The organism is Variovorax sp. PvP013 (assembly GCF_050435945.1).
Classification (GTDB): domain Bacteria; phylum Pseudomonadota; class Gammaproteobacteria; order Burkholderiales; family Burkholderiaceae_C; genus Variovorax.
In genome coordinates this window covers 1-56959 of sequence record NZ_JBNDLF010000003.1, presented here as the reverse complement: position 1 = coordinate 56959, position 56959 = coordinate 1, and the positions used below count along the sequence as shown (strand labels likewise).

General features: G+C 68.8%; 50 protein-coding genes, 1 other RNA gene and 2 pseudogenes (1 of these 53 cut by a window edge). 30 read left to right on the top strand and 23 right to left on the bottom strand.

Translation table 11 applies throughout. The features are described from left to right. The 11 genes from ABID77_RS10660 to ABID77_RS10610 form a co-directional block, all read left to right on the top strand. Positions 1–775, top strand: partial view of a thiolase family protein gene (locus ABID77_RS10660; RefSeq protein WP_429594950.1) — the 3' portion only. The gene continues 407 nt to the left of window position 1, outside the view; only the last 775 of its 1182 coding nucleotides appear in the window; its start codon lies off the left edge, out of view; the stop codon is at positions 773–775. Continuing rightward, positions 772–1215, top strand: coding sequence for a Zn-ribbon domain-containing OB-fold protein (locus tag ABID77_RS10655; protein WP_429594947.1), 444 nt, complete (start codon positions 772–774; stop codon positions 1213–1215). Before ABID77_RS10660 ends, ABID77_RS10655 begins: the two co-directional genes overlap by 4 nt. Before the next feature lie 58 nt (positions 1216–1273). Beyond that, positions 1274–2284, top strand: a complete 1011-nt coding sequence (locus ABID77_RS10650; RefSeq protein ID WP_429594944.1) for a tripartite tricarboxylate transporter substrate binding protein — start codon at positions 1274–1276, stop codon at positions 2282–2284. A 1-nt stretch (position 2285) separates the two neighbouring features. Further along, positions 2286–3218, top strand: coding sequence for a MaoC/PaaZ C-terminal domain-containing protein (locus ABID77_RS10645; protein WP_429594941.1), 933 nt, complete (start codon positions 2286–2288; stop codon positions 3216–3218). After that, positions 3215–4264, top strand: a complete 1050-nt coding sequence (locus tag ABID77_RS10640) for a tripartite tricarboxylate transporter substrate binding protein (protein WP_429594938.1) — start codon at positions 3215–3217, stop codon at positions 4262–4264. The genes ABID77_RS10645 and ABID77_RS10640 overlap by 4 nt, the downstream gene beginning before the upstream one ends. Further along, the gene (locus ABID77_RS10635) at positions 4261–5070 is read left to right on the top strand and encodes an oxepin-CoA hydrolase, alternative type (protein WP_429594935.1); all 810 of its coding nucleotides are present in this window, start codon (positions 4261–4263) and stop codon (positions 5068–5070) included. Before ABID77_RS10640 ends, ABID77_RS10635 begins: the two co-directional genes overlap by 4 nt. 65 nt (positions 5071–5135) lie before the next feature. Beyond that, complete coding sequence (locus ABID77_RS10630) at positions 5136–7220, top strand: acetate--CoA ligase family protein (RefSeq protein WP_429594932.1); 2085 nt, start codon at positions 5136–5138, stop codon at positions 7218–7220. 84 nt (positions 7221–7304) lie between these two features. Beyond that, positions 7305–8825, top strand: coding sequence for a circularly permuted type 2 ATP-grasp protein (locus ABID77_RS10625; RefSeq protein ID WP_429594929.1), 1521 nt, complete (start codon positions 7305–7307; stop codon positions 8823–8825). 21 nt (positions 8826–8846) lie between these two features. Then, positions 8847–9803, top strand: coding sequence for an alpha-E domain-containing protein (locus ABID77_RS10620; protein WP_429594926.1), 957 nt, complete (start codon positions 8847–8849; stop codon positions 9801–9803). Between the two features lie 56 nt (positions 9804–9859). Beyond that, positions 9860–10765, top strand: a complete 906-nt coding sequence (locus ABID77_RS10615) for a TOBE domain-containing protein (RefSeq protein ID WP_429594924.1) — start codon at positions 9860–9862, stop codon at positions 10763–10765. A gap of 64 nt (positions 10766–10829) precedes the next feature. Then, complete coding sequence (locus ABID77_RS10610; protein ID WP_429594921.1) at positions 10830–11849, top strand: XdhC family protein; 1020 nt, start codon at positions 10830–10832, stop codon at positions 11847–11849. Positions 11850–11858: 9 nt separating this feature from the next. Here ABID77_RS10610 and mnhG read toward each other — a convergent pair whose 3' ends face one another. The 21 genes from mnhG to gyrA form a co-directional block, all read right to left on the bottom strand. Continuing rightward, the gene (mnhG, locus tag ABID77_RS10605; RefSeq protein ID WP_429594918.1) at positions 11859–12281 is read right to left on the bottom strand and encodes a monovalent cation/H(+) antiporter subunit G; all 423 of its coding nucleotides are present in this window, start codon (positions 12279–12281) and stop codon (positions 11859–11861) included. After that, positions 12281–12559, bottom strand: a complete 279-nt coding sequence (locus tag ABID77_RS10600; RefSeq protein ID WP_429594915.1) for a K+/H+ antiporter subunit F — start codon at positions 12557–12559, stop codon at positions 12281–12283. The genes mnhG and ABID77_RS10600 overlap by 1 nt, the downstream gene beginning before the upstream one ends. Continuing rightward, positions 12556–13047, bottom strand: a complete 492-nt coding sequence (locus ABID77_RS10595) for a Na+/H+ antiporter subunit E (protein ID WP_429596109.1) — start codon at positions 13045–13047, stop codon at positions 12556–12558. Before ABID77_RS10595 ends, ABID77_RS10600 begins: the two co-directional genes overlap by 4 nt. After that, a complete protein-coding gene (locus ABID77_RS10590; RefSeq protein WP_429594912.1) occupies positions 13047–14759 on the bottom strand; it encodes a monovalent cation/H+ antiporter subunit D in 1713 nt (570 codons plus the stop codon). Before ABID77_RS10590 ends, ABID77_RS10595 begins: the two co-directional genes overlap by 1 nt. Next, a complete protein-coding gene (locus tag ABID77_RS10585) occupies positions 14756–15100 on the bottom strand; it encodes a Na+/H+ antiporter subunit C (protein ID WP_429594909.1) in 345 nt (114 codons plus the stop codon). Before ABID77_RS10585 ends, ABID77_RS10590 begins: the two co-directional genes overlap by 4 nt. Further along, a complete protein-coding gene (locus tag ABID77_RS10580) occupies positions 15100–18135 on the bottom strand; it encodes a monovalent cation/H+ antiporter subunit A (protein ID WP_429594906.1) in 3036 nt (1011 codons plus the stop codon). Before ABID77_RS10580 ends, ABID77_RS10585 begins: the two co-directional genes overlap by 1 nt. 74 nt (positions 18136–18209) lie before the next feature. Continuing rightward, positions 18210–18587: a fluoride efflux transporter CrcB gene (gene crcB / locus ABID77_RS10575; RefSeq protein ID WP_429594903.1), complete on the bottom strand. Its 378-nt coding sequence runs from the start codon at positions 18585–18587 to the stop codon at positions 18210–18212. Positions 18588–18609: 22 nt separating this feature from the next. Then, positions 18610–19923, bottom strand: coding sequence for a TRAP transporter large permease (locus ABID77_RS10570; RefSeq protein ID WP_429594900.1), 1314 nt, complete (start codon positions 19921–19923; stop codon positions 18610–18612). A 9-nt stretch (positions 19924–19932) separates the two neighbouring features. Next, on the bottom strand, positions 19933–20466 hold the full coding sequence (locus ABID77_RS10565; RefSeq protein ID WP_429594897.1) for a TRAP transporter small permease: 534 nt from the start codon (positions 20464–20466) through the stop codon (positions 19933–19935). Between the two features lie 89 nt (positions 20467–20555). After that, positions 20556–21509 carry a TRAP transporter substrate-binding protein gene (locus ABID77_RS10560; protein WP_429596106.1) on the bottom strand — a complete coding sequence of 318 codons (954 nt, stop codon included), beginning with the start codon at positions 21507–21509 and terminating at the stop codon, positions 20556–20558. A 252-nt stretch (positions 21510–21761) separates the two neighbouring features. Further along, positions 21762–22100 carry a ComEA family DNA-binding protein gene (locus ABID77_RS10555; protein WP_429594895.1) on the bottom strand — a complete coding sequence of 113 codons (339 nt, stop codon included), beginning with the start codon at positions 22098–22100 and terminating at the stop codon, positions 21762–21764. A 262-nt stretch (positions 22101–22362) separates the two neighbouring features. Then, positions 22363–23589: a lipopolysaccharide assembly protein LapB gene (locus ABID77_RS10550; RefSeq protein WP_429594892.1), complete on the bottom strand. Its 1227-nt coding sequence runs from the start codon at positions 23587–23589 to the stop codon at positions 22363–22365. Next, the gene (locus tag ABID77_RS10545; RefSeq protein ID WP_429594889.1) at positions 23579–23911 is read right to left on the bottom strand and encodes a LapA family protein; all 333 of its coding nucleotides are present in this window, start codon (positions 23909–23911) and stop codon (positions 23579–23581) included. The genes ABID77_RS10550 and ABID77_RS10545 overlap by 11 nt, the downstream gene beginning before the upstream one ends. A 27-nt stretch (positions 23912–23938) precedes the next feature. Beyond that, positions 23939–24268 (bottom strand): integration host factor subunit beta, encoded by a 330-nt coding sequence (locus tag ABID77_RS10540; RefSeq protein WP_429596103.1) that lies wholly within the window; start codon positions 24266–24268, stop codon positions 23939–23941. Positions 24269–24418: 150 nt separating this feature from the next. Next, on the bottom strand, positions 24419–26104 hold the full coding sequence (gene rpsA, locus ABID77_RS10535; RefSeq protein ID WP_429594886.1) for a 30S ribosomal protein S1: 1686 nt from the start codon (positions 26102–26104) through the stop codon (positions 24419–24421). Positions 26105–26314: 210 nt separating this feature from the next. Beyond that, entirely contained in the window at positions 26315–28336 is a 2022-nt protein-coding gene (locus ABID77_RS10530) for a bifunctional 3-phosphoshikimate 1-carboxyvinyltransferase/cytidylate kinase (RefSeq protein WP_429594883.1), read from the bottom strand. 8 nt (positions 28337–28344) lie between these two features. After that, positions 28345–29265 (bottom strand): prephenate dehydrogenase, encoded by a 921-nt coding sequence (locus ABID77_RS10525; RefSeq protein WP_429594880.1) that lies wholly within the window; start codon positions 29263–29265, stop codon positions 28345–28347. After that, positions 29262–30395: a prephenate dehydratase gene (gene pheA, locus ABID77_RS10520; protein WP_429594877.1), complete on the bottom strand. Its 1134-nt coding sequence runs from the start codon at positions 30393–30395 to the stop codon at positions 29262–29264. Before pheA ends, ABID77_RS10525 begins: the two co-directional genes overlap by 4 nt. A gap of 46 nt (positions 30396–30441) precedes the next feature. Then, entirely contained in the window at positions 30442–31560 is a 1119-nt protein-coding gene (gene serC, locus ABID77_RS10515; protein ID WP_429596100.1) for a 3-phosphoserine/phosphohydroxythreonine transaminase, read from the bottom strand. Between the two features lie 14 nt (positions 31561–31574). After that, complete coding sequence (locus ABID77_RS10510) at positions 31575–32171, bottom strand: DUF2059 domain-containing protein (protein ID WP_429594874.1); 597 nt, start codon at positions 32169–32171, stop codon at positions 31575–31577. After that, positions 32168–34831 carry a DNA gyrase subunit A gene (gene gyrA, locus ABID77_RS10505; protein ID WP_429594871.1) on the bottom strand — a complete coding sequence of 888 codons (2664 nt, stop codon included), beginning with the start codon at positions 34829–34831 and terminating at the stop codon, positions 32168–32170. Before gyrA ends, ABID77_RS10510 begins: the two co-directional genes overlap by 4 nt. A 226-nt stretch (positions 34832–35057) precedes the next feature. On the opposite strand from gyrA, the gene ompA reads away from it, so the two are divergent. From ompA to ssrA, 4 genes are all read left to right on the top strand, one after another. Further along, positions 35058–35717, top strand: a complete 660-nt coding sequence (ompA, locus tag ABID77_RS10500; protein ID WP_429594868.1) for an outer membrane protein OmpA — start codon at positions 35058–35060, stop codon at positions 35715–35717. A gap of 144 nt (positions 35718–35861) precedes the next feature. Further along, on the top strand, positions 35862–36572 hold the full coding sequence (gene ubiG / locus ABID77_RS10495) for a bifunctional 2-polyprenyl-6-hydroxyphenol methylase/3-demethylubiquinol 3-O-methyltransferase UbiG (protein ID WP_429594865.1): 711 nt from the start codon (positions 35862–35864) through the stop codon (positions 36570–36572). Next, the gene (gene gph / locus ABID77_RS10490; RefSeq protein ID WP_429594862.1) at positions 36569–37237 is read left to right on the top strand and encodes a phosphoglycolate phosphatase; all 669 of its coding nucleotides are present in this window, start codon (positions 36569–36571) and stop codon (positions 37235–37237) included. Before ubiG ends, gph begins: the two co-directional genes overlap by 4 nt. 12 nt (positions 37238–37249) lie before the next feature. Continuing rightward, positions 37250–37634, top strand: a transfer-messenger RNA (tmRNA) gene (gene ssrA / locus ABID77_RS10485). Between the two features lie 460 nt (positions 37635–38094). On the opposite strand, the pseudogene ABID77_RS10480 reads toward ssrA, so the two are convergent. Continuing rightward, a pseudogene (locus tag ABID77_RS10480) lies at positions 38095–39024 on the bottom strand (IS5 family transposase). Between the two features lie 484 nt (positions 39025–39508). Between ABID77_RS10480 and ABID77_RS10475 the strand changes: the two are divergent. The 15 genes and pseudogenes from ABID77_RS10475 to ntrC all read left to right on the top strand — a co-directional run bounded on the left by ABID77_RS10475 (position 39509) and on the right by ntrC (position 55891). Further along, positions 39509–41275 (top strand): AAA family ATPase, encoded by a 1767-nt coding sequence (locus ABID77_RS10475; protein ID WP_429594859.1) that lies wholly within the window; start codon positions 39509–39511, stop codon positions 41273–41275. Further along, positions 41272–41451 (top strand): annotated as a pseudogene (locus ABID77_RS10470) (type VI secretion system baseplate subunit TssF); the annotation flags it as partial. The gene ABID77_RS10475 and the pseudogene ABID77_RS10470, both read left to right, overlap by 4 nt. A gap of 26 nt (positions 41452–41477) precedes the next feature. Continuing rightward, positions 41478–42500 carry a type VI secretion system baseplate subunit TssG gene (gene tssG / locus ABID77_RS10465; RefSeq protein WP_429594857.1) on the top strand — a complete coding sequence of 341 codons (1023 nt, stop codon included), beginning with the start codon at positions 41478–41480 and terminating at the stop codon, positions 42498–42500. Continuing rightward, positions 42497–43624 (top strand): ImpA family type VI secretion system protein, encoded by a 1128-nt coding sequence (locus ABID77_RS10460; RefSeq protein WP_429594854.1) that lies wholly within the window; start codon positions 42497–42499, stop codon positions 43622–43624. Before tssG ends, ABID77_RS10460 begins: the two co-directional genes overlap by 4 nt. Before the next feature lie 127 nt (positions 43625–43751). Beyond that, on the top strand, positions 43752–45494 hold the full coding sequence (gene ggt, locus ABID77_RS10455; protein ID WP_429594851.1) for a gamma-glutamyltransferase: 1743 nt from the start codon (positions 43752–43754) through the stop codon (positions 45492–45494). Positions 45495–45527: 33 nt separating this feature from the next. Next, entirely contained in the window at positions 45528–46265 is a 738-nt protein-coding gene (locus tag ABID77_RS10450) for a pseudouridine synthase (protein ID WP_429594849.1), read from the top strand. Between the two features lie 74 nt (positions 46266–46339). Continuing rightward, on the top strand, positions 46340–47401 hold the full coding sequence (locus ABID77_RS10445) for a YncE family protein (RefSeq protein ID WP_429594846.1): 1062 nt from the start codon (positions 46340–46342) through the stop codon (positions 47399–47401). Further along, complete coding sequence (locus tag ABID77_RS10440) at positions 47398–48207, top strand: polysaccharide deacetylase family protein (RefSeq protein ID WP_429594843.1); 810 nt, start codon at positions 47398–47400, stop codon at positions 48205–48207. The genes ABID77_RS10445 and ABID77_RS10440 overlap by 4 nt, the downstream gene beginning before the upstream one ends. 16 nt (positions 48208–48223) lie before the next feature. Then, on the top strand, positions 48224–49168 hold the full coding sequence (locus tag ABID77_RS10435; RefSeq protein ID WP_429594840.1) for a sterol desaturase family protein: 945 nt from the start codon (positions 48224–48226) through the stop codon (positions 49166–49168). Positions 49169–49204: 36 nt separating this feature from the next. Beyond that, the gene (locus ABID77_RS10430; RefSeq protein ID WP_429594837.1) at positions 49205–50134 is read left to right on the top strand and encodes an EI24 domain-containing protein; all 930 of its coding nucleotides are present in this window, start codon (positions 49205–49207) and stop codon (positions 50132–50134) included. Further along, positions 50131–50931 (top strand): competence/damage-inducible protein A, encoded by an 801-nt coding sequence (locus tag ABID77_RS10425; protein WP_429594834.1) that lies wholly within the window; start codon positions 50131–50133, stop codon positions 50929–50931. Before ABID77_RS10430 ends, ABID77_RS10425 begins: the two co-directional genes overlap by 4 nt. A 149-nt stretch (positions 50932–51080) precedes the next feature. Further along, entirely contained in the window at positions 51081–52496 is a 1416-nt protein-coding gene (glnA, locus tag ABID77_RS10420) for a type I glutamate--ammonia ligase (RefSeq protein ID WP_429594831.1), read from the top strand. 159 nt (positions 52497–52655) lie between these two features. Further along, on the top strand, positions 52656–53174 hold the full coding sequence (locus tag ABID77_RS10415) for a hypothetical protein (RefSeq protein WP_429594829.1): 519 nt from the start codon (positions 52656–52658) through the stop codon (positions 53172–53174). A 1-nt stretch (position 53175) separates the two neighbouring features. Continuing rightward, positions 53176–54252 carry a nitrogen regulation protein NR(II) gene (gene glnL, locus ABID77_RS10410; RefSeq protein WP_429594826.1) on the top strand — a complete coding sequence of 359 codons (1077 nt, stop codon included), beginning with the start codon at positions 53176–53178 and terminating at the stop codon, positions 54250–54252. A gap of 22 nt (positions 54253–54274) precedes the next feature. After that, the gene (gene ntrC / locus ABID77_RS10405; RefSeq protein WP_429594823.1) at positions 54275–55891 is read left to right on the top strand and encodes a nitrogen regulation protein NR(I); all 1617 of its coding nucleotides are present in this window, start codon (positions 54275–54277) and stop codon (positions 55889–55891) included. 25 nt (positions 55892–55916) lie between these two features. Here ntrC and xth read toward each other — a convergent pair whose 3' ends face one another. Then, entirely contained in the window at positions 55917–56705 is a 789-nt protein-coding gene (gene xth / locus ABID77_RS10400; protein WP_429594821.1) for an exodeoxyribonuclease III, read from the bottom strand. Positions 56706–56959: the final 254 nt, after the last annotated feature.

Genomic DNA, 56959 nt, shown 5'->3' with positions numbered 1-56959 from the left:
CGATCCGGACTACGAGGTGCCCAACGGGGCCTCGGTGCCGGCCTACTACGGCCTGATGGCCTCGCGCTACCTGCACGAGACCGGCCTGGCCGAGGCCGACCTGGCCGAGTTCGCGGTGCTGATGCGCGCCCACGCGCGGCGCCACCCCGGCGCCCACCTGACCACGCCGATCACGGTGGCCGACGTGCTGGCCTCCAAGCCGATCGCCGCGCCGCTCAAGCTCATGGACTGCTGCCCGATCTCCGACGGCGCGATGGCGCTGGTGGTGTCGGCCGCGCCCGTCGGCGACGGCGGCGACGGCACGCGCGTGGCCCTCGCCGGCGCCGGCCAGGCGCACCGCCACCAGCACCTGAGCGCCATGGCCGACGTCATGGACTGCGGCGCGGCCGTGGCGGCGCGGCGCGCCTTCGCCGAGGCCGGGCTGGGCGTCGCCGACATCGACCACCTGGGCATCTACGACTCCTTCACCATCACGCTGACCATGCTGCTCGAGGAGATCGGCTTCGCCCTGCGCGGCGGCGCGGCGGCCCGGGCGCGCGCCGGCGACTTCTCGCCCGACGGCGCGCTGCCGCTCAACACGCACGGCGGCCTGCTGTCCTTCGGCCACTGCGGCGTGGCCGGCGGCATGGCGCACGCGGTCGAGGCGTTCCGGCAACTGAGCGGCCGCGCCGGCACGCGCCAGGTGGCCCGGCCGCGCCACGCCTTCGTGCACGCCGACGGCGGCGTGATGTCCTCCCACGTGAGCCTGATCCTGTCGCGGGAGGACGCGCCATGACCGCATCGTCGAACCCGGCCGCCGGCACGTCCGGCGCCCCGTCCATCCCCGCCGCCACGCCCTCCGGCGCGCTCGCCGCGCCCTTCGTCGAGGGGCTGGCGCGGCACGAACTGCGCTTCCAGCGCTGCGGCGCGTGCGGCATGGCGCAGACCCTGGCGCGCCACGCCTGCACGCGTTGCGGCGGCGAGGCGCTGGCCTGGGAGACCGCGCGCGGCACCGCCACGCTGCACGCCGTCACCGTCGTCGCGCGCGCGCCGTCCGACGCCTTCCGCGCATTGGCGCCGTACACGCTGGTCCTCGCGCAGCTCGACGAAGGGCCGCGCCTGATGGCGCATGCCGATCCGGGCCTGCGCATCGGCGAGCGCGTGACGGCCGGCTTCTTCGTGCACGAGGGCCGCACGCTGGTGCGCTTCGCGCGCGCCGATCCCGCCGCCGGCTGAGCACGCGCCACGGCACCGGAGCCACCGGTCATCGACAGGAACCACAGGAGACAACGACATGCATTCGATCCGCTTCCTTCCTACGCGACGCCGCCTGCTCGCGGTCGCCGCTGCCGGCGTGGCACTCGGTCTGGCCGCGTCGGGCAGCGCGCAGGCGCAGTCGCCACCGACGGCCTATCCGACCAAGCCGGTGCGGCTGGTGGTGCCCTATCCGCCGGGCGGTCCGACCGACATCGTGGCGCGGCTGGTGGCGCAGAAGCTCTCGGAGCAGACGGGTCAGCAGTTCGTCGTCGACAACCGGCCGGGCGCGGGCGGCAACCCCGGCGCCGAACTGGTGGCGCGCAGCCCGGCCGACGGCCACACGCTGGTGGTCGCCACCACGGCGCACGCCATCAACCCGTCGCTGTTCAGGAACCTGGGCTACTCGCTGTCGAAGGATTTCGCGCCGGTGTCGCAGCTCACCAGCGGGCCGCTGGTGATCGTCGTCAATCCGCAGCTGCCCGTGAACAACGTCGCCGAGCTCGTCGCGCTGGCCAAGGCCAGGCCGGGCGAGCTGAACTTCGCGTCCTCGGGCAACGGGCAGTCGACGCAGCTGTCGGCCGAGCTCTTCGCCGCCATGGCCGGCGTGCGGATGAACCACATCCCCTACAAGGGCAGCGCCCCGGCGCTCACCGACACCATGGGCGGCCAGACGCAGCTGATGTTCGATACCATGCTCTCGGCCCTGCCGCACGTGAAGGCCGGCAAGCTGCGCGCGCTGGCGGTGACCAGCGCCGCGCGCTCGCCGGTCGCGCCCGACGTGCCGACCGTCGCGGAGTCCGGGCTGCCGGGTTACGAGGCCATCGCCTGGAACGGCCTGCTCGCGCCCGCGGGCACGCCACCCGAGGTGATGGCGCGCCTGAGCGCCGAGCTGCGCAAGGCGCTCGCCGCCCCGGACGTGAAGGACCGGTTCGAGGCCCAGGGCTTCGCCGCCGCCTGGAGCGCGCCGGCGGACTTCGGCCGCTTCATGGCCGCCGAGGTCGACAAGTGGGCGGCCGTGGTCAAGACCTCCGGCGCGAAGGTGGATTGAGATGATCGACGTCCATCGCCTGAAGGCCTGGCGTTTCGACGAGGTGGTGCAGCGCTACGACGCCGACGACGCCATGCGCTACGCGCTCGCCCTCGGCCTGGGCGGCGACCCGACCGACGCGCGGCAATTGCGCTTCGTCAACGACGCGCCGGTGGCGCCGCTGGCATTGCCGACGATGGCGGTGGTGCTGGGCTTCCCGGGATCGTGGATGCGGGATGCGGCCACCGGCATCGACTTCGCGCGCATCGTGCACGGCGAGGAGCGCGTCGTGTGGCACCGGCCATTGCCCGCGGCCGGCACGGTGCGCGCGCGCCACCGCGTCACGCGCGTGGTCGACAAGGGGCCGGGCCGCGGCGCCACCATCACCTACGACAAGACCCTGCACGACGCCGAGGACGGCGACGCGCTGCTGGCCACCGTGACGCACACCACCTTCGCGCGCGGCGACGGCGGCTTCGCGACGCCGCAGGCCCCCGGCGATCCCGCGCCGCCCGCGCCCGCGCCGCTGCCCGAGGGCGCGCCGCACGACGTCGTCGACATCCCGACCCTGCCGCAGCAGGCGCTGCTCTACCGCCTGTGCGGCGACCGCAACCCGCTGCACGCCGACCCGGCCACCGCCCGCGCGGCGGGCTTCGAGCGGCCGATCCTGCACGGCCTGTGCACCTGGGGCATGGCCGGGCACGCCCTGCTGGCGCGCTGCGCCGACAGCGATCCGGCGCGGCTGCGCAGCCTGTCGGCGCGCTTCTCGGCACCCGTGTTCCCGGGCGAGACGTTGCGGCTGGAACTGTTTTGCGACGGCACCGAGCTGCGCTTCCGCGTCCGCGTGCCGGCGCGCGACCGGGTGGTCCTCGACCACGGCCACGCCGTGCTCGCGGGGCCATCGGACGAACGAACGACCCCAGGACGATCCGACAACGACGAGGAGACCACATGACGACCCGAACCGACCGGCGCCGAGTTCCGGCTTCCCTTCCCATCCCCACCCTCGGGCGCCGGGCCCTGCTCGCGGGCGCGGGCGCGGCCGCCGCGCTCGGCGCGCTGGCCGCGCCGGGCGGCGCCTTCGCGCAGGCCGCCTTTCCGAGCCGGCCGGTGCGCTTCGTCGTGCCGTTCCCCGCCGGCGGCCCGGTCGACACCACCGGCCGCGCGGTGGCGCAGAAGCTGTCGGACGTCTGGGGCGTGGCGGCGGTGGTCGACAACCGCGCGGGCGCCGGCGGCATCGTCGGCGCGGAGATCGCGGCCCGGCTGCCGGCCGACGGCCATCACGTGTTCGTCTGCAGCATCCACCACGCGGTGCTGCCCAGCCTCAAGCCCCGGCTGGCCTACGACATCGAAAGGGATTTCGCGCCGCTGAGCTTCGGCGCGATGTTCCCGGTGGTGCTGGTGGCGCACCCGGGCGTGCCGGTGAAGTCGGTGGCCGACGTCGTCGCGCTCGACCGGCGCGCGCCGGGCACGCTGAGCTACGGCTCCGCCGGCAGCGGCGGCGGCACGCACCTGGCCGGCGAGCTGTTCAACATGCAGGCCGGCACGAAGCTGCTGCACGTGCCCTACAAGGGCAGCGCCCCGGCCATGAGCGACCTGCTCGGCGGCCAGGTGCAGTTCATGTTCAGCGACGCGCCGACCGCGCTGCCGCAGATCCGGGCCGGCAAGGTGCGGGCGATCGCGGTGGCCAGCGCGCGGCGCTCGGCCCTGCTGCCCGACGTGCCGACGGTCGCCGAGTCGGGCCTGACCGGCCTGGCGGGCTACGAGGCGTACTCGTGGGCCGCCTTCCTGGCGCCGGCGGGCACGCCGCCGGCGCTGGTGCAACGGTTGAGCGACGACATCGGCAAGGCCCTGAACGACCCGCAGGTGCGCCAGCGCCTGCAGGACGCCGGCGCCGAGGCCATGCCCACCACGCCGGAGGCCTTCGCGAGGATGCTGCACGCCGAGATCGCCAAGTGGACGAAGGTGGTGCGCACCGCCGACATCAAGGTCGACGGATGACGACGCCCGAGCCCGTTCCCGCCACCTCCCCGGCGTCCGCCGCGCGCCTGCTCGCGCGCCGCGACGGCGCGGTGCTGGTGCTGACGATCAGCAACCCGGCGGCGCGCAACGCGATGCACCCGTCGCTCTATCGCGCGGCGGTCGAGGTCCTGCGCGCGGCGGCCGGCGACCGCGCGGTGCGCGCCATCGTGCTCGCGGGCGAGGGCGATCACTTCTGCGGCGGCGGCGACGTCAAGCGCCTCGCCTGGCAGCGCGATCGTCCGCGCGAGGAGCAGGCCGCGCACCTCGACGCGCTGCACGACTGGGTAATGGCGATGCACGACGCGCCGCAGCCGGTGATCGCCGCCGTCGAGGGCGCGGCGGCCGGCGGCGGCTTCTCGGTCTGCCTGGGCTGCGACCTGATCGTCGCGGCCGAGGACGCGCGGTTCGTCATGTCCTATGTCCGGCTGGCGCTCACGCCCGACGGCGGCGGCTCCGACTCGCTCGCGCGCGCGCTACCGCCGCAGACGGCGCTGGAGCTGCTGCTCGACGGCGGCGTCTGCGATGCCGCGCGGCTGCACGCGCTGGGCGTCGTCAACCGCGTGGTGCCGCGCGGCGAGGCCCTCGCCACCGCCCTGGCCTGGGCGCGGCGGCTGGCCGACGGCCCGTTCGACGCGCAGGCCGACATCAAGCGGCTGGTGCATGCCGCGCGCGGCCGCTCGCGCCGCGCCCAGCTCGACACCGAGCGCGACGCCTTCGTCCGGCACCTCCACGGCGAGGCCTGCGGCGCGGGCCTCGCGGCGTTCCTCGAAGGGCGTCGCGGCTGATCCGGCCGGCCCGTCCTTTCTTCCGTTCCTTCCCGTCTCCTTCCCATCCCGCGAGGCCCCGCTCCATGTCCGACCTGCTCGAATCCGCCCTCGACCCCCGCTCGGTCGCCGTCATCGGCGCCTCCGAGAACATCCACAAGATCGGCGGCCGGCCGATCCACTACATGCAGAAGCACGGCTTCCGCGGCCGCATCTATCCGATCAATCCGGCGCGCGAGGAGGTCCAGGGCCTGCGCAGTTACGCCTCGCTCGACGCCCTGCCCGAGGTGCCCGACCTGGCGATGGTCATCGTCGGCGGCGAGAAGGCGGTCGAGGCCGTCGCGCAGTGCGCGGCGCGCGGCGTGAAGTCGGCGGTGGTGGTCGCCTCGGGCTTCGGCGAGACGGGCGAGGCGGGACGCGCGGTGCAGCGCGCCATGGTCGAGACCGCGCGCGCGGCCGGCATGCGGGTCTACGGTCCCAACACGCAGGGGCTGGCGAACTTCGGCACCGGCGCCATCGCCGGCTTCTCGACCATGTTCGTCGAGGTGCCGCCGGCCGACGGCCCGGTGGGCATCGTCAGCCAGAGCGGCGGCATGTGCGCCATGGCCTACGGCCTGCTGCGCGGGCGCGGCGTGGGCGTACGCCACGTGCACGCGACGGGCAACGAGGCCGACGTCACGGTCGCCGATCTGGCCTGGGCGGTGGCGCACGATCCCGACGTGAAGCTGCTGCTGCTCTACCTGGAGACCATCGCCGACCCGGCGCTGCTCGCGCGCACCGCCGCCTACGCCCGCGAGCGCGACCTGCCGATCATCGCGGTCAAGGCGGGGCGCTCGGCCAGCGGCCAGAAGGCGGCGGCCTCGCACACCGGCTCGCTGGCCAACGAGGACCGCACGGTCGACGCCTTCTTCCGCCGGCACGGCATCTGGCGGGTGCGCGACCCGCACGCGCAGGCGCTGGCGGCCGAGGCGTACCTCAAGGGCTGGCGGCCCGAGGGCCGGCGGCTGGTGATCGTGAGCAACTCCGGCGCCAGCTGCGTGATGGGCGCCGACGCCTCCGAGGACTTCGCCCTGCCGCTGGCCGAACTGGCCCCCGCCACCCGCGCCGACGTGGCCGCCCGCCTGCCGGGCTTCGCGACGGCGGTCAATCCGATCGACATCACGGCGGCGCTGCTGTCCAACAGCGGCCTGTTCGGCGACGTGCTGCCGGCGCTGGCGCGCGACCCGGCGGCCGACCTGTTCTTCGTCAACATCCCGGTGGCCGGTGCCGGCTACGACGTCGATGCCTTCGCGCGCGACACGGCGGCCTTCGCGCGCGACACCGGCAAGCCGGTGGTGGTGGCGGCCTGGCAGGACGCGGTGGCCGCGCCCTTCCGGGCCCAGGGCATCCCGACCTACGCCAACGAGCACGACGCCCTGGGCACGCTGGCGCAGCTGGCTTCGCACACCGCGCTGATGCGCCGCGCCCTCGTGCCGTGGCCGGCCGGCGCCGCGCCCGCGCTGCCGCCGGGCTCCGGCCGCTTCCTCGACGAGGCGCAGAGCCTGGCGGTGCTGGCCGCCGCCGGCGTGCCGGTGGTGCCGCACCGGCTGTGCCGCAGCGCCGACGAGGCCGCCGAGGCGCTGGCCGCGGTGGGCGCGCCGGCGGTCGTCAAGGCCTGTTCGCGCGACGTGCCGCACAAGTCCGAGCACGGGCTGGTGGCCCTGGACGTGGCCACGGCGGCGCAGGCCCGCGCCCTGTTCGAGCGCCAGTGGGCGACGCTGGCCGACCTGGGCGCGGCGCAGGACGGCGTGATCGTCGCAGCCATGCGCCGGGGACAGCGCGAGTTCATGGTGGGCGCGCGCATCGATCCGGTGTTCGGCCCGGTGGTGGTGGTGGGCGACGGCGGCAAGTACGTCGAGGCGCTGCAGGACGTGGCCGTGCTGGTGCCGCCCTTCGCCGCGGCGGACGTGACGGCGGCGCTGCGCACCTTGCGCATCGCGCCGCTGATCGAGGGCGTGCGGGGCGATCCGCCGCTCGACGTCGCGGCGCTGGCCGAGGTGGCGGTGGCGGTCGGGCGGCTCATCGTGGACGCCGGCGGCGCGATCGCGTCGATCGACGTCAACCCGGTGCTGGTCGCGTCCCGGGGCGAGGGCGCCATGGCGCTGGACGCCCTGATCGAGCGGGGAGGGTGAGCCGCCGCGTCGCGCCCGTGCAAAAGAACGCCGCTGCTTGGCCTCGAAATTGCTAAGCTCCATGCAGGAGAAATGGTTGTTCACATGCACAAATTCGACGAGATGTACGAGCAGCTGCCCTATGCCGGCGCTGCGATCCGCAGCCATTACGCGCGCTACGACCAGTGGCTGTCGCGCCAGTCCGGGGAACTCATGCGCTCCCGGCGCGAAGAGGCCGAGCTGATATTCCGCCGTGTCGGCATCACCTTCGCGGTGTACGGCGCCAAGGACGAGGACGGTTCGGGCACCGAGCGGCTGATTCCCTTCGACCTGCTGCCGCGCATCATTCCGGCGCACGAGTGGGAACAGATGGAGCGGGGCCTGGTGCAGCGCGTGACGGCGCTCAACCGCTTCATCCACGACGTCTACCACGACCAGGAGATCATCAAGGCGGGCATCGTCCCGGCCGAGCAGATCCTGAACAACGCGCAGTTCCGCCCAGAGATGATGGGCGTGACGGTGCCCAACAACGTCTACTCGAACATCTCGGGCATCGACATCGTGCGCGCCCCCGACGCCCAGGGCAACGGCGAGTACTACGTGCTGGAGGACAACCTGCGCGTGCCCAGCGGCGTGAGCTACATGCTGGAGAACCGCAAGATGATGATGCGGCTCTTCCCCGATCTCTTCAGCCAGAACCGCATCGCGCCGGTCGCGCACTACCCCGACCTGCTGCTGGAGACGCTGCGCGCGAGCGCGCCGCCGGCCACCGCCGAGCCGACCGTCGTCGTGCTCACGCCGGGCATGTACAACAGCGCCTACTTCGAGCACGCCTTCCTCGCCCAGCAGATGGGCATCGAGCTGGTCGAGGGCCAGGACCTGTTCGTCAAGGACGACTTCGTCTACATGCGCACCACGCGCGGACCGAAGCGCGTGGACGTCATCTACCGCCGCGTCGACGACGACTTCCTCGACCCCGAGGTCTTCAAGCCCGACTCCACGCTCGGCTGCGCCGGCCTGATGCGCGCCTACCGCGCGGGCAACGTCGCCATCTCCAACGCCGTGGGCACGGGCGTGGCCGACGACAAGTCGATCTACCCCTACGTGCCGAAGATGATCGAGTTCTACCTCGGCGAGCAGCCGATCCTGAAGAACGTGCCGACCTACATGTGCCGCAACAAGGACGAGCTGCAGTACACGCTCGACCACATGAAGGACCTGGTGGTCAAGGAGGTGCACGGCGCCGGCGGCTACGGCATGCTGATCGGCCCGGCCGCGACCCAGGCCGAGATCGAGGACTTCAAGCGCGCCGTGATCGCCAAGCCCGACGGCTACATCGCCCAGCCGACGCTGAGCCTGTCGACCTCGCCGACCTTCGTCGAGTCGGGCATCGCGCCGCGCCACATCGACCTGCGGCCCTTCGTGCTGACGGCCAAGGAGGTGCAGATGGTGCCCGGGGGCCTCACGCGCGTCGCGCTCAAGGAAGGCTCGCTGGTGGTGAATTCGTCGCAGGGCGGCGGTACCAAGGACACCTGGATCATCGAGGGCGACCGTCGCGGCGCCCGGCAGGCGGCCTCCGACATCGCCGCCGCGGCCGTGCAGGCCCAGAAACAAACATCGGCCTGAGGCCCAGAGGAGACGCCACCCATGCTGTCACGCACCGCCGATCACCTCTACTGGATGTCGCGCTACACCGAGCGGGCCGAGAACACGGCCCGCATGCTCGACGTCAACTACCAGACCTCGCTGCTGCCCCAGTCCGCCCAGGTCGCCAAGTACGGCTGGCAGGGCGTGCTGTCGATCAGCGAACTGCTGCCGGCCTACAACAAGGAACACGACCAGATCACGCCCGGCGAGGTGATCGACTTCATGGTCAAGGACGAGGACAACCCGTCGTCGATCATCTCCTGCCTCAAGGGCGCGCGCGAGAACGCGCGCGCCGTGCGCGGCGCGCTCACCACCGAGGCCTGGGAGACGCAGAACACGACCTGGCTGGAGGTCAACCGCATGCTGCGCAGCGGCGCGCTCGAGCGCGATCCGGCCCAGTTCTTCGAGTGGGTGAAGTTCCGCTCGCACCTCTCGCGCGGCGTCACGCTGGGCACGATGCTGCAGGACGAGGCGTTCTACTTCTCGCGCCTGGGCACCTTCCTGGAGCGCGCCGACAACACCGCGCGCCTGGTGGACGTGAAGTTCCACGCCCTCAACAGCGAGTTCTTCGGCACCGCCACCGAGGAGGACCAGGAGTACGACTTCTATCACTGGAGCGCGATCCTGCGCAGCGTCTCGGCCTTCGAGACCTACCGCAAGGTCTACCGCGACGTCATCAAGCCCGAGCGCGTGGCCGAGCTGCTGATCCTGCGCGCCGACATGCCGCGCTCGCTGCACCACAGCCTGCACGAGGTGGTCGCCAACCTCGACCAGGTCTCCAACGACCCCGGCAGCGAGACGCGCCGCCGCGCCGGCAAGCTGCTGTCGGACCTGCAGTACGCGCGCGTCGACGAGATCCTGGCCACCGGCCTGCACGCCTACCTCACGCAGTTCCTCGACCGCGTCAACGAGGTCGGCGCGCGCATCAGCCAGGACTTCCTGGTGCCGGCGTCCTGACCGGCCACCGGCCGGCGTCCGTCCACCGTTTCCCCGCGCGACGCCACGACCGGTCGATGCCTGCCCGGCCGCTTCCCGCCGCCTCGCCCACGCCCTCCATCGACGCCCTCGGCCACGGTGCCGGCGACAGGCGCATCGAGGTCCTGCGCGGCATCGCCGCCACCGGCAGCATCTCGCAGGCGGCGCGCGAGACCGGCATCAGCTACAAGGCCGCTTGGCAGGCGATCGACATCCTGACCAACCTCGCCGGCGTGCCGCTGGTGCGGCGTGCCGTGGGCGGCGCGGGTGGCGGCGGCGCCGCGCTGACGGCGCAGGGCGAGCGGCTGCTCGAACTGGCGCAGGCGCTCGACGCGGCACGGCGCGAAGTGCATGCGCGCTGGCTGGCGGCGGGCGCAGGGCCGGATGGCGGCGATCCGGACGACGGCACCGGCCTCGTGCCCGCCGACGCCCGACCTGCCGACGCCACCGCCGCGACGCTGTCGCGCCTCGCGCTGCGCACCAGCATGCGCAACCAGCTGCCCGCGACGGTCGAGCATCTGGAGACGACCGGCCGCATCGTGCGCGTGGTCATGCGGCTCGACGGGCGTGCCGCCGACCACGCCGCCGCGCGCATCACCCGGGAGAGCGCCGAGCTGCTGGGACTGCGGCCCGGACTGCCGGTGATCGCGCTGTGCAAGGCGACGGCGGTGCGCATCGAACGCCGCACACCGGCGCGCGCGGGCACGCGCGGCCAGTCGATCCCGGGGACGGCGGGAAGCGCCGACGATCCTGCGGGGATCAACCACCTCGAAGGCATCGTCGCCGGCGCCACGCGCGGCGAGGGCGGCGACGAGCTGGCCGTCGCGCTCGCCGGCGGCCTGCAGCTCATCGGCTTCGCCGCCGGCGGCACGGTCCTGCGCACGGCCCAGCGCGTGCGCGCATCGATCGACGAGGCGGCGCTGGTCGTCGCGCTGGCGGGCTGAGGCACGCGCGCGAATCCGTCCGCGTCCGACGATGGCGCGTCGCGATCCTGCCCAGACTGCGTCGATGGACAACCTCGACCTGACAGTGATCCGCGCGCTCCTCGATTGGCGGCGCGCCGGCCGGCATGCCCTGCTGGCCACCGTGACCCGCACCTGGGGCTCGTCGCCGCGACCGGTCGGCTCGATCATGGCGCTGGCCGACGACGGCGCGGTCGTGGGCTCGGTCTCGGGCGGCTGCATCGAGGACGACCTGATCGCGCGCCATCGCGGCCGGCTGCACCTGCCGCGCGAGTCGGCGCGCCCGGCCACCGTGACCTACGGCGTCTCGGCCGACGAGGCGCACCGCTTCGGCCTGCCGTGCGGCGGCACGCTCGAACTGCTGATCGAGCACGATCCCGACGCCGCATCGCTGGGCACGCTGGTCGCGGCCCTGGAGGACGGCCGGCCGATGCGGCGCGCCGTCTCGCTCGCCGACGGCGCGGTGCGGCTCGATCCGAGCCCGGCGCCGGTCGAGGCGCACGTGGCCGACGGCTGGTTCGTCAACGGCTTCGGGCCGGCGTTCCGCATGCTGATCGTCGGCGCCGGGCAGCTCGCCGAGTACCTCGCGACGATGGCCAAGTTCAGCGGCTTCGCGGTGACGCTGTGCGATCCGCGCGCCGAGTACCGCACGGCCTGGGCCGTGCCGGGCGTGACGATCACGACCCAGATGCCCGACGACGCCGTACTCGCCTTCCGGCCCGACCGCCGCAGCTGCGTGGTCGCGCTGGCGCACGATCCCAAGATCGACGACCTGGCGCTGCTGGAGGCGCTCGAGAGCGAGGCCTTCTACGTCGGCGCCATCGGCTCGCGCCGCAACGCGCAGGCGCGGCGCGAACGCATGGTCGAGCACTTCGGCCACACGGCGGCGTCGCTGGAGCGGCTGCGCGGACCGATCGGCATCTACATCGGCAGCAAGACCCCGCCGGAGATCGCGGTGAGCGTGATGGCGGAGATCCTGGCCGTGAAGAACGGCGTGACGTTGCCGCGCGAGATCGATGTGGCGAGCGCGAAGGCGCTGCGGGAGGGGTTGCAGGAGACGGCGTGAACGCGGCGTTCAGTCCGGCGTCGGCACCGACGTGCCCGCGGGCTGCTTCGGCCGCCCCTCGCCGTCCAGGCCGAGCTCGTCGCCGGGATGCGCCTGCGGCACGTCGCCGCCCTTCTGGCGCTCGCGGAAGAGGGCCGCGCGCATCAGGAAGATGGTGGTGACCGGCGCGGTCAGGGCGATGAACAGCGTGATGAGCACGGCGTGCAGGAACAGGTTGGCGCCCTGCATCGAGAAGTACACGATGGTGGCGATGGTCACGCACCACACGCCGGCTGTCGCGCCCAGCGTGGGCGTGTGGATGCGGCGGAAGAAGGTCGGCATGCGCACCAGGCCGAAGGAGCCGACGGCGGCGAAGGCCGCGCCCACCACGGCGAAGACCGCCGTCACGATCTCGGCCCACAGCGGCAGCGGCACGGCGACGAACTCGGGCATCACTCGATCACCTCGCCGCGCAGCAGGAACTTGGCCAGCGCCGTCGAGCTGACGAAGCCGAACAGCGCGATCAGCATCGCGGCCTCGAAGTAGACGTTGCTCGCGTAGACGATGCCCAGCACCAGCATCATCAGCATGCCGTTGATGTAGAGGCAGTCGAGCGCCATCACGCGGTCCTGCGCGCTCGGGCCGGCCAGCAGCCGGTAGAGCGCGCACAGCATGGCGATGGCCAGCAGGAAGAGGGCGGCCTTCAGGCCCCAGAGCAGCACGGGGGTCATGACTCGAAGATCTCCATCAGCGGCTTCTCGTAGCGGTCCTTGATCATGCGGATCATCCCCTGCTCGTCCTGCAGGTCGAAGACGTGCAGCAGCAGGGTCGAGCGGTCGAGGCTGAGTTCGCCCCAGGCGGTGCCCGGCGTCAGGCACAGGATCATCGCCAGCACGGCCAGCGCGTTGGCGTCGCGCACGTCCAGCGGCACCAGCAGGAAGTGCGCCGGGATGTCGTCGGTGCGGCGCGTGAGCAGTTCGCGCGCGACCATCGCGGCCGAGCGCACCATGTCGCGCAGCACGACGCCGGTGAGCCTCAGGGCCACGAGCGGGCGGCGCATGCGCACGGCCGCCGGGCGCAGTCCGCGCGTGAGCAGTGGCACCACCAGCGCCAGGACCAGCGCCATCAGCAGGGTCGCCGCGTCGAGCGCCTGGTTGAGCAGCAGCCAGACGACGAACAGCGCGACCGACAGCGGCGGGGAGGGAATCCAGCGGCGGATCATGGGGCGGTGCTCCCTGGGGCGGCGCCCGACGTCGGGCCCGGGATCTGGCGGGCGCCGAAGACGGCCTCGCGGTAGGCGTCGGGGTGCAGCAGGCCCTCGGCGGTGGCCTGCGCGTGCTGCATCACGGGCTCGGCCTCGATCGTCAGGGCCACGCACGCGGCCAGCAGCGCGGCCACGGGCAGCACCTCCAGCGCGCGCAGCGAGGGCTGCGTGGCGTGGTCCTGGGTCCAGAAGTGGCGGATGCCGGTGCGGCTGAGCGCCACCAGCGTCAGGAAGCCGGAGACCAGCAGCATCGCCAGGAAGGTCCAGCCCGCCGGGGTCACGGCCGGCGCGTCGAGCAGGCTGGAGAGCATCGCGAACTTGCCGACGAAGCCCGAGAACGGCGGCAGCCCCGCCAGCAGCAGGGTGCAGCCCACGAAGCCCAGGCCCAGGAAGGCCACGCCGGCCGGGATGGCCCGGCCGTAGAGCGCCTGCTGCTCGTCGTCGAGGTTGACGTGCGCGTGCACGGTCAGGTCTTCCGCCAGGAAGGGGGCGCTGCCGGCGTTCTCGTGCGGCGCGATGCTGGCGCCGGCGTTGCGCCAGCGCTCGATCATGTCGATGAGCAGGAAGAAGGCGCTCGCCGCCAGCGTGGAGTTCAGCAGGTAGTAGAGCGCGCCGGCCCAGACGCCCGGCTGGCCCAGCCCGACCGCCGCCAGCAGCGTGCCGGCCGAGACCAGCACGCAGAAGCTCGCGAGGTTCGACAGCCGCTGCGTGCCGAGCACGCCCAGCGCGGCGGCGAACAGCGTGGCGATGCCCAGCCCCACCAGCGCGCCCTGGCCGAACTGCGCCGACACGCCGGCGTCGGGCGCGAACATCAGGGTCCACAGCCGCAGCAGGGTGTAGACGCCCAGCTTGGTCAGCAGGGCGAAGACGGCGCTGACCGGCGCCACCGCCGCGCTGTAGGCCGGCACCAGCCAGAAGTTCAGCGGCCAGGCGCCGGCCTTGGCGAAGAAGGCGGTCGCCAGGATGGCGGCGGCGGCGTGCACCAGCCCGCGGTCGGCGGCGTCGAGCCCGGCGATGCGCACGCCCAGGTCGGCCATGTTGAGCGTGCCGGTGACGCCGTAGAGCAGCGCCGCGCCGATCAGGAACAGCGACGAGGCCGCCAGGTTGATGGCGATGTAGTGCAGCCCGGCGCGCACCCGCAGCCGGCCCGAGCCGTGCAGCAGCAGGCCGTAGGAGGCGGCGAGCATGACTTCGAAGAACACGAACAGGTTGAACAGGTCGCCCGTGAGGAAGGCGCCGTTGAGGCCCATGAGCTGCAGCTGCAGCAGCGGATGGAAGTGCACGCCGGCACGGTCCCAGCGCGAGGTCGAGTAGATCGACACCGCGAAGGCGACGACGCCGGTGAGCGCCACCATCAGCGTGGAGAGCCGGTCGGCCACCAGCACGATGCCGAAGGGCGCGCGCCAGTTGCCCGCCAGGTAGACGCCGATCGAGCCGGGGCCGCCACCGGTCTCCGGCGCGTTGACCCAGCGCAGCAGGGCCAGCGCGGCGATCAGGCCGATCAGGCCCGAGACCACCGTCAGCGCCGACTTGATGCGCCGGCGCTGCTCGCCCAGCAGCAGCATCAGCGCGGCGGTGAACATCGGCACGAGGATGGGCACCGCCACCAGGTGCGGCATCGTGAAGTCCAGCAGGCGGTCGAGGAGGTGCGCGATGTCGCCGGTCATTCCGCGCGCTCCCTGCCGTCGACGTGGTCGGTGCCCGAGAGGCCGCGCAGCGCGATCATCACGACCAGGAACAGCGCCGTCATGGCGAAGCCGATCACGATGGCCGTCAGCACCAGCGCCTGGGGCAGCGGATCGGCGGTGTTGGCCAGGGTGGAGGCGTAGCCGGGGATCAGCACCGGCTCGCTGTCGACCTTCAGGCGGCCCATGCTGAAGATGAACAGGTTGACCGCATAGGACAGCAGCGTGAGGCCCATGATGACCTGGAAGGTGCGCGGGCGCAGCAGCAGGTAGACCCCCGAGCCGGTGAGCACGCCGATGGCGATGGCGAGGACGATTTCCATCAGTGGTCTCCGGACGCCGGGGGCGTGTGGCCGGCGGGATGGGGCACGGCCTCCTCGATCGTGAGGCGGGGGTCGGCGGCCTCGGAGCGCGCGACCTTCGTCGCGTCGGTGCGGGCGTGGGTCGGGGCGTCGGACTCGCGCTCGACCTGCTCGTCGGCCCAGCGGTGGCTGCGCACCGACTGGTGCGCCAGCGCCGTCAGGATCAGCATGGTCGCGCCCAGCACCAGCGAGAACACGCCCATGTCGAAGAACAGCGCGCTGGGCACGTGGATCTCGCCGAGCACCGGCAGGTGGACGTGGGCGGTGTGGGTGGTCAGGAACGGATAGCCCAGCGCCACCGAGCCGCCGCCGGTGGCCAGCGCCAGCAGCAGGCCGATGGCGATCCAGCGGCGCGGGTAGATGCGCAGGTGCTCCTCGACCCACTCGGTGCCCGAGACGATGAACTGCAGCACCAGCGCCACCGACATCACCAGCCCGGCGACGAAGCCGCCGCCCGGCGCGTTGTGGCCGCGCATGAAGAAGTACACCGACACCAGCACCGCCAGCGGCAGCAGCAGCCGCACCAGCACCGCCGGCACCATCAGGTAGCCCACGGCGGTGTCCTTGGCGCGGCGCGGGTTGAGCAGGTCGCTGCTGCCGTCGTCGGCCTGCGCGCGCTGCTGGGCCGGCAGGGCCATCGACTCGATCGCCGGGCGGAAGCGGCGCAGCAGCGCGTAGACCGTGAGCGCGACCACGCCCAGCACCGTGATCTCGCCGAAGGTGTCGAAACCGCGGAAGTCCACCAGCATGACGTTGACGACGTTGGTGCCGCCGCCCTCGGTCAGCGCCCGTTCCAGGAAGAAGGGCGAGATGCTGCCCGGCGAGGAACGCGTCATCACGGTCCAGGCGATCGCCGCCATGCCGCCGCCGGCCAGGGTCGCCACCAGAAGATCGCGCCCGCGCCGGCCCCAGGGGCGCAGGCGTTCGCGGGCCGGCTGCACCGCCTGCTGGCGCATCGGCAGCCAGCGCAGGCCCAGCAGGATCAGCACGGTGGTGACGGCCTCGACCACCAGTTGCGTGAGCGCCAGGTCGGGCGCGGAGAACCAGATGTAGGTGATGCAGCACACCAGGCCCGAGGCCGCCGCCAGCATCAGCGAGGCGAGCCGGTGGAACTTGGCCTGCCAGGCGGCGGCCAGCGCGCAGACGGCGCCGATCGTCCACGTCATGGCGAACATCGGCGAGAAGGCGAGCGGCTCGCGCAGGCCGCGCGCCGCCGGCGCCAGCCACAGCGACGCGGCGGCCCCGGCCAGCGCCACCAGCACCAGCAGCAGCAGCTGCGACTGCAGCCGCTGCGTGCCCAGCAGGCGCCGGCTGCGGCGGCCCGCTTCGCTCAGGCGCGCGAGTCCGTTCTCGAAGATCCGCTGGCCGTCGAAACGGCGCAGCCCCGGCGTGTGGCCGAGCCGGCCGTGGGCGCGGCCGCGCCGCTGCAGCAGGTACAGGCCGGCGCCGGCCGCCAGGGCGATGAAGCTCATGAGCAGCGGCAGGTTGAAGCCGTGCCAGACCGCCAGGCTGTACGCGGGCAGCACGCCGCCCACCACCGGCGTGGCCGCCGCGGCCAGCAGCGGCCCGACCGACCAGGCCGGCGCCACGCCCACCACCAGGCACAGCAGCACCAGCAGCTCGACCGGCACGCGCATCCAGTGCGGCGGCTCGTGCGGGGTCTTGGGCACCTCCGGGCCGCACGGCGGGCCAAAGAAGACGTCGAAGACGAAGCGCGCCGAGTACGCCACGCTGAAGATGCCCGCGACGGTGGCGATCACCGGCAGCACGAACTCGACCCATGGCGTCGATTCGATGAACACCGTCTCGGCGAAGAACATCTCCTTGGACAGGAAGCCGTTGAGCAGCGGCACGCCGGCCATCGAGGCGCTGGCGATGATGGCCAGCGTGCCCGTGATGGGCATGAGGCGGATCAGGCCGCTGAGCTTCGTGATGTCGCGCGTGCCGCTCTCGTGGTCGATGATGCCGGCGGCCATGAACAGCGAGGCCTTGAAGGTCGCGTGGTTCATGATGTGGAACACCGCCGCCACCGCCGCCAGCGGGCTGTTGAGGCCCAGCAGCAGCGTGATGAGCCCGAGGTGCGAGATGGTCGAGTACGCCAGCAGCGCCTTCAGGTCGCGCTGGAACATCGCGATGTAGGCCCCGAGCGTGAGCGTGACCGCCCCGGCGCCGCCGACCAGCCAGAACCATTCCTCGGTGCCCGAGAGCGCCGGCCACAGCCGCGCCATCAGGAACACGCCCAGCTTCACCATCGTGGCCGAGTGCAGGTAGGCCGACACCGGCGTGGGCGCCGCCATGGCGCGCGGCAGCCAGAAGTGGAACGGGAACTGCGCGCTCTTGGTGAAGGCGCCCAGCAGCACCAGCACCAGCGCCGCCGGGTAGAGCGCATGGGCGCGGATCGCGTCGCCCGAGGCCAGCACGACGTCGAGCTCGTAGCTGCCGACGATGCGCCCGAGGATCAGCACGCCGGCGAGCAGGCAGAGCCCGCCCGCGCCCGTCACCGTCAGCGCCATGCGGGCGCCGCGCCGGGCGTCGCGCCGGTGGTGCCAGTAGCCGATCAACAGGAAGGAGAACAGGCTGGTGAGTTCCCAGAACAGCACCATCTGGACGAGGTTGCCCGAGAGCACCACGCCCATCATCGCGCCCATGAAGGCCAGGAAGAACGAGAAGAAGCGCGGCACCGGGTCGGAGGCCGACATGTAGTAGCGCGCGTACAGCACCACCAGCGCGCCGATGCCCAGCACCAGCATGCAGAACAGCCAGGCGAAGCCGTCCATGCGCAGGGTGAGGTCGAGACCCAGCGAGGGCAGCCATTCGATGCGCTGGCGGATCACGTTGCCGTCGGCCACGCGCGGGAACAGCCAGGCCACCTGCGCCGCGCAGCCCAGCGCGACCAGTCCCGCGAGCGTCGATTCCCGGTTGCGAGCGTTGGACGGCAGGAAGGCCGCGAGCGCGCTGGCGATGAAGGGGAGTGCGACGAGGAGGACCAGGGGCATCGTGAAAGAATTCTATCGACGGGGTGTGTCAGTCTTCCCCTGGCGTCCGGCCTGGGGCGAAGGGTTCTTCGGGGTCAGTGCCAGAAAGTCTGCACGGTGCGCAGACCCAGCCACGTGAGGCACAGCGAGCCTCCCAGGTGCAGGGCGATGGTGAGCAGCGCGAGGCCGGGTCGGCCGTCGGCCAGCATGCCGACCGTCTCGGCCGAGAAACTGGAAAACGTGGTGAGTGTGCCGAGGAAGCCCGTGATCACCATCAGCCGCCACGCCGGATGGATGTCGGGCAGTCCGCTGAAGACGCCGATCGCCACGCCGATCAGGTAGCCGCCGACCAGGTTGACCGCCAGCGTGCCCCAGGGAATCGTCCCGCCGGGATTGAGCCACGTCGAGACGCCCCAGCGCAGCAACGCGCCGACGCAGGCGGCCGCGCAGATTGCCAGCGCGTTGGTCAGCACGGCGCGCCGCTCCGCGCCGCCGTCATTTCTCCACGCCCATCACCCAGTTCGGCACGCCGGTGACGATTCCCGGGAAGATCGTGATCAGCCCGATGCACACCACCAGGCAGAAGAAGAAGGGGATCGCCGCCTTGGCGATGAGCGTGCTGTCCTTGCCCGTCATGTTCTGCAGCACGAACAGGTTGAAGCCCACCGGCGGCGTGACCTCCGCGATCTCCACCAGCAGCACGATGAAGATGCCGAACCACACCAGGTCGAAGCCCGCCTTCTGGATCATCGGCAGCACCACCGCGCTGGTCAGCACGATCATCGAGATGCCGTCGAGCGCCGTGCCCAGCACCAGGTACACCACCACCAGCGCGCCGATCAGCGCGTAGGGCGACAGGTGCATGGCGTCGACCCACTCGGCCAGCTCGCGCGGGATGCCGGTGAAGGCCATGGTCTTGGTCAGGAAGGCGGCGCCGGCCAGGATGAACATGATCATGCAGCTGGTGCGCGTGGCGCCCATCAGGCCGTCCGTGAAGTTGCGCCACGTCAGGCTGCGGCCCTTGGCGGCGATGGCCAGCGAGCCCAGCACGCCGAAGGCGGCGCACTCGGTGGCCGTGGCCCAGCCGGCCACCAGCACCCAGACGATGAAGACGATCAGCAGCGCGCACGGGATCAGGTTGCCCGAGGCGCGGATCTTCTCGCGCAGCGTCGTGGGCGGATCGGCCGGCGGCACCTTGTCCGGGTTGCGCAGGCTCCACCAGCCGATGTAGCCGGAGAACAGCCCCATCAGCAGCAGCCCCGGCAGGAAGCCGGCGAGGAAGATGCGGATGATCGAGGCGTCGGCCGCCACGGCGTAGACCACCATCGTGATCGACGGCGGGATCAGGATGCCCAGCGTGCCGGCCGTGGCGAGCGAGCCGATGGCCAGCTGCTCGTCGTAGCCGCGGCGCTTGAGTTCGGGCAGGGCCACCTTGGCGATGGTCGCGCAGGTCGCCGCCGACGAACCCGAGACCGAGCCGAACACGCCGCAGCCGAGGATGGTGGTGTGCATCAGCCGGCCCGGCACGCGGTTGAGCCAGGGTCGCAGGCCCTCGAACATCTCCTCGCTCAGCTTGGTGCGGAACAATATCTCGCCCATCCAGATGAACAGCGGCAGCGCCGCCAGCTCCCAGCTCGCGTTGCTCTCCCAGAAGGCCGAGAACAGGTTCTTGCCCGGCAGCGTGTTCGTGAAGAAGGCCTGCCCGACCCAGCCGACGATCGCCAGCGTCATGGCGATCCACACGCCGCCGGCCAGCAGCACCAGCATGATGACGAGCAGCATCGCGCCCATCCATAGAGTTTCTGTCATGCGTTCTTTTCAGATGTCGGAAGAGAAGTCGCCCGCGGCGTGCCGCTCCTCGAGGGCGCGCTGGTAGCTCGGCTTCTCGCCGCGCATCACGCCGACGAGTTCGTCGATCATGGCCACGAGCAGCAGCCAGCAGCCGATCACGAAGGTCGATTGCGGGATCCAGATCGGGATGACCACCAGGCCGGTCGCCATCTCGGCGAACTCGTAGCTCTCCCAGGTGAAGCTGGTGGCCCAGTACGTGAGGTAGGCGACCGCCACCGAGGCGATCAGCAGGCAGGTGACGTCGAGCACGCGCCGCACCGGGGCGGGCACCTTGTCGAGCACCAGCGTCACGCGCACGAAGTCGCCGTGCCGGAACGCGTGCGCCATGGCGAAGAAGGCCGCGGCGGCGCACAGCCAGGCCACGACGTCGTTGAGCCCGCTCACGTGCCAGTTCATCTGCCGGCCGACGCCCGCGACGATCATCAGCACGAAGATCAGGAACACGCAGAAGGCGCCCAGCGCGCCCGCGCCGTCGTACAGGCGATCGAGGAAGCGGCGCACGGGTCAGGCCTCCCGCCGGGCCGCCCCGGGTGAGGCCTGCGCCCCCTCGGGGGACGGCGACACGCGAAGCGGTGAGCGAGGGGGCTTCATCACTTCTTGTAGGCGTCGATGATCGCGGCGCCGTCCGCGCCGGCGGCCTTGAGCCAGTCGGCCTGCATGATGCCGCCGACCTGGCGCATGTCGGCGTCGAGCTTGGCCGAGGGCTTGTGGATCTTCATGCCACGCTCGGCCAGCAGGCGCTTGTACTCGGCGTTCTTCTCCTCGGCGACCTTCCAGCCGCGCGCCTCGGCATCGGCCGCGGCCTTGACGACGGCGGCCTTGGTCGGCGCGTCCAGGGCGTCGAAGGCCTTGGCGTTGACCAGGATCGCGTTCTTCGGGATCCAGGCCTGCGTGTCGTAGAAGTTCTTGATGTGCTCGTAGGTCTTGGTGTCGTAGCCGGTCGAGCCCGAGCTCATGTAGCTCTCGATCACGCCCGTGGCCATGGCGGCGCTGAGTTCGGCCTGCTGGATCTGCACCGGCTGGGCGCCGATGAGTTCGGCGATCTTGGCCGTCGCCGGACTGTAGGCGCGCCACTTGATGCCGCGCAGGTCGGCCACCGATGCGATCTCCTTCTTCGAGTAGATGCCCTGCGGCGCCCACGGCACGGCGAACAGGACCCTGATGTTCTGCGCGCCCAGGAGCTTCTCCATGGCCGGCTTGGAGGCGGCGTAGAGCTTCTTCGCGTCGGGATACGTCGTGGCCAGGAAGGGCACGCCGTCGAGCGCGTAGATCGGGTTCTCGTTGGCGTAGTTGGCCAGCAGGATCTCGCCGGCCTGGGCCTGGCCGCTCTGCACCGCACGCTTGATCTCGGGCGCCTTGAAGAGCGACGCGTTGGCATGCACGGTGATGCGCAGCTTGCCGCCGGTGGCCGCTTCCACGTCCTTGGCGAACTGGGCGATGTTCTCGGTGTGGTAGTTGGTGGCCGGGTAGGCCGTGGGCAGGTCCCACTTGACCTGCTGCGCGAAGGCCGCGCCGCCCAGGGCCAGCGCGGCGAGCGTCGCCATCGGTGCAACCAGGGAACGCAGCCGCGCGGCGGGTGCCTTCGCGGCACGAACGGAGGAGTGATGCATGAAGTGGAGTTCCAGGAGAGAGGACGAGGAAGAAGCGCAGTGCAGCGTACGTGCAAATATCGGGCCACCACGGAGGTGTTTCCCCGAGGCGCCGCCTGATGGACAGGCATGAAAAAGCCGCCCGAAGGCGGCTGGGTGGTCGATGCGTTCCCGCGTGGCGCTGTCGATGCGCTTCGACGTCGGGACCTACTTGGCCTTGGCGGCGGCGTGGGCCTTGGCGTCCACCTTGCCCGCCTTGTCGATGAAGGCGGTGTCGTCGAAGCTCTTGCCGTTGACCGTCAGGCCCTGGCCCGACAGCTTGGTCGCCGCCTTGGCCTTGACGCCCTTGACGCGGCTCATGAAGTCGCCCCAGTCCTTGAACTCGCCCTGCGCGCGAGCGTCCAGGATGCGTTTGGACAGGCTCGGGCCGACGCCCTTGACGCCGTCCAGGTCGGCCGCGCTGCCCTTGTTGACATCGACCGCGGCGAACGACGACACCGCCAGCATCATGGCCGCGACGGCCAGAATCTTCTTGAACATGTGCATGGAATCTCCCTGATTCTCTGGGTTTGTGTGGATGACAGCTTGATTGCGACGATCGCCCGGGGGCGTCGCGCGGGTCGGACTTTAGCCCGGTCGCGACGTCGCTTTCTTAACGAATCGAACACACGCAGCAGCATCGAACAATACGCCGTGCACACGCGTGCCGAGCCAGGAACACCGCGAAACCGGCTCCGCCGGGCCGCCGGTGTCGCCCCCGGTAAGGGGGTTGGCGAAGCGACACGCGGTGTGCGAAGACTGGGGCGCGCTAGAGCTCTTCGACCCGCCGCGGCGGATAGCTGTCCCACGCCTGGCAGCCCGGGCAGTGCCAGAAGTACTGGTGCGCCTCGAAGCCGCAGGCCGCGCACCGGTAGCGCATCAGGGGACGCGTCGCCTGGTCGAGCGCGCGCTGCACCTGGGGATGGAACTGCTCGTTGGCGAAGGTCTCGCCGGCCAGCCAGCGCGAGGCCGCCACCAGCGAGGGCTGCTGGGCGAGGTGCGCGATGTAGCCGTCGCGCGGCGTGGTCGTGCGCACCGGCGGCGCCGCGCTCGCGTCCGACGTGGATGGCGGCTCGAACACCGGCGCGCCGCCGTCGGGGCGCACGGGCAGTCCGCCCAGCGCGATGATGGCCTCGAGCAGGTCGATCGAGGGCTGGTCGGCGTAGCGGCGCTGCAGCAGCGCAAGCGCCTCGCCGGTGCGATGCGCGGCGACGGCCGCCTGTTGCAGCGTGGCGGCGCACAGCGGCAATGCCAGCGGCGCTCGCTCGCCCAGCGCCATCAGGGTTTCGAGGGCGGCGGCCGGCTGGCCGGTGCGCAACTGCAGCGTGGCGGTGTCGATGGCCGGGCGCGGGGCGGTGGGCGCGAGCGCGACGGCCTGCCGCAGCAGTTCGCCGGCCGCCTCGGTGTGGTCGCCCTTGGCGAGTTGCTCGGCCGCCTGCTCGCACAGGTAGTGCGAGCGGCGCGCCGCGTAGCTGCCCTGGCCGGCGGCGTCGAGCTTTTCGGCCACGGTGGCGGCTTGAGCCCATTCGCGCGAACGCTCGTAGATGGCCAGCAGCGACAGGCGTGCCTCGTTCTCGTAGCGCGTGCCTTCGAGCTTCTGCAGGGCGGCCTCGGCGCGGTCGAGCAGGCCGGCGCGCAGGAAGTCCTGCGCCAGTGCGTGCTGGGCGCGCTCACGGTCGGCGCGCGAGAGGTCGCCGCGGCCGAGCAGGTGCTCGTGCACGCGCACGGCGCGCTGGTACTCGCCGCGACGGCGGAAGAGATTGCCGAGCGCGAAATGCAGTTCCTGCGTGTCGGGGTCGTTCTGGACGGCCTCGATGAAGGCGTCGATGGCCTGGTCCTGCTGCTCGTTGAGCAGGAAGTTCAGGCCGCGGAAGTACGCCTTGGGGGCCTGTCGGTTCTCCAGCTTGAGCTGGCGCAGGTCGAAGCGCGAGGCCAGCCATCCGAGCACGAAGGCGACCGGGAAGCCCAGCAGGAGCCAGCTGAAATCAAAGTCCATGTTGTCGGGCGGCGGGAACGTCGGTCAGGGTGGCGTGGGGCTCGAGCGGGGCCGGCACGGTGGTGGCCACGATCGCCGTCGGCGCATCGACGACGGGCGCGTTGGCCACCGCCGCGCTGCGGTGCTTCCACCAGCCCGGCAGCATGCCCAAGACGCCGACGACCACGCCGCCGGCGAAGGCCGCCAGCACCACCAGCACGAGCGGGGCGCGCCAGTAGGTGCTGAAGAAGAAATAGACGGTCGCGTCCTGCTGGTTGTTCAGCGCGAAGGCGAAGAGGGTGAAAAAAAGGGCTGCCTTGAGCAGCCACAGAAGGTATTTCATGCGCGTCCCCGAGAACCCGGGCGCATTCTACTTTTGCAGGGCATCGGTCCGATCGCCTCCGGCGTCGAGCTCGGCGGTGCGGGCGTCGACCGCTTCGCGCAGGGCCTTGCCCGGCTTGAAATGCGGCACCCGTTTTTCCGGGATCTGGACGCTTTCGCCCGAGCGCGGATTGCGACCGATGCGCGGCGGTCGCCGATTCACCGAGAAGCTGCCGAAACCGCGGATCTCGATGCGGTGGCCGCGCACCATGGCGTCGCTCATGGCGTCGAGGATGGTCTTGACGGCGAATTCCGCATCGCGATGCGTGAGCTGCGCAAAGCGGGCCGCGAGTTCTTCGACGAGGTCAGAGCGTGTCATGGGCCGGAAAAAGTAAATGAAAAAAGGGGCGCCTGGCGCCCCTTCTCGATCCCTGAACACCGCGGACGGGCTCTGCCCGGCCGCAGGTGTCGCCCCCGGCAGGGGGAAGGCGAAAGGCGACACGAAGTACGCCGCAGCCTGGAGGCGAGCTTACTTGTCGCTGTTGTCCAGCTTGGCGCGCAGCAGGGCGCCCAGGCTGGTCGTGCCGGCGTTCTCGCGGGCCGACTGCTGGCTCAGGCTGGCCATGGCGCCTTGCTCGTCGACCATGTCCTTCTGCTTGATCGACAGCTGGATGTTGCGGGTCTTGCGATCCACGTTCACCACCACGGCCGTGACTTCGTCGCCTTCCTTGAGCACGTTGCGGGCGTCTTCCACGCGGTCGCGCGAGATTTCCGAAGCACGCAGGTAGCCGACGATGTCCTCGCCCAGATCGATCTCCGCACCGCGTGCGTCGACGGTCTTGACCTTGCCGGTGACGACCTGGCCCTTGTCGTTCACGGTGGTGAACGTGGTGAACGGGTCGCTGTCGAGCTGCTTGATGCCCAGGCTGATGCGTTCGCGGTCGACGTCGACTGCGAGCACCAGCGCCTCGACTTCCTGGCCCTTCTTGTAGTTGCGAACCGCGGCTTCGCCGGTTTCGTTCCACGAGAGGTCGGACAGGTGGACCAGGCCGTCGATGCCGGCGGCCAGGCCGACGAACACGCCGAAGTCGGTGATCGACTTGATCGGGCCCTTGACGCGGTCGCCGCGCTTGGTGTTCTGCGCGAATTCCTGCCACGGGTTGGCCTTGCACTGCTTCATGCCCAGGCTGATGCGGCGCTTGTCCTCGTCGATCTCCAGGACCATCACCTCGACTTCGTCGCCCAGGGAGACGATCTTGTTCGGAGCGATGTTCTTGTTGGTCCAGTCCATCTCGGAGACGTGCACCAGGCCTTCGATGCCGGGTTCGAGTTCGACGAACGCGCCGTAGTCGGCGATGTTCGTGACCTTGCCGAACAGGCGGGTCGATTGCGGGTAGCGGCGCGAGACGCCCATCCACGGGTCGTCGCCCATCTGCTTGAGACCCAGCGAGACACGGTTCTTCTCGGTGTCGAACTTGAGGATCTTGGCGGTGATTTCCTGGCCGGCCTGAACGACTTCGCTCGGGTGGCGGACGCGGCGCCAGGCCATGTCGGTGATGTGCAGCAGGCCGTCGATGCCGCCGAGGTCGACGAACGCGCCGTACTCGGTGATGTTCTTGACCACGCCACGGACGACGGCGCCTTCCTTCAGGGTCTCCATCAGCTTGGCGCGTTCCTCGCCCATGCTGGCTTCGACCACGGCACGGCGCGAGAGCACGACGTTGTTGCGCTTGCGGTCGAGCTTGATGACCTTGAATTCCAGGGTCTTGTTCTCGTAGGGGGTCAGGTCCTTGATCGGACGCGTGTCGATCAGCGAACCCGGCAGGAACGCGCGGATGCCGTTGACGAGCACCGTGAGGCCGCCCTTGACCTTGCCGCTGGTGGTGCCGGTGACGAAGTCGCCGGATTCGAGGGCCTTCTCCAGGCTCATCCAGGACGCGAGGCGCTTGGCCGTGTCGCGCGAGAGGATGGTGTCGCCGTAGCCGTTCTCGACGGAGCCGATGGCCACGGACACGAAGTCGCCGGCCTGGACTTCGAGTTCACCCTTGTCGTTCTTGAACTCCTCGATCGGCACGTACGCTTCGGACTTGAGGCCGGCGTTGACGACGACGTGGTTGTGTTCGACGCGAACGACTTCGGCGGTGATGACCTCACCGCTGCGCATCTCGGAGCGCTTCAGGGATTCTTCGAACAGGTCGGCAAAAGATTCAGACATTGATGGTTCCTTCCGTCAGGCCAGGGTTGGCGGCCGCGTCGTGCGAAATTGCATGCGGCTGCGCGGGGGTCTGGAGACGGCGGTTGGTGGGCGGTTGGCCCGGGTTGGATTGGAAAAAACCGGTGGGCCGATGCGCTGGTCGCGCGGAGGGCGGCTCGCCGGACCGTGAACGGGTGGGCCGGATTCAGGCCGGTTGCCCGTGTGCAGCCTTCAGGCGGGGATTCCGAAAGGCTGTTGCTGCTGCCACCAAGCCAGCACGCGTTCGACCGAGTCTTCGACCGAGAGCGTGGAGTTGTCCAGGAGGCGTGCGTCGTGTGCCGGCTTCAGCGGCGCGACGCTGCGGGAGGAGTCCCGGAGGTCGCGCGCTTCCAGGTCGGCGCGGAGACTGTCGATTGTAGTCGAAATGTCCTTTGAAATCAGTTGCTTATGGCGCCGCTCGGCACGCTGCGCGGCGCTGGCCGTCAGGTAGATCTTGAGCGGCGCGTCGGGGAAGATGACGGTGCCCATGTCGCGTCCGTCGGCGACCAGTCCGGGCAGCTGCCGGAAGCCCTGCTGCAGCGCCAGGAGCGCCTCGCGCACCATCGGCAGGGCGGAGACGCGCGAGGCGTCCATGCCGGCGGCCTCGGTACGGATCGTCTCGCCGATGTCCTCGTCGCCCAGCAGGATCGTGCCGGCGTGGAAGCGCAGCGGCAGCGCCCGGACGAGCTCGGCGATGCGGGCCTCGTGGCGCGGCTCGGCGTCGAGGCCGGCGCGGCGCATGACCAGGCCGGCGACCCGGTAGAGCGAACCGGAATCGAGGTAGTGGTAGCCCAGGTGGCGCGCGACCTCGACGGCCAGCGTGCCCTTGCCCGAGGCCGACGGCCCGTCGACGCAGATCACCGGGACGCCGGCGGACTCGACGACGTCGAACAGTGCCTCGAAATAGTCGGGGAAGGTCTTGGCCACGCAGTGCGGATCGAGGATGCGCACCGGCCGCGACGCCGGATTGAAGGCCGCGAGCGAAAAGCACATCGCGATGCGATGGTCGTCGTAGGTCTCGATGGCGGCGGCGCGCCAGGCATGGACCGGCAGCGGATGCACGCGCAGGAAGTCCGGACCGTCCTCCACCGTGGCGCCGAGCTTGCGCAGTTCAGCGGCCATGGCGTCGATGCGGTCGGTCTCCTTGACGCGCCAGCTCGCGATGTTGCGCAGCGTGCTCGGCGCGTCGGCATGCAGCGCCATCACGGCCAGCGTCATGGCGGCGTCGGGGATGTGGTTGGCGTCGATGTCGATCGCCTGGAGCGGCCAGGCGCCGCGCGCCACCTGGAGCCAGTTGGGGCCGCTGTCGATGCGCGCGCCCATCCGGCGGGCGGCCTCGACGAAGCGGATGTCGCCCTGGATCGACTCGGCGCCCACGCCCTCGATGCGCAGACCCGCGTCGCCGGTGGCGGCCAGGGCGCCCAGGGCGATGAAGTAGCTCGCCGACGAGGCGTCGGCCTCGACGTGGATGTCGCCCGGCGAGCGGTAGTGGCTCGACGCCGGGATGGTGAAACGCTCCCAGCCATCACGCCGCACCGCGATGCCGAAGCGCGCGAGCAGGTTGAGCGTGATCTCGATGTAGGGCTTGGAGATCAGTTCGCCGACCACCTCGATCACGATGTCGCGTGGGGTCGCCGCGCCATGGCCCGAGGCCAGCGGCAGCGCCAGCAGCAGTGCCGTCAGGAACTGGCTGGAGACGTCGCCGCGCACGCGGATCGGCGCGTCCAGCGACAGGGCGTCGGCCGCGACCGGATGGATGCGCAATGGCGGGTAGCCCGGATTGCCCAGGTAGTCGATGCGGCAGCCGATCTGCGTGAGGGCGTCGACGAGGTCGCCGATCGGGCGCTCGTGCATGCGTGGCACGCCGCTGAGCTCGAAGTCGCCGCCCAGCAGGGCGAGGGCCGCGGTCAACGGCCGCATGGCGGTGCCGGCATTGCCCAGGAACAGCGCCGCGCGGGGCGTGCGCAGGACGCCGCCCAGGCCTTCGATGCGCAGCACCGGACCGTCCTGCGCGATGCCGCAACCCAGCGTGCGCAGGGCGTCGAGCATGACGCGGGTGTCGTCGGAGTCGAGCAGGTCGTGCACGGTCGTGACGCCGTCGGCCAGCGCCGCCAGCAGCAGGACGCGGTTGGAGATGCTCTTGGAGCCCGGCAGGCGCACGGTGCCCGATGCCGAGACCAGCGCGGGAATGTCGAGGAAAGGCGTGGCGTACATGGCGTCGGTCAGTCGGTCGAGGTGGAGATGGCGCCCAGCCGCCAGGGCGCGCGCGTGTCCCGCGCGGCGGCGATGGCGGCTTCGAGCGCCGGGCCGTCCCCGGAGGCGACCAGCGCTTCCAGGTCGACCAGCGTCGCGCGGAACGCCTTCGCATGGGCGAGGACCTGCGCGCGGTTGGCCAGCAGGATGTCGCGCCAGATGGCCGGGTTGCTCGCCGCGATGCGCGAGAAGTCGCGGAAGCCGGGGCCGGCGACGGCGAGCGCCTCCGGTCCGTCCGGTTGCGCGGCGAGGCTGTTGACGAAGGCGAAGGCCAGCAGGTGGGGCAGATGGCTGACGGCGGCGAAGGCGCTGTCGTGGGCGGGTGGCGTCATGGTGACGACGCGCGAACCGAGGGCACGCCAGACGTCCGTCGCGCGCCGCACGCTGGCCGGCGCGGTGACGTCGAGCGGCGTCAGCACGACCTGGCGGCCGTCGAACAGCGAAGCCTCGGCATGCTCGACGCCCGCGACCTCCTTGCCGGCGATCGGATGCGCCGGCACGAAGTCGGCCAGGCGATGCGATGGCAGGACGCGACGCGCCGCTTCGACCACGTCGCCCTTGGTCGATCCGACGTCCATCACGAGCGCGCCGGGCGCCAGGGCGTCGCGGATCGCGATCAGCGTCGACTCCGTCGCGGCCACCGGAACGGCCAGCAGCACGAGGTCGCAACCCGCGACCGCCGCCGCCGCCGAGGACGCCGCCGCGTCGACGACACCGCGCGAGCGGGCGCTTTCGGTGGCGGTGGGCGACGTGCTGTAGCCGACGACGTGGCGCACGAGCTTGGCGCGGCGCAGGGCGAGCGCGAACGAGCCGCCGATCAGCCCGCAACCGATGAGCCCCAGGCGCGCGAATCCGACGATGTCCTCTTCGGACCGGAGCACCGCGCTCATGTCACGGGATATGCGCCCAGCACCTTGTAGAACGCGCAGGCCGCGCGCAGCTCGGTCAGGGCCGCCGCCACGTTGGGCTGCGACGGATGGCCGTCGAGGTCGATGTAGAAGTAGTACTCCCACTGACCGGTGCGCGCGGGACGCGACTCGAAACGCGTCATCGACACGTTGTGCGCCTTCAGCGGCATCAGCAGGTCGTGGACGGCACCGGGCCGGTTGGGCACGGAGACGACGAGACTCGTGCAGTCGCGGCTCGACGCCGGGGGCATCGCCAAGGTCTGCGGCAGGCAGATGATGGCGAAGCGGGTGCGGTTGTACGAATCGTCCTGGATGGCGTGCGCCACGATGTGCAGACCGAAGCGGGTGGCGGCCCGGTCGCTGGCCAGGGCGGCCCAGGCCGGGTTGCCGGCCGCGAGGCGTGCGCCTTCGGCGTTGCTGGCGACGGCGCGGCGCTCGGCGTCCGGCAGGTGCTTGGACAGCCAGGTCTGGCACTGGGCGAGGGCCTGCGGATGCGCCAGCACGGCTTCGATGCCCTGGAGCGAATTGGTCGTGCGCAGGAGGTGGTGCCGTACCAGCAGGCTGACCTCGCCCACCACGTGCGTCGGCGAATGCAGGAACAGGTCGAGCGAGCGCGTGACGACCCCCTCGGTCGAGTTCTCCACGCCGACCACGCCGTATTGCGCGCTGCCCGCGGCCGTGGCGTGGAACACCTCGTCGAAGCTCGCGCAGTAGATCAGGTCGGCGGCGCCGCCGAAGTACTCGACGGCGGCCTGCTCGCAGAACGTGCCTTCGGGACCGAGCACGGCCACGCGCTGCGGCGATTCGAGCGCCAGGCAGGCCGACATGATCTCGCGCCAGATCGCTGCGACATGGTTGCCCTTGAGCGGACCGCCGTTGGTGCGCTGCATCTTCTCGATGACCTGCGCCACGCGGTCGGGCCGGAAGTAGGGCGTGCCTTCGCGCTTCTTGACCTCGCCCACCGCCTCGGCGACGCGCGCGCGCTGGTTGAGCAGGTCGATCAGGCGCTGGTCGAGCGAGTCGATCTGCACGCGCAGGTCGGCCAGGCTGGTGGACTGATCGGCGGGGTCGGAGGCGGGGGGCACGGGGGAGGGCGAGGCGGAGGCGGTCATCGGTCGAGCGGCCCGTTGCACCGCGCGACCGGCGCGGCGTCTTCGATCAGGCCTGTGAGGTCTCGAATTCTCGCATGTAGTCCACCAGCGCCTGGACGCCCGCGAGCGGCATGGCGTTGTAGATGCTGGCACGCATGCCACCGACCGACTTGTGACCCTTGAGCTGCAGCAGGCCGGCGGCCTTGGCGCCGGTCAGGAAGGCCTCGTTGCGACTCTCGTCCTTCAGGAAGAAGGGCACGTTCATGCGCGAGCGGCAAGCGGGATCGACGCGGTTCTCGTAGAAAGCCGAGCCGTCGATGAAGCCATAGAGCAGCTTCGCCTTGGCGATGTTGCGCTGCTCCATCGCCTCGATGCCGGTGGCGTCGCCTTCGGTCTGGCGCAGCAGCCAGTCGAAGGTCAGGCCGGCGACATAGATGCCCCAGGTCGGCGGCGTGTTGTACATGGAACCGTTGTCGGCCACGGTCTTGTAGTTGAACGCGCTCGGGCAGATCTCGAGCGCGTGGCCCAGCAGGTCGTCGCGCACGATCACGAGCGTGAGGCCCGCCGGACCGAGGTTCTTCTGCGCACCGCCGAAGGCGAGCCCGACGCGGCGCCAGTCGACCGGACGCGAGGCGACGTGCGAGGAAAAATCGATCACCAGCGGCGCGTCGCTGCCCAGCGCGGCCAGATCGGGCAGTTCCTGCACCTCGACGCCGTGGATGGTCTCGTTGGTGCACAGGTGAACGTAGGCGGCATTGGCGCCGAGCTTCCAGGTCGCGGGATCGGGCAGCCGCGTGTGGTGATCGCCTGCGTTGCTGGCCGCGATGCGGGCCTGGCAGTAGCGCTGCGCCTCCTTGTGCGACTTGATGCTCCAGCTGCCGGTGACGACGAAGTCGGCGGCCGTGCCGCGCGACAGGTTCATGGGAACGATGGCGTTCTCGCCCAGTCCGCCACCCTGCATGAACAGGATGTGGAAATGGTCCGGGACGGCCAGCAATCGGCGCAGGTCGGCTTCGGCCTTGGCCGCGATGGCGCCGAATTCCTTGCCGCGATGGCTCATCTCCATCACGCCCAGGCCGCTGCCGTGCCAGTCGAGCATCTCGGCCGCGGCGGTGCGCAGCACCTCCTCGGGCATGGCGGCCGGGCCGGCCGAGAAGTTGTAGGGGCGCGCGAGGCCCGTCGTCATGCCCATGCCGACGCTCACTTCTTGGCGGGGGCGGCGGCCTTGGTGGCCGGTGCCTTGGCGGCGGGCTGGGCCGCGGCTTGGCCGTCGGTCGGCGCGCCCAGCGCCTTGGCGACGCTGACGTTGAGCGCCTGCAGCTTGGGGTCGATGGTCGGACGCACGTCGGCGACGAGTTTCTGCGTCAGGGCCGAGCCGAGCTGCGAATTCATGTCGGAGAACTTCTTGCTCAAGGGCGAGCCCAGCCAGGCGACGAGCTGGCGCAGTTCCTCCTCGCTGAAGTTCTGCTCCAGCAGCGGTCCGACGGTGCTCGGTGCCAGCTGCACCGCCTTGTCGCGCACGATCGGGAAGGCGTCCTGGACGTATTTCTGGATCTCGGCCTCGGCGGCCTTGCCCAGCGCTTCGCGCTTCTCGGGCGCCACGCGGGTCTGGAGGTATTCGCCGCCGGCCTGGACGATGGGCTGCACGGAATCGTTGACGAGGATGCGCGCCATGCCTTCCACAGCGGGACGCTGGACGTCGAGCAACTGCTTGACGAGCGCCGCCTTGTCTTGCGCCATCGCGACCGAACTGGCTGCCAGTGCGACCGACAGGACCGCAAGCTTGATGTTTTTCACTGAGGATTCTCCGTTGAAGATGAGGAAGAGCTGTCGATGCCGGTGTCGTCACCGCCGTTCTCGGCCGTGTCGACATTGGCGTCGTTCTCGACGATGCGCTGCAGGCCGCTGAGCTTCGCACCCTCGTCGAGGCCGATGAGCGTGACGCCCTGGGTGGCCCGGCCGAGTTCGCGGATCTCCGCGACCCGCGTGCGCACCAGGACACCCTTGTCCGTGATGAGCATGATCTCGTCGTCGGCGTGCACCAGCGTGGCCGCAACTACTTTGCCGTTGCGCTCGCTCTGTTGAATGGCAATCATGCCTTTGGTTCCCCGGCCGTGCCGGGTGTACTCGGTGATGCTGGTGCGCTTGCCGTAGCCGTTCTGGGTGGCGGTGAGCACGCTCTGCTGTTCGTCCTCCGCCACCAGCATGGCGATCACGCCCTGGCCGTCCTCCAGCATCATGCCCCGCACGCCGCGGGCGTTGCGGCCCATGGGGCGCACGTCGTTCTCGTCGAAGCGCACCGCCTTGCCGCCGTCGGAGAACAGCATCACGTCGTGCTGGCCGTCGGTCAGCGCGGCGCCCACGAGGTAGTCGCCCGGATCGAGGTCGACGGCGATGATGCCGGCCTTGCGCGGGTTGCTGAACTCGTCGAGCGCGGTCTTCTTGACCGTGCCCATCGAGGTCGCCATGAAGACGTACTGGTCGGCCGGGAAGGTGCGCTTCTCGCCGGTCAGGGCCAGCACCACGTTGATCTTCTCGCCCTCCTGGAGCGGGAACATGTTGACGATGGGCCGCCCGCGCGAGCCGCGCGAGCCGGCGGGCACTTCCCAGACCTTCAGCCAGTAGAGTCGGCCGCGGTTGGAGAAGCACAGGATGTAGTCGTGCGTGTTGGCGATGAAGAGCTGGTCGACCCAGTCGTCTTCCTTCGTCGCCGTGGCCTGCTTGCCGCGGCCGCCGCGCTTCTGCGCCCGGTATTCGCCCAGCGGCTGGCTCTTGATGTAGCCGGTGTGCGAGAGCGTCACGACCATGTCGGTCGGGGTGATCAGGTCCTCGGTGGACAGGTCGTAGGCGCTGTGCTCGACCTGGCTGCGACGCGCGCCGAGCTTGGTCTGACCGAATTCCTGGCGGATCGTGCCGAGTTCGTCGCCGATGATCACGGACACGCGCTCCGGCCGTGCCAGGATGTCGAGCAGGTCGTCGATCTCGGCCATCACCTCGCGGTACTCGGCGACGATCTTGTCCTGTTCGAGGCCGGTCAGGCGCTGCAGGCGCATCTGCAGGATTTCCTGTGCCTGGGTCTCCGACAGTCGATAGAGGCCGTCTGAGCCCATGCCGAGGATTGCTTCGAGGCCGTCGGGGCGGTAGTCGTGGGCGTTGATGACGCCGCCGTCGGCGCGCGCGCGGGTGAGCATCTCGCGCACCAGGGGGCTGTCCCACGAGCGGTTCATGAGTTCGGCCTTGGCCACGGGCGGCGTCGGCGCGTTGCGGATGATCGCGATGAAGTCGTCGATGTTGGCCAGTGCCACGGCCAAGCCTTCGAGCACGTGGCCGCGTTCGCGTGCCTTGCGCAAGGTGAAGACGGTGCGGCGCGTGACGACCTCGCGCCGATGCTGCAGGAAGACCTCGATCAGGTCCTTCAGGTTGCACAGGCGAGGCTGACCGTCGATCAGCGCCACCATGTTCATGCCGAAGGTGTCCTGGAGCTGCGTCTGCTTGTAGAGGTTGTTGAGCACCACCTCCGGCACTTCGCCGCGCTTGAGTTCGATCACCAGACGCATGCCCGATTTGTCGGACTCGTCCTGGATGTGGCTGATGCCTTCGATCTTCTTCTCGTGCACCAGCTCGGCCATGCGCTCCTGGAGCGTCTTCTTGTTGACCTGGTAGGGAAGCTCGTCGACGATGATCGCCTGGCGCTGGCCGCGATCGATGTCCTCGAAGTGGCAGCGGGCGCGCATCACGACCTTGCCGCGCCCGGTGCGGTAGCCGTCCTTGATGCCGTTGATGCCGTAGATGATCCCGGCGGTCGGGAAGTCGGGCGCCGGCACGAACTCCATCAGGTCGTCGACGCTGGCATCGGGATGACGCAGCAGGTGCAGACAGGCGTCCACCACCTCGTTGAGGTTGTGCGGCGGAATGTTGGTGGCCATGCCCACGGCGATCCCGCCCGCGCCATTGACCAGAAGATTGGGCAGGCGACTGGGTAGAACGACCGGCTCTTTTTCCGAGCCGTCGTAATTGTCCTGAAAATCGACGGTTTCCTTGTCGATGTCGCCGAGCATTTCATGGGCGATCTTGGAAAGACGAATTTCCGTATAACGCATCGCCGCGGCCATGTCACCGTCGACCGATCCGAAATTGCCCTGGCCGTCCACCAGCATGTGGCGCATCGAGAAATTCTGCGCCAGGCGCACGATGGTGTCGTAGACCGACTGGTCGCCGTGCGGGTGGTACTTGCCGATCACGTCGCCCACGATGCGAGCGGACTTCTTGTACGGGCGATTCCAGTCGTTGTTCAGTTCGTGCATGGCGTACAGCACGCGCCGATGCACGGGTTTGAGTCCGTCGCGGGCATCCGGCAGGGCCCGGCCGACGATCACGCTCATGGCGTAATCGAGGTAGCTGCGACGCATCTCCTCTTCTAGGCTGATGGGGAGAGTTTCTTTGGCGAACGAGGTCATGGGCAGAGCGGGCAGACGGCAGGAGGACGGAATTTTACGCTTCGGCCGGTGTCGTTATGCCGCAACACAAGCGCCGTATTCCGCTGCAGTCCTACGATTCGAGCCGCGCCCCCGCCCGGTTTGAGAAAGGCCCTATGGCACAATCGTCTCAACGTTTTGGGTGGTGGTCACTTAAAGCGTCCTTGATTCGCAGCGCGTCTGCGGCTTTTTCCCCAAGAGGAGAACCATGAAGAAACTCAATAAAGTGGCGATGATGTTTGCAGTCGCTGCGCTCGCCACTGCCGCCGGCGCGCAGACCCGTGTCACCGCTGCGAATGGCGGCCCGGTGAACGACAATTGGCAGAACGGCACTGGTGAACTCGTCTGGAAGAACGGCACCAACGAACTGTGCTGGCGCGATTCCTCGTGGACTCCTGCGACCGCCAACGCCGGCTGCGATGGCGCGCTCGCTCCTGTCGCTGTCGCACCTGTCGTGACCCCGCCGCCGCCCCCGCCGCCGCCGGTCGCACCGCCGCCGCCGGTCGCTGCCTCGAAGGTCACCTTCGCTGCCGACGCCTTCTTCGACTTCGACAAGTCGGTCCTCAAGCCGGAAGGCCGCGCGAAGCTGGACGATCTGGTTTCCAAGATCCGTGACGTCAACCTCGAAGTCATCATCGCCGTGGGTCACACCGACTCGGTCGGTACCGATGCCTACAACCAGCGTCTGTCGGTGCGTCGTGCCGAAGCTGTCAAGGCCTACCTGGTCACCAAGGGTATCGAACGCAATCGCGTCTACACCGAAGGCAAGGGTGAGAAGCAGCCTGTCGCCGACAACCGCACCGCGGCCGGTCGCGCTAAGAACCGTCGCGTGGAAATCGAAGTGGTTGGCACCCGCGCCACCCGCTGATCCGCAAGCATCCGCGATGGAAAAACCCCGCTCCGGCGGGGTTTTTTTTGGCCTCGATTTTGTCGCGGGCATTCTGGGTTGAAATTCAATCGAGCATCGAATTCGACACCTCGTCTTTGGCGGACCTTTAAATAATTCAAATCCATGACTATCAACATCAATGCGGATCCGGCGGAACTGGCGAAATTTTCCGAACTCGCTCACCGCTGGTGGGATCTCGAAAGTGAATTTCGGCCGCTGCACGAAATCAATCCATTGCGCCTCGAATGGATCGATGGCATTGCGCCGCTTGCCGGCCGGCAGGCGCTCGACGTGGGATGCGGGGGCGGCATCCTGGCCGACGCCATGGCACGCAAAGGAGCCGCGGTGCTGGGCATCGATCTGGCTGGCAAGGCGCTCAAGGTGGCACAGCTCCATGCACTCGAGGCATCGACCCAGGGAGTGAAATACCGCGAAGTCAGCGTTGAGGCCTTGGCAGCGGAACAACCGGGAAGCTTCGATGTCGTGACATGCATGGAGATGCTCGAGCATGTCCCGCAACCCGCTTCGGTGGTCAAGGCCTGTGCCGATCTCGTCAAGCCCGGAGGCTGGGTGTTCTTCTCGACCATCCACCGCAACCCGAAGGCGTTCCTGCTCGCCATCATCGGCGCCGAGTACGTCCTGGGCATGCTGCCACGCGGCACGCACGAGTATCGGAAGTTCATCCGACCGGCCGAACTCGCGGCTCATTGTCGGGCGGCGGGTCTCGATCTGCGCCACACGCGCGGCCTGAAGTACAACCCCCTCACGCGACGGTACTGGCTCAGTGACGACACGAGCGTGAACTACATGTTCGCGACGCGAAAGCCGGCATGAAGGGATCGTCCCTGCAAGCGGTCCTGTTCGATCTCGACGGGACCCTGATCGACAGTGCGCCCGATCTCGGTGCTGCCGCCGACAGGATGCGTACGGATCGGAGCCTGCCTTCGCTGCCGCTGGCGGATTACCGGCCCATGGCAGGCGCTGGCGCACGCGGCATGCTCGGCATCGCCTTCGGACTGACGCCGGAATCGTCCGAGTTCGCCACACTGCGCGAGGAATTCTTCAGGAACTACGAAGCGCGCATGCTGCTCGACACGCATGTCTTTGCGGGCGTGGCCGAACTGGTCGACGAACTGGTCGCCCGAGGATTGTCTTGGGGCATCGTGACCAACAAGGCGGCACGTTTCACCGACCCGCTGGTCGCTGCGATTCCCCAGTTCGCCACGGCAAGCGCTGTCGTGAGCGGCGACACGACGCCTCACGCGAAACCGCATCCCGAGCCTTTGCTGGAGGCGGCACGCCGCATGAACGTCGACCCGACCCGATGCATCTATGTCGGTGATGACGAACGGGACATCGTGGCCGGCCGCGCAGCCGGCATGACGACGCTGGCCGCGACCTATGGCTACATGGGCGCGAACGCCGATGTCGCCCTCTGGGGAGCGGACGGCCGCGTCGAATCTCCTCTCGATGTCTTGCAATGGCTGAATGTGGCCTAAAATGACAGTCTTGGGGCTGCACTGGTTTCGACGTGGGTTCGGAGTCGCTGTGGTGCATGTCGAGCTGAATGCGCTCGTTAATCAGATTCAAAAAAACTAACTGCAAACGATCAATCGTACGCACTCGCCGCTTAATTGCCGGTGACTTTGCAACAGCACGCCGATGGGCTGGGTGAAGGGTCGATGGAGCAATCCGTCGACTTCGATCTGCAAAGATAATTACATCGGCTGGTTTTTGCCCGGGTACCTTGGGTAGGAACGAGAAAATAGGGTACTGGCGTCCGATCTAGCGTGCGACTGCGCGAGTTCGGAAGCGAGATTAAAACAGATCGCTAAACATGTAGAACTGCGCGATGAAGGCTTGCGGACGGGGGTTCGAATCCCCCCAGCTCCACCATATTTGAGCGAACAAGGAACGGCAAGGGCGGAGGATTCAACCGAGCATTGCTGATTTGATGATTCGATCCATTCAAAGCTGAAGGTTGATCCTTCGGCTTTTCTTTTTTCGGGATGAAATGACTCATCGCAAGAATCGATGAGCACTCGCGTGAATTGTTCGAACTGGTCGTTGGACATGGAGAACGTAGTCCTGATGGTCGACTGATCGCTGCATTGAACGATCTCTGTGGCCGACTGAACATGGCTGGATCGAAAACGCCACTTTCATGCGGATGGTCCTCGAATCAAGTCTCGGATGCGTCGGTTCGACGCTTCGACGGATGTGAGGCTGAAATCCTTCATTCATTTTCACAACGACCTTGACGCAGTGAGAGGCATGCTTCGGAAAGCATGTCTACATGCGTAGGGTTGTTGGATAAATCTAAATTAGACTGTAGTGCGCCTTACCCCAGACGGAATTACGCCACGCGCACCGTCTCGGGCGTGCCCAGTTGGGTGAACCTGTTGAGGATCGAGACCCGCACCTGCAGCTCGGTGACCTGACGCTCGAAGTCCCGCGCCATCACTCGCTCCCCTGGTTTTTTGAAGCAGCCCATCTTGGTCTCCAAGACTGCGTCGGTGGTAGCCGCTCCATTTCTTCCAGATCGAGCGTCCTAACTCCCGAGTCGCTCTCAAGATCTCATTTCTGGTTCGGGCTCCTGCCCGGCTTTCTGCTCAAGGCCTGGCATTCCTGCGCGTTGGAATGATGGCTGTGGCTTGCCGGTGGGCAAGGGCTTCGTGACAGACTCGGGTGTCGTAGGCACCGTCGGCGCTGACCGAGTTGAGCAGCTCGTCGTGTGGAATCTGAGTAAGCAGCTGCGACAACATTGGCGCATCGCCAATGGCGTTGTCGGTCACCTCAATGGTCTGGATCTCCAGCGTCTGCGCATCTACGCCGAGGTGCACCTTGGGCCACTGACGCCGATAGTCGGCGCCGTGCTTTTTATCTTCCATTCCCCTTCGCCCAGCATTTTCACACCCTTATTGTCGACCAGAAGATGCAATCGATCTCGGCTCCGGCGTGCCGTGATAGCCACGTTCAGTGTCTTCTGACGTCTGGACAAAGTGCTGTAGTCGGGCACGTTCCAGTCGAGCTGGGCCAGCTTGAGGAGACTTTCTGCCAGACCGATGGCTTGCTTCAAGTCCAGGTCGAACATGCACTTCAAGGTCAGGCAGAACTGGATGGCCGCGTCGTTGAAAACCACAGGCCGGCCGGCGCGCCTGCTAGGTGCAGCCTGCCATTGAAGCTCGGGGTCGAGCCAGACCATCAGCGAGCCGCGACGCTTGAGCGAGTCGTTGTACCAAGGCCAGTTCGTTGTGCGGTAACTCGCCCGAGGTGGTTTGCTCATCTCCTCAGGCTACCAAGATCACACCTCAACGGAGGCCCAGAGGAGAAATTATGCAACAACGCCCTACGGCATGGAAATATGATCACCTTTCAAATCTCACGAAACACAAGAATATTTGGCAAACCATTGATCTCCCGAAGAAATTTTGTTCTATAAGGCGGCCCGAATGTTTGGGAGAATAATAATAAGAAGAATGTGTTAGGGGTCGAACCAGGTTGCAATTCGGATTTCATTTATCGCGTAACTTTTATTCATAATATGAGCTGAATAAGTCCCTGATTTCCCGCCAAAATCTGTTTCCCAATTGAGGGCAGGTGAAAGGGGCGGCCACATGCATCGAATGATCGGATCGAAGAGGGAGCACGAGCGACGCGGGACGGTCGGTTTGCATGGAAACAAGCAAGAAAGCTTTCAAGCGTGCCTTGCGATCCATGATGATCGATGCCTCGTCGTGTTCTTCGGTCATTGAAGGTCGAATGGCGCGATGACCATTTCTCGACGTGTGCTTTTTGGAAAACTCAATTCCACCCTGTTTCGAACGCTCGAATCTGCGACGGCGTTTGCCAAGCTGCGTGGAAATCCTTATGTGGAATTGACGCACTGGCTGCATCAGATTTGGCAACTCAATGACAGCGACCTGCATCGGATTCTGAGGCACCATCACGTCGATGCCAAAGTATTGGACAAAGACATGGCAATGGCGCTTGCCGCCTTGCCTGCGGATTCGACGTCGCTGATCGATTTTTCCTACCACGTCGGTTCTGTCGTCGAAAAAGCCTGGGTTCTGTCGAGCCTCGAATTCAATGAGGATCGAATTCGCGGCAGCCAATTGTTGGCAGCCATGGTCCAGACGCCCGAGTTGCGCAGTGTCTTGCTCGGCGTGTCTGGCGCATTCCAGAAGATTCCCGTGGATGCGTTGGATCAGTCGTTGTCGGGCATCTTTGTTGGTTCGCCCGAAGACAGGGAGGATGCCCACGGTGGCCCGGGCGTGAAGACGATCGCTTCGGAAAGCCGGAGCAACGTTTTCGACGAGGCTCAGGGTGTCAAGTCCGCCCTGACGGTGTACTGCAGCGATCTGACCGCACGCGCGAAGGCGGGCGGGATCGACCCTGTCGTCGGTCGCGAGCAGGAGATCGGCACGATGATCGACATTCTTCTGCGCCGCAGGCAGAACAATCCATTGCTGACCGGTGAGGCGGGGGTGGGAAAGACGGCAGTGGTGGAAGGACTGGCGCTGGCCATCGCGTCCGGTGAGGTTCCACCGATCCTGCGCGACGTCAGGCTGCTCAGTTTGGATGTGGGCGCCCTGGTGGCGGGCGCTGGCGTGCGTGGCGAATTCGAATCCCGCCTGAAGGCGTTGCTGCAGGAAGCGGATCGCTCGCCTCAACCCGTGATCCTGTTCGTGGATGAGGTTCACACGCTGATCGGGGCGGGCGGACAAGCCGGCACCGGCGATGCGGCGAACCTGCTCAAACCCGCACTGGCGCGCGGAACGCTGCGCACCGTGGGAGCCACCACATGGAGCGAATACAAGCGTCACGTCGAAAAGGATCCGGCACTGGCGCGGCGGTTTCAAGTGCTCCAGGTGATGGAGCCGGAAGAGAACGCGGCAATCGAGATGGTGCGTGGATTGGTGCCCACCTTCACTCGGCATCATGGCGTGTCCATACTGGACGAAGCCGTTCGTGCGGCCGTGATGCTGTCCCATCGGTACATCCCATCGCGTCAATTGCCCGACAAGGCGATCAGTCTGCTGGACACCGCATGCGCCCGCGTTGCCATGTCGCTCCACATGCCGCCATCGGTGGTCAGGAATCTGCGCCAGCGCAAGGCTGCGCTGGAAACCGAGCTGGAGCTCCTTGCGCAGGAAGACGCCATTGCGCAAGGCCGAGACGAGCGCCTCGAGCGCATCGCCACGGTCGAGGCACGAAGAGTCACCACGGTGGCAGATCTCGCGAATCAGGAGAAGCGGTGGCAGGAGGAGCTGGCACTCGTACAGCGCATTCACGCACTGCGTTCGACAAGTGCAAGCGATGCTGCGGAAGAGACAGTCGGATCGCCGGCCTCCACGGAATTGAGGATCCTGGAAGCGGATCTGTGCGTCCGTCAACAGGAAACATCGCTGGTTCACTGCCAGGTGGACGAGGCTGTGATCGCCGCAATCGTCGCGGACTGGACCGGAATTCCGGTCGGTCGCATGGTCCGCGACGAGGTGAGGGCGGTCCTGAACCTGCAGACGACGTTGACCTGACGGTGGACGAGGATGCCTTCAGCGGAACCAGCCCCTATCTCTTCGGCCTGGTGCTCGAACACTACCTCGCCCGTCACGTCAGCATCAACGCCTTCACCGAGACACGACTGGAGTCCATGCAGCGCGGAAGGGTGGCGAGCTGGGCGGCGCGCATGGGCACCAGGAGCATGGTGTGACGGACCGGGAAGCATCCGCGCGTTCGATGAGCGCCGTCGTCGGCGATGCGCCGGTGCGGCCGTGGCGGCATGGCTTTCTGCCGCTCGTGCGCCGGCTGGCGGCGGCCGATCCGGTCCAGCCCCCCATCGGAACGGCCCAGCGGCCGCAGCAGGAGAGCTTTCGCCTGGGCCAGCAGGCGAGCCTGGCGTTCGCGCCGCGAGAACTCGCGAAGGTGGAAATCAGGGCGGGCAGCGATCAGCGGCCGCGCGCTCACCTCAAGCTGTTCGGCCTGGGCATGCTGGGGCCTCACGGTGCCTTGCCGATCCATTTCACCGAGCTGGTGCGCGAACGCGTCGAAGCCCGACGCGACACGACGCTGGCCGACTTCATCGATCTCTTCCACCATCGCGCATTCACGCACATCTACCGTGCCTGGGCGCAGAGCCAGAGCGCGGCGGGGCTCGATCGGCCCGACGAGGAAATCTTCAGCGCCTACGTCGCCCGGCTGGCCGGAGACGAGCCGTCGGAAGTGCAGGACAGTGCGTTGGCGCCCCATGCGCGATGGGCCAGCAGCGCACATCGGGTGCGCGCGGCCCGCAATCCCGACGGCCTGGTGAGCACCTTGTCGCGCTTCTTCGGTGTCCCCGTGGCATTGCACGAGTTCGTGCTGCAGTGGATGCCCATCGAGCCGCAGGACCAGTGCGTGCTGGGTCAGCCGCGGCGTTCCAGCGTGCTGGGCGAAGGCGCCGTGGCTGGCGAGGTGGTGCCCGACCGGCAGAACCGTTTCCGGTTGGTGATCGGTCCACTCGATCTCGAGGGGTACCTGCGCCTGACGCCGCAAGGGGGAGGCTCCGGCAAGGACCTGCCCGCCCTCGTCGAGATCGTCCGCTCGTTCATCGGCTTCGAGTACCTCTGGGAGGTCGAACTGCTGATCGGCGGCGTTGCGGCGCCCCAGTGCCGGCTCGGCGACACCACGCAACTGGGCTGGTCGACCTGGATGGCGGGAGCGCGCGCCTCTCGCGGGTCGGTGACCGGCATGGTGTTCGAACCCGAAAGCTATGGCGTATGAATCCAATCAAGCAGCTGCTGAGCGCATTCGCCGGCCCGGCCTCGACCACCGAGTCGCCCGCCGCAGGCGTGGTCACCGAATTGCTGAAGCCCGTGAGCGACGCCTTTCCCTGCGGAGAAAGCCTGGAGTACGACGGCGAGTTCGCCGTGCTGCGGGCGCGCCTGGAGCCCAAGGCGGATGTGCAGTATGGCCAGTTCTCGGCGACGCCCGAGGCGCCGGACTGGGCCGAGGTCGAGCGTGATGCACGCCGGCTCCTGCTGCGCAGCAAGGACATTGCGATCCTGGTGTGGTTCGCCCGCGCGCGCTGCCGGAGCGCCGGTGCCGCCGGTCTGCTGGAGGGGTTGAGGACGTTGCAGGCCGTGTTGCAGGCGTACCCGGACCAGGTCCATCCCCAACGGGTGCTCGACGGCATGCCCGACCCGGCAGTGCGGGCCAATGCCCTGGCCGCGCTGTGCGACCCGGAAGGCCTGTTGGACGACTTGCGCGACGTCGTCGTGAGCGGGAGTACCGCGTTCCGCCTGACGGTGCGTGACGTCGAGCGTGCCTTCGCCAAGCCTCGCCAGCCCTATGCGCCCGAACCCGGCAGCGTCAAACGCCAACTGGCCGATCTGCATGCCAAGGGCGACGGCGTGCTGCATGCGCTGTTGGCATGCGGCAACTGCGTGCTCGGAATCAACCACTGGAGCAAGTCGTCGCTCGAGGACGACGCGCCCGATCTGGGCCCTCTCCTGCGGCTGTTGGCCTCGCTGGCTTCCTTCGCCGAGGCCTCGCCGACGGTCGAGCGGCTGCAGGCCGAGTCCGTGGAGCCGGATGCCGCCCTGTCGCGCGCCACGTCCTTCTCTCAAGAGCATGCGCTGTTGCCTGTCGTGGACGCCGACGGACGGATGGTCGACGGGTTTCATGCGCACGTGCCGGCCATCCCGGCTCGCGCCGACGTGCTGCAGGAGCGCGAACAGATCCGTGCCTTGCTGTTGCAGGTCCGGCGCTGGGTCGAACACCATGAGCCGAGCAGTCCGGTCACGATCCTGCTCAAGCAGGCGGATCGCATGTGGGGCAAGCGCTTCTCGGAAGTGGCGCACATGATTCCCTCGGACCTGATGCGGGTCTGGGACCAGGAGGACTGACGGAGGAAAAACCGATGCCGATCGGCGCGGGCTCAGCGTGCCGGCGGTGCCCCTTCGAGGGCCCGGCCCGGGGCTATAGTCGGCTCCGCGCGCCCGTGCGCCGGACCACTTCCAGGAGCCCCATTCCATGAAAAACGCAACTTCCATTCCGGGCTGGCGCGTGGTCGCCGCCGCGGTCTTCTGCCTGTCCACCGCGGCCGTCGCGCCGCTGCACGCGGCATCGATGGCGCCGGTCGCGGCGGAGAACGGCATGGTCGTCACGGCCCAGCAGCTCGCCACGCGGGTCGGCGTCGACGTGCTGCGGCGCGGCGGCAACGCCGTCGACGCGGCCGTGGCGGTGGGCTACGCCCTGGCGGTGGTCTATCCGGCGGCCGGCAACCTCGGCGGCGGCGGCTTCATGACGGCCCAGCTCGCCGACGGCCGCAAGACCTTCCTGGACTTCCGCGAGAAGGCACCGCTGGCCGCGACCCCCGACATGTACCTCGACAAGGACGGCAACGTGATCAAGGGCCTGAGCACGAACGGCCACCTGGCCGTGGGCGTGCCCGGCACGGTGTCGGGACTCGAACTCGCCCGCGAGCGCTACGGCACGATGTCGCGCGCCGCGCTGATCGCGCCGGCCATCGCCCTGGCCGACAAGGGCTTCACGCTCGACCAGGGCGACATCGACATGCTGGCCACCGCGACGGCCGACTTCCGGAAGGACGCCGACAGCGGCGCGATCTTCCTGAACAAGGGGGAGCCCTTCGCGGTCGGCCAGAAGCTGGTGCAGAAGGACCTCGCCCGCACGCTGCGCGCCATCAGCCGGCAGGGCCCCGACGGCTTCTACAAGGGCAAGGTCGGCGCCGCCATCGTGGCGTCCAGCCAGGCGGGCAAGGGCATCATCACGCAGGCCGACCTCGATCAGTACCGCACGCGCGAGCTCGCCCCGGTGGAGTGCGACTACCGCGGCCATCGCGTGATCTCGGCGCCGCCGCCGAGCTCGGGCGGCGTGGTGATCTGCGAGATGCTCAACATCCTCGAGGGCTATCCGCTGAAAGACCTGGGCTTCCGCTCGGCGCAGTCGGTGCACTACCAGATCGAGGCCATGCGCCACGCCTACGTCGACCGCAACAGCTACCTGGGCGACCCGGACTTCGTGAAGAACCCGCTCGATCGCCTGCTCGACAAGGGCTATGCCGAGAAGGTCCGCGCGGCCATCGACCCGAACAAGGCCGGCGTCTCCAGGGACATCAAGCCCGGCGTCGCGCCGCACGAGGGCAGCAACACCACACACTACTCGATCACCGACAAGTGGGGCAACGCGGTGTCGGTCACCTACACGCTCAACGACTGGTTCGGCGCCAAGGTGATGGCCTCGGGCACCGGCGTGCTGCTCAACAACGAGATGGACGACTTCACGTCCAAGATCGGCGTGCCCAACCTCTACGGCCTGGTGCAGGGCGAGGCGAACGCCATCGCGCCGGGCAAGCGGCCGCTGAGCTCCATGAGCCCGACCATCGTCAGCAAGGACGGCGCGCCGGTCTTCGTGGTCGGCACGCCCGGCGGCAGCCGGATCATCACCGCCGTGCTGCACACCATCCTCAACGTCGTCGACTACGGGATGAACGTGCAGGAGGCCGTCGACGCGCCGCGCTTCCACCAGCAGTGGCTGCCCGACGTCACCAACGTCGAGACCTTCGCGCTCAGCCCCGACACGCGGGCGCTGCTGGTCGGCATGGGCCACAACCTGGGCGTGCCGCAGCCGGCCAACCACGTGGCGGCGATCATCGTCGGCGCGCCGGCCCTGGGCGGCAAGCCGGTCGGCCGGAACCGCTTCTATGGCGCCAACGACCCGCGCCGCAACAGCGGCCTGGCGCTGGGCTACTGACACCGAAACAGACCGAAGAACGAACCACCGACGATGCAGCTGCAGGAACTTCTCTATACCCAGGGCTTCGGCACCCGCCGCGTGTGCGCGGGACTCGTCCAGCAGGGCTTCGTGAGCGTCGAGGGCGCCACCGTGCGCGATCCGTTCGCCGACGTCGAGGCGCGCGAGGGCCTGCCCTTCGTCGTCCAGGGCACGCCGTGGGAGTACCACGACAAGGCCTACCTCCTGCTGCACAAGCCCGCCGGCACCGAGTGCTCGCAGAAGCCCTCGACCTACCCGAGCATCTACACGTTGCTGCCGTCGCCCTTGCGCCTGCGCCCCAACAAGGGCGCGGTGCAGGGCGTGCAGGCCATCGGGCGCCTCGACCAGGACACCACCGGACTGCTGCTGCTGACCGACGACGGCCAGTTCATCCACCGCATGGGCTCGCCCAAGCACCACGTGCCGAAGGTCTACGAGGTGACGGCCAAGCATCCGGTCGATGCCTCGCAGGCCGAGCGGCTGCTGGCCGGCGTGGTGCTCGACGACGACCCGAAGCCCGTGCGCGCCGCCGCCTGCGAGGCCGTCGCGCCGCTGCACCTGCGCCTCACACTCACCGAGGGCAAGTACCACCAGGTCAAGCGCATGCTGGCGGCGGTGGGCAACCGCGTCGAGGCGCTGCACCGCTCGCGCATCGGCGATCTCGGCCTCGACGCGGGCCTGGCGCCCGGCCAGTGGCGCTGGCTCGCGGCCTCGGAGGTCGAGGCCCTGCGCACCTTCGGCCGATCCTGAAATCCGGCGGTCAGCCAGGGTTCACCGCCGGGCGTTAAGCTGCCTCTTTTTCCCTCCCTCGCGGACTTTTTCCCTTGCGCTTCTCCTTCCCGACCCACGCCCGCGCCGCGGCCGTCCTGCTGGCGGCCTGCGCGGCCGTCTCGTCCTTCGCCGCGCCGCCCGCCACCGTCGCCCCGGCGCCCGTCGCGTCGGCCGCCACGGCCACCCCCGCCGCGCCCGCGACGGCGTCGCGCCACCCGCTGTTCGTGCTCAATTCGCTCGACGCCAGCGTCAGCGTGATCGACCCGGTCACCTGGACCGAGAAGCAGCGCATCCCCACCGGCAAGGAGCCGCACCACATCTACATGACGCCCGACGAGCGCTCGGTGATCGTGGCCAACTCCGCCGGCGACTCGCTGACCTTCTTCGATCCGCGCACGGCCGAGGTCCAGCGCACGGTCTACGGGATCATCGACCCCTACCAGCTGCAGTTCTCGCGCGACATGAAGTGGTTCGTGACCGCCGCCAACCGGCTCGACCACGTCGACATCTACCGCTGGGACGGCAAGGACCTGAAGCTCGCCAAGCGCATCGTCACGGGCAAGACGCCCAGCCACATCTGGATCGACGCGGCCAGCACGGTGGCCTACGTGACGATGCAGGACAGCAACGAGCTGATCGCCGTCGACCTCGCCACGCAGACCGTGCGCTGGCGCGTGGCCACGGGCAACATGCCGGCCGACATCTTCGGCGTCAACAACGACAAGACCCTGCTGGTGGGCCTCACCGGCAGCGACAACGTGCAGATCTTCGACGTCTCCGGCGCCCAGCCCAAGGCGATCGGCAACATCCCCACCGGCAAGGGTGCGCACGCGTTCCGCGCGGCCGGCGACGGGCGCGGCGTGTTCGTCAGCAACCGCGCGGGCAACAGCATCAGCCGCATCGACCTGAAGACCCTGCAGGTCACCGACACCTATCCCGTGCCCGGCGGCCCGGACTGCATGGACGTCTCGGCCGACGGCAAGCTGCTCTACGTCACCTCGCGCTGGGCCAAGAAGCTCAGCATCGTCGACCTGACGACCCGCCAGGTGGTGCGCCAGATCAACGTCGGCCGTTCGCCGCACGGCGTCTGGACGATCGACCACGCCAAGCGATGAGCACGACCACGCGGCGGCACGGCCTCGCGCTGCTGCTGTGCGGCGCGGTCCTGGGCGCGCTCGCGCCGGCCGCCGGTGCGGCCGACGCGTGCGCCAAGCCGCTCTACCTGACCTTCGACACCGGCCACATGGGCGTCGCGCCGCTGATCGCCGAGGTGCTGGCGCGCCAGCAGGTGCGCGTGACCTTCTTCGGCGCCGCCGAGCGTACCCGCACCGACGGCGACAGCCTCGACGACCACTGGGCGCCGTGGTGGAAGGCGAGGGCGGCTGAGGGCCACGAGTTCGCCTCCCACACCTACGACCACGTCTACTGGCGCGGCGACGCGCCCGGCGCGGAGCCGCGCTTCCGTGTGCGCCCCTCGGCCGGCCCGAACGCGGGCCGCGACTTCACATGGAGCGCGGCGCAGTACTGCGCGGACGTCGCCAAGGCCAGCGAACGCCTGGCGCGCATCACCGGCAAGAAGCCACTGCCGCTGTTCCGCGCGCCCGGCGGCAAGACCTCGCCGAAGCTGCTCGCGGCGGCCCGGGCCTGCGGCTACGCCCACGTCGGCTGGGCGCCGGCGGGCTTCCTGGGCGACGAACTGCCGAGCGAGAAGTTCGGCAACGAGCGACTGCTGCGCCAGGCGCTCGACAACGTGCGTGCCGGCGACATCCTGATCGCGCACCTGGGCATCTGGTCGCGCCAGGACCCGTGGGCGCCGGCCGTGCTGGAGCCGCTGGTCGCGGGTCTGAAGGCCAAGGGCTTCTGCTTCCGCACGCTGCGCGAGCATCCCGACTACACGGCGTGGATCGCCGCGCATCCCTGAGGACGAGGGCAAGACGATGGAGTGGATCACCGACCAGTTCGTGGCGCTGCAGCAGTGGGTGTTCGAGGCCGCCGTGCAGCCGCTGGTCTACGCCGTGGGCCTGGGCGGTTGGGGCGAGGACGCCTTCGACGCCACCGGCTGGCTGCTGATCGGGCTGATCGAGGTGCTGGTGCTGCTGGCCGTCATCGGGCCGCTGCAGCGTTGGCGGCCGGCCGAGGCGGTGAGCGACCGCCGCGCCATCCGCACCGACGTGATCTACACCCTGATCCACCGCCTGGGCGTGTTCCGCCTGGCGATGTTCTTCCTGCTGCAGCCGGTCTTCGACCACGGCCTGGGCTTCCTGCGCTCGCAGGGCTGGGGCACGCTGCACATCGACGAGCTGGTGCCGGGCGTCACCGACATCCCCTGGGTGTCGTTCGTGATGTACGTGGTGGTGCTCGACTTCGTCGAGTACCTGATCCATCGGGGCCAGCACCGCTTCGAGTGGTGGTGGAGCCTGCATTCGCTGCACCACTCGCAGCGCCAGATGACGATGTGGAGCGACAACCGCAACCACCTGCTCGACAGCATCCTGCACGACGCGATCATCGTGATCGTGGCGCAGCTCATCGGCGTGGCGCCGGGCCAGTTCATCGCGCTGGTGATGTTCACCCAGCTCAGCGAGAGCCTGCAGCACGCCAACCTGCGGCTGTCCTTCGGCCGCGTCGGCGAGCGGCTGTGGGTCAGCCCGCGCTTCCACCGCACGCACCACCGCATCGCCGCGGCGAAGGGCAGCAACTACGGCGTGCTGCTGCCGTGGTGGGACATCCTGCTGCGCACCGGCGACTTCCGCGCCACCTACGAGCCCACCGGCATCATCGACCAGGTCGAGCCCGATGCGCAGGGCCGCGTGCGCGACTACGGGCGCGGCTTCTGGTCGCAGCAGTGGCTCGGGCTGCGGCGCATCGTCGGGCGCGGCTGAAGACCGGGCGCAGCGCGACGTTATCCTCCGAACCCCATGCGTCTCCTCGTCGATTCCTTCTGGCGCGCCGCCGCCTACTGCATGCTGCCGCGCGTGATCGTGCTGTCGCTGATCCCGTTGGCCGTGATGGGGGTGGTGGCCGTCGGCCTCGGTTACTTCTACTGGGCCGCGGCCGTCGAATGGACGCGCGGCGCCCTCGATGCCTGGCCCCTGCTGGCGAGCTTCTGGGGCTGGCTGGGGAGTCTGTTCTCCGCCGACGTGACCTCCGTATTGGCGCCGCTGGTGATGGTGCTGGTCGCCACCCCGGTCATCGTGCTGGCGGTGCTGCTGGTCGTCGCCGCGTTCATGGCGCCGGCGCTCACGCGCCTGGTCGCGCAGCGGCGCTTTCCCGGGCTGGAGGAGAAGAAGGGCGCCTCGCTCGTCGGCAGCGTCGCCCGCTCGGTCGGCCTCACGCTGCTGGCGCTGGTGGCCCTGCTCGTGTCGATGCCGCTGTGGCTGATCCCGCCCCTGGTGCTGATCCTGCCGCCGCTGATCTGGGGCTGGCTGACCTACCGCGTCATGAGCTTCGACGCCCTGGCCGAGCACGCGAGCGCCGAGGAACGGACCGTGCTGCTGCGCACCCATCGCCTGCCCCTGCTGGGCATCGGCGTGCTGTCGGGCCTGCTCGGCGCTGCGCCGAGCATCGTCTGGGCCTCGGGCGTCGTGTTCGCGGCCGCCTTCTTCGTGCTCGTGCCGCTGGCGATCTGGATCTACACGCTGGTGTTCGCCTTCTCGGCGCTGTGGTTCGCCCATTACACGCTCGACGCGCTGGCCCGCTTGCGGGCACGGCGCGCGATCGACGACAGGGCAGCGGTGCCGGCATCGGCGATTCCGCAACCGGCGATCGCGACATCCGCCGCGCCTTCCATCTCCCCATCCGCCTCCGGCGACGCGCCTGGCGCCGCCCATCCAAGGAACCTCCCATGAGCCGCAACTTCGGCCTGATCGTCATCGGCGACGAGATCCTCTCCGGCAAGCGCGTCGACAAGCACATGCCCAAGGTCATCGAACTGCTCGCCGCGCGCGGCCTGCAACTGGCCTGGGCCGAGTACGTCGGCGACGTGCCCGAGCGCATCACCGCCGCGCTGGCGCGCGCCTTCGCCTCGGGCGACGTCGTCTTCTCGACCGGCGGCATCGGCGCCACGCCGGACGACCACACGCGCCAGTGCGCGGCGGCGGCGCTCGGCGTCGACCTCGCCCTGCATCCCGAGGCCAAGGCGCTGATCCAGGAACGCATCCAGGACACCGCCCGGGAACAGGGCACGGCCTACGAACCCGACCGCCCCGACAACGTGCATCGCCTGAACATGGGCACGTTCCCGGTCGGCGCGCGGATCATCGCCAACCCCTACAACAAGATTCCCGGCTTCAGCGTCGGCGACGTGCATTTCGTGCCCGGCTTTCCGGTCATGGCCTGGCCGATGGTCGAGTCGGTGCTCGACACCCGCTACGCGCACCTGTTCGCGCAAGGGCAAGCGATCGAGAAGTCGGTCATCGTCTACGGCGCCATGGAAGCCACGCTCACGCCGCTGATGGAAGCCGTCGAGGCGGCGCATCCGGGCATCAAGGTGTTCAGCCTGCCGAGCGTCGACCACCCGCAGCACGGGCGCCACATCGAACTCGGCGTCAAGGGCGATCCGGAGCGCGTGCATCCCGCCTATGCCCAGCTCGTCGAAGGTCTGCACGGTTTCGATGCGCGTCTGGGCCCCGAGTTGGTGCGATGATCCGGATGCACCAATATGGATTTTTCTTGACCGATCCGTTGCACCGTACCGGCGCCCGACGCCCGGACGCGCAGGCCCTGCTGCCAATGGCATAGAACCTGCATTCCCCTCGACCTGTATTTCACTCACCCCCCAACCAGGAGAAATTGATGGCAAAGACCGTCGCCGACGTACTCAAGCTCGTGAAGGACAACGAGGTCAAGTTCGTCGACTTCCGCTTCACGGACACCCGTGGCAAAGAACAGCACGTGACCGTGCCGGTTTCGCATTTCGACGAAGACAAGTTCACCTCGGGCCACGCGTTCGACGGCTCGTCCATCGCCGGCTGGAAGGGGATCGAGGCCTCGGACATGCAGCTCATGCCCGACCCGAACACCGCCAACATCGATCCCTTCTTCGAAGAGACGACGATGATCCTGACCTGCGACGTCATCGATCCGGCCGACGGCAAGGCCTACGAGCGCGATCCGCGTTCGCTCGCCAAGCGCGCCGAGGCGTACATGAAGGCCTCCGGCCTGGGCGACACCGCCTACTTCGGACCGGAACCCGAATTCTTCGTCTTCGATAGCGTCCGCTGGAAGAACGACATGTCGGGCTGCTTCGTGAAGATCGATTCCGAAGAAGCCTCGTGGAACACCGACAAGGAATACGAGCACGGCAACACGGGCCACCGCCCGGCCGTCAAGGGCGGCTACTTCCCGGTGCCCCCGGTCGACAGCGCGCAGGACATGCGCTCGGAGATGTGCCTGGTGCTCGAAGCCCTCGGCATCCCGGTCGAGGTGCATCACCACGAAGTGGCCAACGCCGGCCAGATGGAACTCGGCACCAAGTTCAGCACGCTGATCCAGCGCGCCGACTGGGTCCAGCTGCAGAAGTACGTGATCCACAACGTGGCCCACGCCTACGGCAAGACCGCCACCTTCATGCCCAAGCCCATCGTCGGCGACAACGGCTCGGGCATGCACGTGCACCAGTCGGTCTGGAAGGACGGCAAGAACCTGTTCGCCGGCGACGGCTACGCGGGCCTGTCGGAATTCGCGCTGCACTACATCGGCGGCATCATCAAGCACGGCCGCGCGCTCAACGCGATCACCAACCCCGGCACCAACAGCTACAAGCGCCTGGTGCCCGGCTACGAAGCCCCGGTGAAGCTGGCCTACTCGGCCAAGAACCGCTCGGCCTCGATCCGCATCCCGTTCGTGGCCAACCCCAAGGGCCGCCGCGTCGAGGCGCGCTTCCCCGATCCGCTGATGAACCCGTACCTCGGTTTCGCCGCACTGCTGATGGCCGGCCTCGACGGCGTCGAGAACAAGATCGATCCGGGCGAAGCCGCGACCAAGGACCTCTACCATCTGCCGCCGGAAGAAGACGCCCTGATTCCGACCGTCTGCCACAGCCTCGACCAGGCGCTGGAATACCTCGACAAGGACCGCGCGTTCCTGACCAAGGGTGGCGTGTTCACCGATTCGTACATCGATGCCTACATCGAGCTCAAGATGCAGGAAGTCACGCGCTTCCGCATGGCGACGCACCCGTGCGAATTCGACATGTACTACTCGCTCTGATCGACCCCGCGCCGACGCCGCTTCCGGGCGGCCCGGCGTCGGCGACGGACCTTGCGAAAGACGGCTGCGGCCGTCTTTTTCTTTGGGCGGGAACGCGGTCCCGGGCGGGTGCTCGAATTGGCTGAGAATGTTCCGTCGCCCTCACTTCCTCCCTTGCCCATGAAGATTCCATCTCCGCTCTTTCTCCTGCTGGCGGCACCGCTCGCCACGCTGCCCGCGCAGGCCCAGGAACAGGTCTGGCGCTGCGGCAACGAATACACCAACAACGCCGCGCAGGCGAAACAGCGCGGCTGCAAGGTGATGGAGGGCGGCAACGTCACGGTGGTGCAGACGCCGCGCGCGCCGCAGGCGAGTCCGTCCGCCGGCGGTGCCAGCTCGGCCGCCCGTGGCAGTTCGCCCGCGGGCGGCCCGCGCGTCGAGGGCGCCGACCAGCGCGCCCGCGACGGCGAGGCCCGCTCGGTGCTGCAGTCGGAACTGCGCCGGGCCGAATCGCGCCAGGCCGAACTGCTGCGCGACTTCAACAACGGCGAGCCCGAGAAGCAGGGCGGCGAGGCCCGCAACTACCAGAAGTACCTCGACCGCGTGGAGCAGATGAAGGCCGAGATCGCCCGCAACGAGAGCGACATCGCCGGCATCCGCCGCGAACTCGGTCGGCTGCCCGCCGGTGCGGCGCCCTGAGATGGCGTTCGGCAAGATCTCCGGCCCGCCCCGGCGCTTCCAGCCCTTCGACCTGCTCGCCACGCTGATCGCGGTGGTCAAGCGCGACGGCTCGGTGCTGTTCGCCAACGCGGCGCTGGAGGACGTGCTGGGCACCTCGCGCCGCACGCTCGAAGGCTCGCAGTTCGGCGCCTGCTTCCAGGAGCCGCAGGTGCTGCGCACCGCCCTCGAGGGCGCCAGCACCAACGACTTCGCGACCCTGCGCTACGAGGCCTTCCTGCGCCGCGTCAGCCACGACCTGCTGCCGGTGCAGGTCACGCTGGCGCAGACCGACCGCCGGGGCGAACTGATCGTCGAGCTGTCGCCGCTCGAGCACCAGGCCCGGCAGGACCGCGAGGAACGCCTGATCGACCAGGCCCAGGCCAACAAGGAACTGATCCGCAACCTCGCGCACGAGATCAAGAACCCGCTGGGCGGCATCCGTGGCGCCGCGCAGCTGCTGCAGATGGAGGTCGAGTCGCGCGACCTCATCGAGTACACGCAGGTCATCATCCACGAGGCCGACCGGCTCCAGACGCTGGTCGATCGCCTGCTCGCGCCGCACCGCCGACCGCACGTGGTGGGCGACGTCAACATCCACGAGGTGTGCGAGCGGGTGCGCTCGGTGATCCTGGCGGAGTTCCCGCGCGACCTTCACATCGAGCGCGACTTCGACGTCTCCATCCCGGAGTTCCGCGGCGACCGCGAGCAGCTCATCCAGGCCACGCTCAACATCGTCCACAACGCCGCGCAGGCGCTGACCGAACGCCGTGCCGCAGGCGACGCCCGCATCACGCTCAAGACGCGCGTCGCGCGACAGGTGATCTTCAACAAGCAGTGGTATCGATTGGCACTGGAATTGCATGTCATCGACAACGGTCCCGGTGTGCCGAGCGACATCAAGGACCGCATCTTCTATCCGCTCGTCTCGGGCAGGGAAGGTGGCACCGGACTCGGACTGACACTGGCGCAGACCTTCGTGCAGCAGCACCATGGGGTCATCGAATGCGACAGCGTCCCGGGCCGGACCGATTTCAAGTTATTGATACCGCTGCCCTAGCAGCAAGGCGACAAGGAGCTGCATGAAGCCGATCTGGATAGTAGACGACGACCAATCCATCCGCTTCGTGCTGGAGAAGGCGCTCCTGCGCGAAGACCTGCCGACCCGCAGCTTCACCAACACGCGCGACGTGATCGCCGCGCTCGACGCGGCCAACGGCGACGAGTCGCTCGGCCCCCAGGTGCTGGTGAGCGACATCCGCATGCCCGGCGGTTCGGGCCTCGACCTGCTCGACAAGATCAAGGCCCGCCATCCCGGCCTGCCCGTGATCATCATGACGGCGTTCTCCGACCTCGACAGCGCCGTCTCGGCGTTCCAGGGCGGCGCCTTCGAATACCTGCCCAAGCCCTTCGACCTGCCGCGCGCCGTCGAGCTCATCCGCCGCGCCGTCGACGAGAGCCAGCGCGAGGAGGTGGCCGAGGAACGCATGGCCGCCGCGCCCGAGATGCTCGGACAGGCGCCTGCCATGCAGGACGTCTTCCGGGCCATCGGCCGGCTCTCGCAGAGCAACGTCACGGTGCTCATCACGGGCGAGTCGGGTTCGGGCAAGGAGCTGGTGGCGCGCGCATTGCACAAGCACTCGCCGCGCACCGACGGCCCGTTCGTCGCCATCAACACCGCCGCGATCCCCAAGGACCTGCTGGAGAGCGAACTCTTCGGCCACGAGCGCGGCGCCTTCACCGGTGCGCAGACCATGCGGCGCGGCCGCTTCGAGCAGGCCGAGGGCGGCACGCTGTTCCTCGACGAGATCGGCGACATGCCCTTCGACCTGCAGACGCGCCTGCTGCGCGTGCTCAGCGACGGGCACTTCTACCGCGTGGGCGGCCACAACTCGGTCAAGGCCAACGTGCGCGTCATCGCCGCCACGCACCAGGACCTCGAGCAGCGCGTGAAGCTCGGCGGCTTCCGCGAGGACCTGTTCCACCGCCTGAACGTGATCCGCCTGCGCCTGCCGGCCCTGCGCGAGCGCGGCGAGGACGTGCCCGCGCTCACGCGCCATTTCCTGCAGGAAAGCGCCAAGCAGCTCGGCGTCGAGCCCAAGCGCATCTCCGACGCGGCGCTGGTGCAGCTCGCGACCTTCGCGTTCCCGGGCAACGTGCGCCAGCTGGAGAACATCTGCCACTGGCTGACCGTGATGGCGCCGGCGCAGCTCATCGAGGTGAAGGACCTGCCGCCCGAAGTCATGGCGGTCGCGCACGTGGAAGCCACGGCGCCGCCACAGCACGCACCGGCGGCACCATCCTTGATGAATGCCCAGGCCGTGCCGATGACGTCGGCCGTTCCGGCCGTGTCTCCGGTGGACGTGCCGCCGATGCCGCTCGCGAGCGACATCGCACTGTCCGGTGCCGCGCCGTCCGCTCCGGTGGCGATCGTGCCCGACGCCGGTGGCGCCATCGGCGGCGACACGGTCGTCGACGTCGGTCCGTCGACCTGGGAGAGCGGCCTCGAACGCGAGGCGCAGACATTGCTCGCCGCCGGCCGCCACGACGTCTGGGACGCGCTGTCGCGCCGCTTCGAGTCGCGCCTCATCCTGACCGCGCTGGCCAACACGCGCGGCCGTCGCATCGAGGCCGCGCAGAAGCTCGGCATCGGGCGCAACACCATCACGCGCAAGATCCAGGAACTCGGCCTGGAGTAGGCGCGACGGCGGACGTGCCGAGGGCTCAGCCGGCGGCCGGATCGATCTCGACCGTCACCGGCGCGTGGTCGCTGGGTTTCTCCCATTTGCGCGGCACGCGATCGATCGTGCAGGCCGCCACGCGCGGCACCACCGGCGTGCTGGCCAGGATGTGGTCGATGCGCAGACCGCGGTTCTTGGGATAGCCCAGCATCCGGTAGTCCCACCACGAGTAGCTCTTGTCGGGCTGGTCGAACAGGCGGAAGGTGTCCGCGAGTCCCAGGTCGAGCAGGGCCTTGAACTGATCGCGCTCCAGGGTCGAGTGGTGGATCGTCTCGCGCAGGCCGTCGGGGTCGAAGCTGTCCCGGTCCTCCGGCGTGATGTTGAAGTCGCCCAGCAGCACCAGATCGGGATGGGCGACCAGTTCGGCGCGCAGCCAGTCGTGCAGCGCTTCGAGCCACTTCATCTTGTAGATGAACTTCTCGCTGTCCAACGACTGCCCGTTGACGAAGTAGCCGTTGACGATGCGCAGCGGCCCGCGCGCCGTGTCGACCGTCGCGCTGATGACGCGCGAATGCTCGTCCGTGAAGCCGCCGATGTTGCGCGCGACGTCGCGCAGGGGCGTGCGGCTCAGGATCGCGACGCCGTTGTAGGTCTTCTGGCCGAAGACGGCGGCCTCGTAGCCGGCCGCCGCGAGCACCTCCAAGGGAAACTTGTCGTCGCTCATCTTGAGCTCCTGCAGGCACAGCACGTCGACCGGATTGGTGGCGAGCCAGTCGAGCACGTGCTGCAGGCGGGCGGTGAGGGAGTTGACGTTCCAGGTGGCGATTTTCATGACATGGCAGGAGTCGTCGTGCCGCGAGACGGTTCGCGGTTGCGGGACGCTCGCAGGCCAAAATCCTAACCAGATTCGACGGCGGCCCGCCGCGACGAAAAAAGCCGCGGCAGGGTGCCGCGGCTTTCGCAGGGGAGGGGCGGTCCGACGGCCGCGGTCTCTCAGTTGATGTTGGCGACGCCGAGCTGGAAGGGACGACCCGGGAGCTTGTGGGAGCCGGCGTACTCGAACTGAGCGCCGTTGAGCGGAGCGCA

What these genes read in the sequence shown, in the direction of transcription:
- xth (WP_429594821.1), bottom strand. Translation starts at nt 56,705, where the DNA reads ATGAAAATCGCCACCTGGAACGTCAACTCCCTCACCGCCCGCCTGCAG.
- ntrC (WP_429594823.1), top strand. Translation starts at nt 54,275, where the DNA reads ATGAAGCCGATCTGGATAGTAGACGACGACCAATCCATCCGCTTCGTG.
- pheA (WP_429594877.1), bottom strand. Translation starts at nt 30,395, where the DNA reads ATGACCGCCTCCGCCTCGCCCTCCCCCGTGCCCCCCGCCTCCGACCCC.
- ABID77_RS10415 (WP_429594829.1), top strand. Translation starts at nt 52,656, where the DNA reads ATGAAGATTCCATCTCCGCTCTTTCTCCTGCTGGCGGCACCGCTCGCC.
- ompA (WP_429594868.1), top strand. Translation starts at nt 35,058, where the DNA reads ATGAAGAAACTCAATAAAGTGGCGATGATGTTTGCAGTCGCTGCGCTC.
- ggt (WP_429594851.1), top strand. Translation starts at nt 43,752, where the DNA reads ATGAAAAACGCAACTTCCATTCCGGGCTGGCGCGTGGTCGCCGCCGCG.
- ABID77_RS10545 (WP_429594889.1), bottom strand. Translation starts at nt 23,911, where the DNA reads ATGAAATACCTTCTGTGGCTGCTCAAGGCAGCCCTTTTTTTCACCCTC.
- ABID77_RS10525 (WP_429594880.1), bottom strand. Translation starts at nt 29,265, where the DNA reads ATGAGCGCGGTGCTCCGGTCCGAAGAGGACATCGTCGGATTCGCGCGC.
- serC (WP_429596100.1), bottom strand. Translation starts at nt 31,560, where the DNA reads ATGACGACGGGCCTCGCGCGCCCCTACAACTTCTCGGCCGGCCCGGCC.
- ABID77_RS10600 (WP_429594915.1), bottom strand. Translation starts at nt 12,559, where the DNA reads ATGACCCCCGTGCTGCTCTGGGGCCTGAAGGCCGCCCTCTTCCTGCTG.
- ABID77_RS10650 (WP_429594944.1), top strand. Translation starts at nt 1,274, where the DNA reads ATGCATTCGATCCGCTTCCTTCCTACGCGACGCCGCCTGCTCGCGGTC.
- ABID77_RS10425 (WP_429594834.1), top strand. Translation starts at nt 50,131, where the DNA reads ATGAGCCGCAACTTCGGCCTGATCGTCATCGGCGACGAGATCCTCTCC.
- gph (WP_429594862.1), top strand. Translation starts at nt 36,569, where the DNA reads ATGAAGGGATCGTCCCTGCAAGCGGTCCTGTTCGATCTCGACGGGACC.
- ABID77_RS10570 (WP_429594900.1), bottom strand. Translation starts at nt 19,923, where the DNA reads ATGACAGAAACTCTATGGATGGGCGCGATGCTGCTCGTCATCATGCTG.
- ABID77_RS10540 (WP_429596103.1), bottom strand. Translation starts at nt 24,268, where the DNA reads ATGACACGCTCTGACCTCGTCGAAGAACTCGCGGCCCGCTTTGCGCAG.
- ABID77_RS10440 (WP_429594843.1), top strand. Translation starts at nt 47,398, where the DNA reads ATGAGCACGACCACGCGGCGGCACGGCCTCGCGCTGCTGCTGTGCGGC.
- ubiG (WP_429594865.1), top strand. Translation starts at nt 35,862, where the DNA reads ATGACTATCAACATCAATGCGGATCCGGCGGAACTGGCGAAATTTTCC.
- ABID77_RS10555 (WP_429594895.1), bottom strand. Translation starts at nt 22,100, where the DNA reads ATGCACATGTTCAAGAAGATTCTGGCCGTCGCGGCCATGATGCTGGCG.
- glnA (WP_429594831.1), top strand. Translation starts at nt 51,081, where the DNA reads ATGGCAAAGACCGTCGCCGACGTACTCAAGCTCGTGAAGGACAACGAG.
- tssG (WP_429594857.1), top strand. Translation starts at nt 41,478, where the DNA reads ATGAGCGCCGTCGTCGGCGATGCGCCGGTGCGGCCGTGGCGGCATGGC.
- ABID77_RS10560 (WP_429596106.1), bottom strand. Translation starts at nt 21,509, where the DNA reads ATGGCGACGCTCGCCGCGCTGGCCCTGGGCGGCGCGGCCTTCGCGCAG.
- glnL (WP_429594826.1), top strand. Translation starts at nt 53,176, where the DNA reads ATGGCGTTCGGCAAGATCTCCGGCCCGCCCCGGCGCTTCCAGCCCTTC.
- ABID77_RS10550 (WP_429594892.1), bottom strand. Translation starts at nt 23,589, where the DNA reads ATGGACTTTGATTTCAGCTGGCTCCTGCTGGGCTTCCCGGTCGCCTTC.
- ABID77_RS10655 (WP_429594947.1), top strand. Translation starts at nt 772, where the DNA reads ATGACCGCATCGTCGAACCCGGCCGCCGGCACGTCCGGCGCCCCGTCC.
- ABID77_RS10615 (WP_429594924.1), top strand. Translation starts at nt 9,860, where the DNA reads ATGCCTGCCCGGCCGCTTCCCGCCGCCTCGCCCACGCCCTCCATCGAC.
- rpsA (WP_429594886.1), bottom strand. Translation starts at nt 26,104, where the DNA reads ATGTCTGAATCTTTTGCCGACCTGTTCGAAGAATCCCTGAAGCGCTCC.
- ABID77_RS10625 (WP_429594929.1), top strand. Translation starts at nt 7,305, where the DNA reads ATGCACAAATTCGACGAGATGTACGAGCAGCTGCCCTATGCCGGCGCT.
- ABID77_RS10430 (WP_429594837.1), top strand. Translation starts at nt 49,205, where the DNA reads ATGCGTCTCCTCGTCGATTCCTTCTGGCGCGCCGCCGCCTACTGCATG.
- ABID77_RS10630 (WP_429594932.1), top strand. Translation starts at nt 5,136, where the DNA reads ATGTCCGACCTGCTCGAATCCGCCCTCGACCCCCGCTCGGTCGCCGTC.
- ABID77_RS10475 (WP_429594859.1), top strand. Translation starts at nt 39,509, where the DNA reads ATGACCATTTCTCGACGTGTGCTTTTTGGAAAACTCAATTCCACCCTG.
- ABID77_RS10585 (WP_429594909.1), bottom strand. Translation starts at nt 15,100, where the DNA reads ATGGAAATCGTCCTCGCCATCGCCATCGGCGTGCTCACCGGCTCGGGG.
- gyrA (WP_429594871.1), bottom strand. Translation starts at nt 34,831, where the DNA reads ATGACCTCGTTCGCCAAAGAAACTCTCCCCATCAGCCTAGAAGAGGAG.
- mnhG (WP_429594918.1), bottom strand. Translation starts at nt 12,281, where the DNA reads ATGCCCGAGTTCGTCGCCGTGCCGCTGCCGCTGTGGGCCGAGATCGTG.
- ABID77_RS10620 (WP_429594926.1), top strand. Translation starts at nt 8,847, where the DNA reads ATGCTGTCACGCACCGCCGATCACCTCTACTGGATGTCGCGCTACACC.
- ABID77_RS10645 (WP_429594941.1), top strand. Translation starts at nt 2,286, where the DNA reads ATGATCGACGTCCATCGCCTGAAGGCCTGGCGTTTCGACGAGGTGGTG.
- ABID77_RS10580 (WP_429594906.1), bottom strand. Translation starts at nt 18,135, where the DNA reads ATGCCCCTGGTCCTCCTCGTCGCACTCCCCTTCATCGCCAGCGCGCTC.
- ABID77_RS10435 (WP_429594840.1), top strand. Translation starts at nt 48,224, where the DNA reads ATGGAGTGGATCACCGACCAGTTCGTGGCGCTGCAGCAGTGGGTGTTC.
- ABID77_RS10640 (WP_429594938.1), top strand. Translation starts at nt 3,215, where the DNA reads ATGACGACCCGAACCGACCGGCGCCGAGTTCCGGCTTCCCTTCCCATC.
- ABID77_RS10450 (WP_429594849.1), top strand. Translation starts at nt 45,528, where the DNA reads ATGCAGCTGCAGGAACTTCTCTATACCCAGGGCTTCGGCACCCGCCGC.
- ABID77_RS10590 (WP_429594912.1), bottom strand. Translation starts at nt 14,759, where the DNA reads ATGACCGGCGACATCGCGCACCTCCTCGACCGCCTGCTGGACTTCACG.
- ABID77_RS10610 (WP_429594921.1), top strand. Translation starts at nt 10,830, where the DNA reads ATGGACAACCTCGACCTGACAGTGATCCGCGCGCTCCTCGATTGGCGG.
- ABID77_RS10530 (WP_429594883.1), bottom strand. Translation starts at nt 28,336, where the DNA reads ATGTACGCCACGCCTTTCCTCGACATTCCCGCGCTGGTCTCGGCATCG.
- ABID77_RS10635 (WP_429594935.1), top strand. Translation starts at nt 4,261, where the DNA reads ATGACGACGCCCGAGCCCGTTCCCGCCACCTCCCCGGCGTCCGCCGCG.
- ABID77_RS10460 (WP_429594854.1), top strand. Translation starts at nt 42,497, where the DNA reads ATGAATCCAATCAAGCAGCTGCTGAGCGCATTCGCCGGCCCGGCCTCG.